This window comes from Thalassobacillus sp. B23F22_16 (genome assembly GCF_043496955.1).
GTDB classification, from domain to species: Bacteria; Bacillota; Bacilli; order Bacillales; family Halobacillaceae; genus Thalassobacillus; species Thalassobacillus devorans_A.
This window is the reverse complement of sequence record NZ_JBIEKD010000012.1, coordinates 1-56930: the sequence shown is the minus strand read 5'-3', so window position 1 is coordinate 56930 and position 56930 is coordinate 1. Positions and strand designations below refer to the sequence as shown.

The window sequence follows — 56930 nt, the reverse complement described above, 5'->3', positions numbered from 1 at the left end:
TGGATAACGGTACAACAATTGAGAACGATAACTACCAGGTAACTTGCAACAGCCAAGGAGAATTGATTCTAAAAGGTAAGCGGTCCGCCTTGACCCTGGAAAATTTCCTGCAATTTGAAAATGTCGCTGACGCTGGTGACTCTTATGACTTTTCTCCGCTTCCAAAAGATGAGCCCATCCTCTTAGACGAAGCAGAATTGATTCATATTGAAAAGTCATCATTAGTTCAGCAAATGATTGTCATGCACCAGGCCGCCGTACCTGCTGACCTTCAGGAACGAAAGGATACCCAGGAAAAACGTCCATTGACAGTGTATTCCACTATCGAACTTCGGAAAGGGGAAGACCTTATCCGCATCCATCACGAGATGGATAACCAGGCCAGGGATCATCGCCTTCGTGCTTTGATTCAAACACCGGTGAAGGATGCAGAAACATCATTCGGAGACCAGGGTTATAGTATCATCGAACGGCCGGTAACTAACCCTCGGATGGAAACGTGGAGGGAGCAAGGATATAAAGAGGCGCCAGTCCCGATTTATACCGTAGAGCAATTTGCTGGTGTAGAGAGTGCCGAAGGTCATTTGACTGCCTTTACAAAAGGAATCAAGGAATATGAAGTAATAGCTGAGTCCGGTCAGCTGGCATTGACCTTATTCCGTAGTGTCGGTTTATTAGGAAGAGATGATCTGCTCTGGAGACCGGGCCGGGCATCAGGCATCAATAACAAAGTAGTCACTACCCCGGACGCACAGATGACCGGAAGAATGACGTTTGATTATGCCCTCTATATGGAAAACGAAAATGTAGAGGAAGCAGCACTATTCCGGTTAGCCGATCACTATAATGACAGATATGTATCCTATCAGAAACAAAATCTTAATACGTTTGAAGAACGATTGGACAGGTTTGAAATACCTTATCCGATCAGCGAACTTCCAGACAGCCATGAGCTTGCTGCTATTGACAATCCAAATGTATTTATCAGTGCTGTCAAAAAGGCACATGACGATGATGCCATCATAGTCCGGTTATTCAATCCATCGGATAAAGAGGAAACGGTCACATTGGCCAGTGACTACCTGCTCGATCAGCAGTTGACGAACCTGGCCGAAGAAAAAGACGAAAAAATAACTGCTTCGACGGTTGCCATCGCACCAAAATCTTTTCAAACCGTCAAACTTTCCTGAAAAGGAGTATGCCAGCTATGCATAAAGAACAATTAATCCAACTGATTGAGGATCATTTAAAGAAGATTTATCAAAACGAATACCATCCGGAATACACCAATGAATTCCGTACCTTCATCGAAAATTGGGAAGGAAAGGAGTGGGGAACTCCCACTCCTTTAACCGAAGAGAACATTTATTTGATTGCGTATGGGGACAGCATCTACGATAATGATCGACCGACCCTTCCTGTGCTTCATCAGTTCCTGAAAGAAGAAGCGGGCGAAGCCATTACCGATGTACACCTGCTTCCTATGTTCCCTTACACTTCAGATGATGGATTTTCCGTTACAGACTATCGGAAGATTAATCCGGAACTTGGCAGCTGGGAAAACATAAGAAGTTTCTCACGTGACTACCGGATGATGTTTGATTTTGTAGCCAATCACATCTCCCAATCCAGTGAATGGTTTCAAAAATATTTGGCTGGTAATCCTGACTTTGAAGGATTTTTCATTCCAGAGGACGAAACTTTTGATACGAGTAATGTAGTCCGTCCACGTACGTCCCCATTGTTCCATGAATATGAAGGGGAAACAGGAGTGAAGACGGCCTGGACTACCTTCAGTAAAGACCAGGTGGATGTCAATTTCAAACATTTCCCTGCCCTGATGGAAATGACGGATGTCCTGTTAGATTTCTTGAATGAGGGTGCGACAAGTATTCGACTCGACGCGATCGGCTTTATTTGGAAGGAGTCGGGCACGACGTGTATTCATTTACCGCAGGCTCATGAAATCATCAAGCTTTGGAATACGATTGTCAGCTATTTTAAACCGAATGTACAGATCATCACGGAGACGAATGTCCCTCACCAGGAAAATATCAGTTATTTTGGTAATGGGACAGATGAAGCCAATATGGTGTATCAGTTCTCTTTGCCGCCATTAGTGCTGTATAGTTTTACGACTCACAATACCCGCCACCTGACCGAATGGGCGAAAACCATAACGAAAGTCTCTGATCAGGCTACGTACTTTAACTTCCTTGCCAGTCATGACGGTATTGGGATGAGGCCGACAGAGGGCATCCTTACCGAAGAGGAAAAACAGATGCTGGTGGACAAAGTACTGGAAAATGGAGGAGAGGTTTCTTATAAAAGCAACCCGGATGGCAGTCAATCTGTTTACGAGTTGAACATCAACTATACGGATGCACTTATCAATCAGGGGGAAGATGATGAACTGGAGAAGGTTATCCGTAAGACGCTGGCTGCACACGCCATTTTATTATCATTCATTGGTGTGCCGGCGATTTATTATCATTCTCTACTTGGCTCGTCTAACGATACGGCAGGGATGGAAGAATCAGGCATACCACGCCGAATCAACCGTGAAAAGTTAGCCTATCAGGATATTAAGCAGGAACTGCATGAAGACCCTAGAAGACGCGGGATTTTTAACGGTCTGAAGCAAATGATTGGTATCCGCAAGCAGCAAAGTGCCTTCTCGCCTTATGCTTCACAGGAAGTGGTCGACCTGTCTGATCAGGCTTTTGGATTGGTCCGTTATAATGAAGATACTGGAGAAAAAATATTCTTCGCAGTGAATACTGGGAAAGAACCGGAAATAGTCCATCTTCCATTCTCTGGACACGAATTACTCACGAATAAGGCTGTTACGGATAGAGTTACGTTGGGTGAATATGAGTTTGTATGGATACTTGCGGATTAAGAAAGTAGGGATGGTATGAAAGTAGTGATCGCTCCCGATTCTTTTAAGGGATCACTGTCAGCTTATGAGGTAGGTCAGGCCGCTGGATCAGGGGTAAAAAGGGTATTCCCGGATGCGGAAATGATTTCCGTTCCTATGGCTGACGGAGGAGAAGGTTCGATTGAGGCATTATCCTCCCTGGGTGTTCAGGAAATTCCTGTTACGGTTACCGGACCGTCTGGAGAAACCGTCCATACGAGTTATATCACATTGCAACAAGACGGTGAGGAGACCGCTTTTATTGAGTGCGCACGCAGTACAGGTCTGCCGTTAATTCATAAGGAAACGGCAGACCCCTATGAATTGAATTCGTATGGATTGGGTGAGCAAATAAAAGATGCGGTCGAACGGGGATATAAAACCATCATGATATCCTTGGGAGGCAGTGCCACGACGGACGGCGGAACGGGTATGCTCCAGGCCTTAGGTTTTCAGTTTTTGAATGCCACTGGTGACATTCTTGGAGTCAATCGCAATGTGCTGACGGAAGCCGTTCATATTACAGATGAAAATAAGCTTGCCGGACTGGCTGCCTGCCAATTCATAGCAGCTACTGATGTTACTAATCCCTTTTATGGTACTCAAGGGGCAGCCTATATTTATGGCCCTCAAAAGGGTGCTACAGCAGAGCAGGTGCCTGAACTTGATAATGGACTTCAGCAGCTGGCGAAATCAATACAAGAAAAGTATGGGCGTGATGTACAGCATATCCCTGGTGCGGGTGCTGCGGGAGGACTTGGAGGTGCGCTTGCCGGTGTATTAGGGGCAGAGTTGAAGTCAGGCTTTGATATTATTGCGGCACTCACCGGTCTGGAAGAAAAAATTAGCTCGAGTGACTTGGTTATCACGGGAGAAGGCAGTCTTGATGCGCAATCGTTATATGGAAAAGTTCCGGTAAATGTAGCCAGGATGGCGAAAAAACACGGAAAGTCAGTGGTTGCAATCGCAGGAACCGTGGGAGAAGATATATTTGAACTTCATGATATGATTGATGCTGTCTTCTCCATTCAGACTGGCCCGAGAAGTCTGGAAGATGCTATGAATCCTGAGATCGCCGCACAACAAATCACCCAGACAACCGAACAGATCATGCGCCTTTGGAAAGCAAGTCTCTTTTGTTAATAACTAGATAAGCGATAAGTGCTATTTGATTTCGAGATGTTTGTAAGAGTTAGGGGCAAAGGGGAAGGATTCGCTTTCCTGCGGGGACCTGGCAAGCTTCCTCGGGCTGCGCCCTGTGGGATCTCGCCTAGCCCCTTCTCCCGCGGGAGTCTCACCCTTCCCCGTCGCCCCTCCTCATATAAGATTTTCGAAATCGCCATTTTCCCAGCCGGTCATAACGCGCATGAAATTCTCGAAACTTGTCATACAGTATAGTGGATTAATTTTATAGGAAATGTAAAAACACTTGGCTATCAAACCAAGTGTTTTTTGCGTGTGAAGTTCACATCACGTTTCCTTCTGCGGGGATTGGATTCTGTTTCAATATCCTGGCTAAATGGATCAGGTTATAAGCTTCCATCGTAATATTACTGCGGGTAAAGTCATTTTCGATGCCGTTGGCTTCGATATAGGAGGGGCCTGGACCTGCTTCTCCAACCCAGTATGCATCGGCATTCGGTGGAATATTGAAACCAAAGTGAGCTAGAGAGAAGAGGATGGAACCGGCTGCTTTTTTGGCACCATCTTCGTTACCCGTCACCACTGTTCCGGCTACTTTATTATAGTAAATTGATTGCCCTTTTTCATTTGTGACGGAGGCCCCTCCATTAATTCGTTCAATTGCCAGTTTGGCAAGACTGCTTTTTTCTCCAGCCCACACCGGGGTAGCAAGAACAAGAATATCGGCTTCCTTGATTTTTTCAAAAATCTTCGGCCATTCATCGCCTTCCCCGAGGTCGTCACTGACTCCAAATTTGATGGCGTAGTCAGCGAGCCGTACGGTTTCGTGGGCGACTTCTTTTTTATCGAATATCTCTGTCAATTCATTGGAGAGTGCTTCCGTATTGGAAGGCTCTTCGTCACTAGTTTTAAAGGATGCATTCAAGATTAAAGCTTTCAGTTCAGTCATTGTATCCACTCCTTTATGTACTTGTCTTTTCCCGAATTATAATAGATAAATCCTTTGTTTTTTTCTCTGTCGTAATCTGTCATCAATCTGGTAATAAATACCTATAAGTTTGGGATTGCGTTATATTCCTCTGCCGTGGTAAATTTGCATTAAATAAAGATAAAGCACTTGGAATTGATTGAACCCTCAATCTTCTGAAAATTAAGAAAGTGCTTCAGTCTTTATGAGCCTGGTTAGGTAATTGCCCAGTGACTTGAAACGAAGTCCAAAAAGGGAATCTCCTAATACATTTTTAAAAGGAGGGTGAGCTGCTGTGACGATCCTGTTTACCAAAGGCCGGGAACTGTTTGAAGAAGATGCAAAGAACCAGGCGTTCAAGGAAAAACCAGAAAAAAACAGTCCAGCGAAAACTCGTAGTGGTAAGTTTTTGTCTTTTGCGAAAAAGCGTAAGTAAGCCGTAAATTGAAGGCTTGGTCTTTGGAAAAGTGAATAAAGGCAGGATCAACGAAACATGGGATAAGACGCAGCAGGTCATCAATTACAGTCAGAAAAAGTCTGATGATGGTGGCAAGACTGATAGAGAATACGCATGAACGTAGATCAATCCTATGTTTGCGGTTGACATTGCATTATAAAGACCTTTGCAGGAAGCCTTTCTGTAAAGGTCTTTTTCGTACCTCACACCTTAACCAAAAAAAGGAATATAATTTTAAGTTTTAACAGGTGCACACGGGGAATTGAATAGTACACTCAATAATAAAGGAGGGTTGAAAAGTGACGATCCTGTTTACCAAAGGCCGTGAGCTGCTAGAGCAAGATATGAAAAATCAAGCTTTCAAAGAGCAGCCTGTAGAACAAAAACAACAAGCTCAGAAAAAGAACGGAAAAGTAACCATGTTTTCTAAAAAGAAGTAAGTCTTTGGCGCTGAAAATTTAATAAAACAGGATCAACTATTTCATGGGGATGACTTAGAGGCAGTCATCAGCCAAGCATCATAGCTTGCTGTGATGCAATCAAATCGGAATTGAGGATGATAAACATTTCACTACGTTATGGAGTATATGCCCATTTAATTCCTATGTTTTTAGTTGTATCAAACAGTTGAGCAGAATCCTTCTCACTTAAAGTGGAAAAGAGGGATTCTGTTTTTTAATGTCCAAAAATTATGGTGGATAGTCCTTCTACATATGGTAAGCAATAAAATCAGTGTAATTCGGGCCAAACTACAGAAACTAACCAGACACACATCCATTTAGGAAGGGAGGTCAGGTAGTGCGATGCCATTTCTATAAAAACCGTGCTGCTTGTTTGCTTATCCTGTTGTTGTGCCTGGGTATATCGACAGCTGGGCCATTAGCAAGAGGGGCCGCTGCATACGGGTATGATTTTCTTGAGGCGGCAGTAGAGGAGCAGCATCTGGAAGTGCACTTTATTGATGTAGAGCAAGGAGATAGCATCTACATTAAATTTCCGAACGGAAAAACGATGCTGGTGGATGCAGGCGATCGAAACGCCGGAAAGAAGGTCGTTCAGTATCTCGAAAATCAAGGAGTCACTGTCATCGACCAGGTCGTTTCCACGCATCCTGATATTGATCATATCGGTGGTTTTTTAGAAGTGTTTACAAAAATGCACGTAACTCGTCTTTTAGACAGCGGGAAAACGCATACGACGGATACGTATGCGGAATATTTGAAGCTGATCGCTTTACGCCAGATTCCTTTTAAAGTAGCGGAAGAGGGGCAAAAACTACAATTGGATCCGGAGGTTGAGGTAAAAGTTCTCCATGTCGATCGGGAAGCCGAGAAAAACAATCCGGCATCTATCGTATTAAAGGTAAGTTATGGAGAGATCGATGTTCTTTTGACCAGCGACACAGATGTGAAAAATGAGAAAAAGCTGATTGAACGCTACGACCTTCGTTCAGAAATATTAAAGGTCGCCCACCATGGTTCTGCTACAAGCAACTCGCAGGCGTTTGTGGATGCGGTCAATCCGGAAGCTGCCGTTTTCTCGTACGATCAAGCCAATGATTACGGACACCCGGTAAATAAGGTTGTTGCCAGATTATATCACTTAGGTACTGCCTTGTATTCTACAGCGGAGTCAGGAGATATAGTCGTTTCCATCGATACAGACGGTTATGAAATAGAAGCAGATCCCTATGATCCTGGTTTTAAACCGGGACCTAAACAGGAATAAAGCCCGGATGAGGATCCGGGCTTTAATTATTCTAGTATTCGATTCATTTCATCGACATCCATATGCTCGTCAGGTTCGGGGCTTTTACCAAGTGTCATGACGCCGCTTCCCCCACAGACACTGCAAGTATACTTCCATTCCTCATCATCCATTAATAATCCTTCTCCATCACATGCTTTACATATTCTGCTTCGATCCATTAGAATGACCTCCTTGTTTGCTGTTTGAGTGCCCTTAAGGCCGGAGAACTACTTTGATACAATCATCTTTTTTACCATTAAAAATTTTATATCCATGGGAAGCATCATCCAGCGGAAGGCGATGGGTGATAATATCCGTCGGATCGATTTCACCTGCCACGATCTGGTCGTAAAGTCTTCCCATAAAGGATCTCGCATGGGCCTGGCCCGTTTTAAGAGTAATATTACGTGAGAAAAAAGCACCCAGTGGAAACATGTTGTAAAGTCCACCGTAGACCCCTGTTATTTGGACAGTGCCGCATTTCTTTACTGCTTTCGTGGCGATTTGAATAGGTCCGAGTGTGCCACCCTGCAGCTTTAACTTTTGTGCAGTAAATTCCAGAGGCGACTTTTTCCCATCCATCCCGACACAATCGATCACCACATCGGCTCCGCCTTTCGTAACTTCCTTCAAAACCTCTCCAATGTCTTTATGGGCGGTAAAATTAAAGGTTTCTGTTTTATTGACAAGTTTGGAATGGTTTAAGCGGTAAGGCAGGTAATCTACCGCTATTACCCGTTCCGCTCCTTTTTGCCAGGCGAATTTCTGAGCCATCAGTCCGACTGGCCCACAGCCTAGTACAATAACGGTATCTCCCTGCTTTACTCCGGCATTTTCTACACTCCAGTAGGCGGTAGGGAGAACATCTGATAAAAATAACAGAGAATCATCATCCAGTTCACAATCATCTGGCACGAGAAAAGGAGTGTAATTCCCGAACGGTACCCGTAAATATTCTGCCTGTCCGCCTGGGTAGTTGCCAAACTTCTCGGAATACCCCAAGTACCCACCTGAATCGTAATGAGGATTGGTGTTATCACATTGGCTTTCCTGGTGGTTGTTGCAATAAGGGCATGAACCACATGCAACTGTAAACGGAATGATGACACGGTCCCCTTTTTTCACTTTCGTCACTTCTTTGCCAACCTCTTCTACAATTCCCATCGGCTCGTGCCCGATGATATACCCGATTGGCAGCGGGAAGTTCCCCTGGTATAGATGTAAATCTGACCCGCATATGGCCGTAGAGGTAATTTTAATTATCACATCCTGGGGATCCTGAATCGTAGGAAAGTCTACTTTTTTCACATTAACGGAATGTTTGCCTTGATAGGTGACTGCTTTCATAATTCCTCCTTGAATTGCTTTTCTACATGTTAAGATAGCCTATTTTACTGTTTGTTATGTATGGGAGACAGTTGGAATGTTTTTGACCAGAGGGGTTAAAACTAAGGCGGATGAAAGGAGCTCTTGACATGGATAAAAATCAAGGGGATTCACATAAAAAGATACCATGGTGGCAGCTGACTCTGATTGGAGTAGGGTGCACGATTGGGACGGGATTTTTTCTTGGTTCCGCTTTAGCAATCAAGCAAGGAGGTCCTGCAGCTATTTTTACTTTTCTACTGGCTGCTGCAGGGACATATATTGTATATGATGCCCTGGCAAGGATGACGGCAGAGCATCCAGAAAAGGGTTCTTTTCGTACCTATGCCAAGAAAGCTTATGGCAGGTGGGCGGGCTTCAGTACTGGCTGGGTATACTGGACCTCTGAACTACTGATTATGGGGAGTCAGCTGACGGCGCTGGCTATCTTTTCTAAGTATTGGTTTCCAGGTATGCCGTTATGGCTATTATCAGCTATCTTCGGCGTTCTTGGCATTGGGGTTATCATTACCGGGGTTTCCGGGTTTGAACGGTTTGAGAATATTTTTGCAGTCGTCAAGACAGCGGCAATTGTCATGTTCATTATCATAGCGGTGTTAGCGGTGACTGGGACACTGGATGGAGGAAGGCCAGAGCGTACTTTTGAATGGAGTGGAGAAGGTTTGTTTCCAGCGGGTGTGACGGGTTTATGGGCAGCGTTGATTTATGCCTTTTATGCTTTCGGCGGAATCGAAGTCATGGGTATTATGGCAAACGAATTGAAAGAGCCCAAGGAAGCTCCGAAATCGGGAAAGGTGATGCTTGTACTGCTTGCCGTTATTTATGTGGCGTCTTTGGGGTTAGCGGTTTTCCTCGTTTCCTGGGACAAATTCAATCCCGATGAGAGCCCGTTCATTACCGCTTTAGCTAAGTATGATTTGGCTTTTGTTCCGCATGTGTTCAATGGTGCCTTAATTATAGGGGGATTTTCAACGATGGTTGCATCGTTATACGCCATTACCACTATTCTTTCCACACTTGCCGAGGATAAAGATGCCCCTGCTTTTTTTGCCAAAACCGGAAAACGAGGCGTTCCATACCATGCCTTGGTCTTAACTATTACTGGCCTCATCGCTTCCATTGTGGTCGCTTTGCTGCTGCCTGAAAAAGTATATGAATATTTGACAACAGCTGCCGGTTTGATGCTGCTTTATACTTGGATATTCATTTTGTTTTCTTATAATAAATTAATGGAATTGCCTGGTATAGCAAAAATTAAGCGATGGATGGGGTTTTTATTGATTGCGGCAGCCGTCAGCGGGACATTATTAGATGGATCAAGCCGGATCGGTTTTTTCATCAGTCTGTTATTTTTAGTCGTAATCGCGCTCGTTGCCTTTTTGATGAGAAAAAAATGGGAGGAAGAACCTTCCTGAGCTATTTTGGTACCGATACTACTTTAGCCACCTATTCGCAATAGCCTTTGAAGATAAAAAAGGCGAGGTGTTTCTCTTAAATGTGAAATAACATTTTAACGGCCTTCATAGCAAAATAAAAAGCAAATCCAACCAAGCTTAACCCTGAGAGGACAGAAATGCGTTTTAGTGTGCGGGGGGTGAGTGCTCGTCTGAATCCACTCGAAATGATTGCCATGGTAACATCCCATATCATCAATCCTAATAAAATGGCACCACCATATAAAACCAAGTGAATCTGGTCGTATCGGTTAATGGTGTTTGCTAATATGGATCCGTAAATTCCAAGCCAGAATAGAATCGATAAAGGATTCGTAATAGCGATCAAAAAACCGGTGGAGAATGTTTTAGCTAAGGAATCTTTCTGACGGTTATTATCCATTTCAATCGTTTGGGAGCTGGCGATGCTTTCAAATCCTGTATACAGGAGGACAAAGGCACCGAATGACCATAAGAATGTTTTCATGAAGGGAATTTCTAAAAAATGGACCACACCAAAAAAGACAGCGGTGATAAAGCAAATTTCAGCAACAATTGCTCCCAACCCGATCAGCCAGGAATGCACAAAACCATTTTTGATTCCTTGATTAATTTGAGCAGCATTGAGCGGGCCAAGCGGTGCTGCTAGTGATAAACCAAGAAAAATATAACTGAAAAAAACACCCAACATTTTCACTCCTCTTCCGTAGGTCATAGCTTGTACCATGTGTATGCATGTGCATCGAGGAGTAGGACAAAAATAAAAAGCACATCGTCCTTGTACGATGTGCTGATAGAGTTATCGGTTATTCGCCTGATTGGTTTCTTCGATTAAACGCAATAAATCAGAAGCCCGCTGCATTTCATGATTGCCAATCCCTCTGAATGCGGAAGGGTTCTGCGTTGCTTCATGCAGCATTTCCTCTGCCTGTTTCACCTGCTGCTGTGCTTCTGTAAAGCCGCTTTGATCTTCCTGAGCTCTTTCTACTGCTCGCTTTGCCTGGTTAAGCTGATTCATGACAGAATGAAAATCTCGTTGATCGTTCATGTCTTATCCTCCTTTTTGATATTAATTTGTCTGATCGTTATTGTTTTATCCCCGGTATATGTATCCTATAAAAGCCAAAAGCCCACACGGATTTACCGCATGGACTTTCCTTTCAACAGGGGGAGGGGATTAATAACCCCAGCCTCTGCCTCCTCCTACGTAGGATGCTCCAATAATGATCAATAGAATGAATAGTACGACTAATAACGCGAAACCGCCGCCGTAGCCTTTACTCATAAAAGCACCTCCTTTCTATTTGTATATGTTGAAATACGATGAATGTACTGGGTATATGCCTGTTTTTGGTGATTTTTTGTCAAAAGTAACTAGTTTGGTCAAACGTTTGAATAACTGCAGGGATCAATCGAAAGTTAAGAAATTTGTGGAATCTAGCCAATAGGGAATCATTTGAGTGAAAAATAAGGTATGATAGAGGCAGTATAAAAGAAGCAGACACCATCTAGAAAAACGAAGGGGGATGCAGTTTGGAAAAAAAGCCTAATATCAACGTCGGCGGTCTGGGTTTTTCCTGGGAGCTGGAAGAAGGACGCTTTCTATTTGAAAACGAGGATGCCGTTCTTTTTTGGATTTCCTCCGCGATGAAGTCTTTTTTTGATACGATTGAAGAAGTATCAGGGGAAGAAGCTGCAAATTTAGTTATGGAAAGTACAGGCTTCCGTCAGGGCTCTGTAGTTGGAGAGTACTTTCAGAAGAAAGAGATTGGAATTGACCAGGTGGCGGAAATACTGCCAAATACATATGCATCAGCTGGCTGGGGAAAAGCTCGTATAGAAAATGTTAATAAAGAAAAGCTTACATTGGAAGTCAAACTGGCCAATGATTGGGAGCATAAAATCAATAAAGCACAAGGGAAAGAAAAGCGAGGTTCTTTTCTTCCCGCTCATTATGCGGGGATATTCAGTGGACTTTTTGGAAGGACCATGTGGTATGAAGTACAGTATTCTCAATTAGAAGGGCACGATTGTACACTTATCGAGTACTTCCCGGCAGAAGTGGACATCGAGCATAATATCCATGATTTAGCCCGCCGGAAAGAAGCGGAGCAAATTGTGTACCTGGAAGGACTGGTCGAAGATAAGACACGGGATTTGAAAGAGCTGGTCAAAACCTTATCTTCTCCTATCATTCCAGTATTGGAAGGTATCGTAGTTGTTCCTTTGCTGGGCCGTTATGACGAGGAGCGGGCGGACGAGCTGATTACGAAGACACTCACAAACCTGCCGGAGCATAAAGCATCCTATTTGGTCCTGGACTTGACCGGACTGGATAACGACCTTACCAAATACACGGCAAGTTTGATTGAGAAGATGGGTACCGCAGCGAGTTTAATTGGTACGAAAGTAATTATTGTCGGCATCTCTGCAGAATTAGGGAGGATCATCTCTCAAACAGAAATTGATTTATCCAAATTCGAATGTTTTCAGAACTTACAGCACGGCATCCATTATGCTCTTGCCCAGAATGGACGGCGAATCGTTTAAGTGAGCTAAAATCACCTTTTGTTTGATTTCCGCTTTGGCCGGGTAAGCAAAGAACAAGCACGAAATCAATCAAAATGAGGTGAAAATAATGGGTAGACTTATCAGAAGATTTATCAAATATGCACCAATCATCTATCCAATGATTCGAAAGTTCATGAACAAACGTAGAAGCAAAAGAACGACGATGTAATAAAACAATCGCTCCTCGGATGAGGGGCGATTTTTATATTTGACTCTTTTAAATGCTGGTGATTTATTGTTTCAGCTTTTCAAGGTTAGTTTTATGAAACTTAGAACCTTCCACTTCGTTGACCACACTGAAAGGGTTACCGTCAGGGTCTAAGAATTCAAAAGCCGTCATCCCGCCAAAGTCTTCAATTTTGCTGACAACGACCCCTTTTTGATATAGCATTTGGTGAGCCTGGTGGATATCATCTGCAAGAAAGTTATAGTAGCTGTTCTTTTTTCCTTTTACTACTTCGAATTCCGTGGGCTGGGGGGTTTCCACTTCAACGAGTCCCATCTGGGCATCTCCTTTTTCAAAAATGAATCCGGCCCCGCGACCTCCAAAATCCCAGCTATCCACGAATATGGCTCCTAAGTTTTCTTGATACCATCTCATTGATTCCTTAAGGTTCGATACAGGAATGAAGATACTACTGATTTTAAACAAATGAACATCTCCTTTGGAAGGATTGGATTATAAATTAATTTCGCTGAAAAGACAGGATTTCCTGCTTTTTAAAGTGAGTTATAAAGTTGAATTTTCTTTAAGAACAAAATAAGACGCCTGAAAGCCAGGCGTCTGTGTGGTTTTATTTGTTTTGGTGGAATGGACATTTACCGGTGATAGGTTTTACATCATCCCCGATGAAGTATTGTTTCCATTCGTGGTGGGTGGGGTCGCCATAGTGGCTGATATCCGGATGTTTCGGTAATTGATCCCAATTTTCTACTCGTTCCCGCACTTTTTCACGGGACATGATTCCTCCTTTGCTGGTTCCTTCCAGGCCTTCGAAGATTTTTCGTGGCTGGAAGCCGAGTACGAGAGAGTTTCCTAAATTCCGTGTTTTTCTTTGTTTGTAGGCAGGTGAATTTCCAAATACGAAGAATGGTTCTCCTGCAAATGAGAAGGCCCATAAGTGATGATCCGGGTCAGTAGGATAATCGACCGGCCAAGGTTCTTTGTCGTTGTCATTTAAATAATTCAATATGTCCCAGAAATATTCACGATAATATTCAATCGACTTTCCTTCTTGCTCCGGTTCTACAAATAAGAAGAAACCATGTCGGATAAATGGAGGTTCTTCGAATAATTTCAGGAAATCCTCTACTGTATTGGGGAGATGGGACCAATCATCATGGTTCAGAAATGAGTAGCGAAGCTCTCCTTTTTTTTCTGCTCCCATTCCGAAGTAGCAAGGGAATGTCTTGTCAGTAACAATTTTATGGAATGTTTCATATTCTTTTGGAAGCCAATCCGGTACTATCGTACGATCATTCATCTCTTCTTTCTTTAACAGGTAGCTGTTGTTGTTCATACTAGTGACTCCTTTCCAGTACATTGACTAACATTTTCCCTATCTGACTAAAACGAAAACAATTAATGCCCTGGTACTTTTTGGACCAGATGAATTATGAGAATGATGGAATGGTAAAGAAAGAATGAGTTCAGTAAATCATTCGCATAATTCCGACTGTTCTAGTAAGCTTTTAATTAATATAGAATTGTTGGGGTGAGAGAATGAACAAAATATATCAACCTCTGATTAAAAATGATCGTCAGCAGCGATTATACACAAAGGCAGATACTTTAGCTGAAATAGTAAAGAAACGTAGCACAGTGTCTGATCAGGAGGCATCGTTTTCTAAACAAAACTTAGCTGACCTGAAGAAGGAAAACTATTTTTCTTTGTCGCTTCCAGATCGACTTGGTGGAGAAAACCTGTCGCTATACGAATTTGTACTCATGCAGGAGAGGCTGGCAGCAGGTGATGGATCGGTCGCTTTGTCGGTGGGATGGCATATCGGCATCCTGATGGAACTAAGAGATGAACAGTTGTGGGATTCAAAGATGTTTGAAGAGGTAGCGGCTGAAATCGCTGCAGAGCAGAAAGTGTTAAACCGGGCTGCCTCAGAGCCGGCAACAGGAAGCCCGACACGAGGCGGGATGCCGGAGACACGTGCAGTACGTAATGGGGACCGTTATATCATTAATGGGAGAAAGACGTTTACGACAATGGCGGATTCCTTAGACTATTATATTGTATCGGCCTATATGGAAGAACTGGACGAGGTCGGCTGGTTTTTGATTGATCGGGGAAGGAAAGGGGTAACCGTGGACCACACTTGGGATACGCTTGGTATGAGAGGTACCGGAAGTGACGACCTTGTACTTGATAACGTCTCAGTGAAGGAAAATCGACTCGTTGAACGTGCCAGCCAAAAGTCCACTGTTCCGAAAGGCTGGTTATTGCACATTCCTGCCTGTTATTTAGGGATTGCAATTGCTGCCCGCAATGATGCAATCAAGTTTGCCAAAGAATTTCAACCGAACAGTCTTGATCACCCGATTGCTGAGGTTCCCCATATCAAGCAAAAAATCGGAGAGATAGAATGGAAACTGATGCACGCACGCTATTTTATGTACGCCATCGCCGAGAAGTGGGACCAGGAACCGGAAAATAGGAAACAGCTCCAGGCAGAACTGGCGGCAGTGAAAGTGACAGCAACTAACACAGCAAACGAAGTTGTTGACCTTGCTATGAGAATTGCCGGCGGCCGGGGGCTTTCCAAACACTATTCATTTGAAAAGTATTACCGGGATGTCCGTGCCGGACTGCATAACCCTCCGATGGATGATGCTGTTTTCAACATGCTTGCTGATCAAGCTTTCCGTCAATAATATAAATAAGCTCTCTGTTAGGCCAGGCTGCACAGCAGTCTGGCTTTTATGATGGGTGAATACCTGCTCTTCAACAGAGGAGTCAGTGCATAAATAAGATTCTTACACAAAGACTATGAAAAAAGAAAAGGGATTTCTACTATGATGAAGGACGAACCGATTTCTTATTTGCAATTATTATTTTTAATTATGATGTCATCCGGATTCTATAATCATGTGATCATTGGGCCACCCATTTTAGATGCAGCTAAACGCGACGCCTGGATTTCGTCATTAATGACAACTTTTTCTTTTACAGTGATCCTCATTATCATCTATATCATTCATCGGATCACAAAAGATCAATCTGTACTCCAATACATACAGAATAGTTTGGGGAAAGTGGGGAAGATCCTGTTTGCTATTCCAATCTTGGTCTATGTAATTCTCAGTGGCTACATCACCTACTTTGATACGGTCACTTGGACAAACATATCCTATCTGCCTAAAACTCCAAAAATCTATCTAGGCATTCTTACAATTTTGGTTATTCTTGTGATTTTGAGGGGTGGCATGCAGACGTTGGCGATCACCGCCGGTGTATTGCTTCCATTAGTAGTGGTTCTTGGTTTCTTTGTAACGATTGCCAATATGGGCAACAAAGAATATAACTTGCTGTTTCCTGTGTTGGCAGAAGGCTGGGAGCCTGTATGGCGAGGGTTCCTGCTAGGCAGTGGCGGTGCACTGGATCTGGGGTTCATTTTATTGATCCAGCATCAAGTTAAGAAAAAAATGTCCTTTTGGAAATATATTATCATTGGTGCTGTACTTGTCAATTTATTGGTAACCCCCGTAATGGGTTCCATAGCGATGTTCGGACCAGAGCACGCGTCCGAGCTAAGATATCCAGCTTATGAACAATGGCGAATGGTCACCGTGGGAACTTATATCAGTCATGTGGATTATTTTACGATATATCAATGGCTGTCCGGAGCGATTATTCGTATTGCCTTGGTTGCTCATTTGATTCCTTATCTATTTCCCATTAAAACGGAAAAAGCAAAGTGGAGGATTCAAATGTGTTTTTTATCGGGTTTATTATTATCCCTATACTTGCCGCTGTCCGATATGCAGTTTTTAAACCTTCTCAAAGACTTTGTATTGCCGTGGATAGTATATGCCATGGGAACCTACTTGTTTGTTCTCTTAGTTGTTATTGCCACTATTCATAGGAGGAAGGCCACATGAAAAAAAAACAGAATAAGAAAAAAACAACGAGAGATACCGTCACTTTCGATGAACCTTCCCTTAGGGAATTATTTGTGGGTTGTGAAGATGTGATTATCCAGGAAGAAAACACAGGTGCAGGCAAGATTCTGCTGGTATCCTGCAAGGGTTTATTTGATCAGAAGGCCTTATTTGACTTTGTGCTGGATCCCTTGCAAAAAAATAATGATAAAAGGAAGGTTTTAAAAGATATTCTCCCTGCCACAGTGAAAGAGCTCGGTCCTTCTGTTACAAAGGAGCATATCGTCGAAGCTGTTTTTATTGGAAAGGTTGTTTTATTGGATAGGGAAAGCTCGACGCTTTGGGAAGTACAAGCGATTGATCATCCGAAAAGAAATGTGGAGGAGCCAAACACAGAAGTATCCATCCGTGGTTCTAAAGAAGGGTTTGTAGAAGAAATTACCACCAATACGGCTTTGGTACGTAAGCGAATGCGGAGTTCTTCATTGAAAGTGACCAACTATACCATAGGAGAGCGGACAAAAACTACTGTGCAACTCTTGTATATGGAAGATATAACAAATAAAAAAGTAATAGAAGAAGTTAAATCAAGACTGGAAAAGATAAATATTGACGGGGTAGAAAGCAGCTTGCAAGTGGAAGAGTTAATCGCCGATACGAAAAGATCGTTATTTCCTCTTTTTGTGTATACCGGAAGGCCTGACTATGTAGTTGAAGGGTTGTTGCATGGGCGTTTTGCTATCCTGATGGATGGTACACCGACAGCATTAATAGCTCCGGTCAACTTGTTCTTTATCTTAAAAACGGCTGAAGATCAGAATGTTTCTTCCTTATTTGTGTTTTTTGAACGAATGATGAGGGTTGTAGGCTTATATATTGCATTGTTTCTTCCTGCATTTTGGATTGCCTTGATTTCATTCCATCCTGATCAGCTTCCATTCACATTGCTTGCTACCGTCACTTTATCACGGGACGGGGTACCATTTTCAGCGGCGGTAGAGTGTTTTATGATGTTATTTTTATTTGAAATGTTCCGGGAAGCCGGTATTCGACTGCCGACAGCTATTGGACAAATTTTGTCCGTTGTGGGAGGTTTGATTATTGGACAGGCGGCTATTGCTGCGGGATTCACAGCTCCAGGGGTACTGGTTGTAAATGCTATTGCTTTAGTCGCGACATTCACGTTGATCAACCAATCGTTATCTGGACTGGTTGGGATAATGCGTCTCATCATTCTCTTTATCACTTCCCTGTTTGGTATGTTTGGTTTCTTTTTGTGCATGTTTGCATTAGTCGGATATTTAGCAGGATTACGGTCATTTGGTATTCCTTATTTAACTCCTATGTCGCCACCAAGGCCAAAAGAGGCAATCAAAACTTTTTGGCATTCTGCCGCTGAGGTGAAGCATCGCCCGAAAATGTTGAAGACCATTGATTCCTCAAGAAAAGGTAGGGAATGACATGTTTAGAAAAGCATTATTCCTCCTGTTTTCTCTACTATTATTGTCCGGATGCTGGGATAGCAAGGCAGTCGATCAAATCGTTTTTGTATCTGGGTTAGGTATTGATTACCAGGATGGTGAGTTCCTGGTTTATGCCAGAATCCTTCCGTTTCAAAATGTCGGAAAGCAAGAGGGCAGTGGAGCACAAGGTGCTCAGGATTTCCCCCTTTGGGGTGCTGTGGGGACCGGCTCCAGCTTCGATAGTGCCACAGATGATTTATACTATACAACACAGGAACCGATTTCCTGGGCGCATATAGGAGAAGTAGTATTTACAACACGGGCACTGGAAAAGAAAGCGATTATTGATGAAGTAGTCGATGTTTTGAACCGCTATTCGGAAACTCGAAGTGCCCCCTGGTTGTATGTAACAGATGAAGAGCTTCCTACTCTCGCCCAAGCACGGCCTATCTTAGGAACATCTCCATGGTATTCCAGGGTAAATGATCCTTTCCCTGTATTTGGTCAATTTTCTACCGTTAAACCAAAAGCTATTCGTGACTATTTGATAAACCGGTACGAACCTGGAAAAGTTTTTATCATTCCCATGATTCAGTTGAATACCAGTAAATGGACAAAGGATAACCAGCCACACCCTATTCATGAATTTGGCGGAGCTGCTTTTATCGATCATGGTGAATACAGAGGCAGTATGAATGCAGAAGAAGCAAAAGGTCTGCGGTGGATGGAGCCGGAATCAGAACGCATCCCGCTTTATTTATATAAAGATGAAAAAGATTATGCCTCGATAGTATTTACTGATCCTAAGGTGGAAGTGAAACCACGAGTTGAGAGGGGAGAAGTGAAGGCTTCAATCACAGTTGAGGTAGCAGGAGAAATCATTGAGAACCCTTTTGATGAAAAGGACGATACATTGAAGGAAATGGCTGAGAAGAAAATCGAAGAACAGATCAGATCGACATACCAAAAAGGAGTAGAATTTCAGGTAGACGTCTATCAAATCGGTTATCATTTATATCAGGAGGAACCGCAAGCCTTCAAGAAACTAATTGGTATGGAGGAAAGCGCTTGGTTAAAAGAAAACACGTTGAGTGACGTGCAGGTAAAAGTGGACATTGTTAGTTCGGGGAGGATAAGGACTAAAAAATAATAGGAGGAAGCTGGATATACAGCTCCCTCCTGTAGCCTTTCTATCCTTTGGCAAGGTGGTCTGCAAATGCTTTCGCATATGGAGGCAAGTCTGGTGGACGACGAGCGGATATGATATGACCATCCTCCACCACTGCTTCATCCGACCAATTGGCTCCGGCATTCATCATGTCGTCTTTGATGCCAGGGGTACTTGTTACGTTTCGGCCATCCAGAATGCCTGCAGAAATCAATACCCAGCCGGCGTGGCAAATTTGTCCGATTGTTTTTTTCTGCTCGTCCATATGGCGGACAAATTGCAGGACTTCCTCATATCTCCGCAGCTTGTCCGGCGACCAGCCGCCAGGTACAAGGATGCCGTCATAGTCCTCTGGTGAAATGTCGCTAAACGCATAGTCTGATTCAACGGGTACTCCATATTTTCCGGTATACTGTTTGTTTGCCTCTTTTCCGACAATGTGGACAGTCGCTCCTTCTTCTCTCAGGCGAAGGACCGGGTACCACAGTTCCAGATCCTCAAACTCATCACTGACGAGTGCGATCACTTTTTTATTCTCTAAGCGCATGTAGGTGCCTCCTCTTCTTTTGAAACCTATTGTCAGTGTAACAGACCGCCAGCTTATTTTTCGAAAGATAACAATGGAAAAAGCTGTTCTCCTCCTGGTAGTGGGAAAACAGCTTTTGTGCATTAGGTAGTTTCCAGTTTGTTTTTGAATTCTTCTAGTTTATGCTGTGTTTCCTGGGTCAGTTCTTTTATTTTATCGGTATCTGGCTCGTCAGACTGGGCTTCGTCAATTAAAGGATAAAGACTTTCCTCGATGTTCTTATAGTCTTCTTCATAATTTTCTTCCACTTGTTTCTCGATTCTATCCCAATCTTCTTCTAATGTTTTTCCTGTTTCATTGATTTTAGCTGTATCGTCAGGTGACTCTTCTACTGTGGTGTTTAATTCCTCTACTGTACCAATTACTAGATCCACGCCATCCTTTAAGTCTATAGCATCGCTGGTATCCCCTGAAGATTCTTTAGCTTCTTCTTCAGCTTGGTCTGATTCCTCTTGAGAAGAACCGGGATCATTCGTATCTTCTGGTTCAATCGTATCATCATTTCCTGATGTCCCACATCCTGCCAAAATGATACCGGCTGCTACCATAAAACTTAATAAGTAAAATTGTTTCATCTGGGAACCCTCCTTTGTTTGTTAGCAAGTATTCCCAACAAGGAGGAGTTACAAACAGTGTATTTCTGCTTAATATAAATAGGCCGGATGTCTTGCCATTATAATATCAACAGGGTTATTCCGGATAGAAGCAGCGATGTTATGGTCATAGCCAGCATTGGCTTAAGTGCTTTCGAACGGAGGGCAGCCAGGCTGACATTAAGGCCTAATCCAACCATTGCCATGGTCAGAATGAACGTGGTAGCTGTAGAGGTAAAGGTGAGTACGGCTTCGTTTATTGGTATATATACCCCAAGGACATAACTGCCTAACAGACTGGTAGCGATGAATCCGAGCAAGAACCATGGGAAAGCTACTTTTTCCGAAGAATCCTGGTTTCCTTTTTTTCGCATGATATAAATGAACAGGAAGCTGAGCGGTACTAGCAGGAGGACACGCCCTAATTTTCCAATGAGAGCCATCGCAAGGCCATCTTCTCCCGCAGGTGCAGCCGCAAGCGCTACATGGGCAACTTCATGCAGGCTGATTCCTGCCCATAACCCATAAGTGGCCGCATCAATGGGGAGAACTGGCCGGATCAGGGTGTAACCAATCGCGAAAATCGTTCCAACCAAAGAAATGATTCCAGCGCTGATAGCTGTGTCTTCCGCTTTAGCTTTCAGTATCGGTGAAACGGCAGCAATGGCGGAGGCACCACACACACCGGTTCCGACACCGAGCAGCAAGGAAAGTGAGTAATCGGCACGGAACAATTTGGCCAATAGCAATGTCACTCCGATGGAGAAAATGATAACCGCCACATCTCTGATCAAGAGAGGCAGGCCATCCTGGAAGATGACATTCATATTCAATTTTAATCCAAACAGAATGATAGCCAGCCTTAGCAGTTTTTTAGCAGAAAACTGGATGCCGTGACGTATCTTTTCCGGGTAGCCAAAAAACTGCCGGTAAAATACGGCGACAATAATGGCGGTTGCCAGTGGGCCGATCATAGACAGTCCAGGTATCATCGCAAGCAAGAAACCAATCCCAGCAATCAATGCTGTAAATAGAACCCCCATGCTCCAATAGAGATAATTACTTTTAGTAAACATGACCGCACGCTCCTGAATTATTGTTAAGTGTTTAAAATTACTATACTTTATGGTCAATTATTAGTAAAATATAATTTAATAATATCAATCATTAGTAATTTTAATAGTAGGTGAATGTGATGGATTTAGAAGCGTTAAAGACTTTTATTGCCGTTGTAGAGGGAAAAAGCTTCACAAAGGCCGCTAAGACAAGGATGATCTCCCAGCCAAGTGTCAGCCTGCATATCAAGAATCTCGAAGAGCTGTTCCAGACAAAATTAATTGATCGCTCCCCTAAGCACTTTCATGTGACGTCTACTGGAGAGCTTGTATACCAGCGGGCAAAGCAAATAGCGAGTATTGTAGAAAAAACGAAAGAAGAGGTGTTCGCCTACCATAACCAATTGACAGGCTCTCTCACCATTGGAGCCAGTTATACGGTTGGTGAATATATTCTTCCTGCCTTATTGAAAGAATTTGATCAAGTACATCCTAATATTGAGTTGAACGTATATATCGATAATACAGAGACAATCAATCGCTCGGTATTATTGCACGAATTTGATATTGGCCTTGTCGAGGGGCAAGTGAAGCACAAGGAATTACGCGCATTCCCTTTCTTAGAAGACGAAATGGTATTGATTGCTCCCCTTGATCATCCCATCCGCGAAAAAGATACCCTTCAATTCAGTGACTTACAAGGGCTTACCTGGGTTGGACGGGAAGAGGGGTCCGGGACTCGTGACATTATGGATGCCGTTATCCGTGCTTACAGCATCGATGTCAGGAAATTAATAACGATCGGCAGCAATCATGGCGTCGTGCAAGCAGTGCAGCATGGACTCGGACTATCGTTCATCTCACGTTCCATTATTGATAATAAATTCGGAGAAGATTTAATGATCCGCCTTCCGTTCATCCAAATGCCGAACCGTTATTTCTCCTGTGTCACACCGGGAGAAGAGCTATCTAAAAATGTCGAAGTATTTATGGAAGCATTAAAAGAAAAGTATTCCACCAGCATTTGAGTCATTTTCTTCATAAAGGTAGTGAATCTTTTTGCTCTTAAATACGTAAGAAATGGAAGCAGTTCAAATATAAAGAAAGGATCATAAGTCTCAAGGCTGATTCTATTATTTAGAAATATCAGTACAATATAGGATGGGTGTGGAATACCACCTAGGATTAATCTTGAAAAATAAGGAGAAGAAAATGATGATAAAACGAATAGCAATTTTATTGTTGGCATTGGTGGTTTGGACAGGTACTGGTCTGGCATCAGTTGCATTTGCTTCTACCAATGGAAATAATGATGAAGGAATCAACGAGAAACTTGGCGTTCCGATTGTAGTATATGGAGAAACCTTGACAGATGAACAGGAAGACGAAGTTAGAGAGCTATTACAAGTAGAAAACCGAGAGAATGTGGATGAGTTTTATGTAGACGGCCAGGACATAGCTAATTATATTAATGGCAATCCAAATTCCCGGATGTTTTCTTCTGTGAAGATTACCCCGCAGGAACAAGGAGAAGGACTTGAGGTCAATATTGTTACTCCTGACAATATTACTGAAGTAACAAAAGAGATGTATGCCAATGCCTTGTTGACGGCCGGCGTGGAGGATGCGATTGTTGATGTTGCTTCCCCGGTAAAAGTTAGCGGCCATTCGGCTCTCACTGGAATTTATAAAGCCTATGATTCTAAGGGTGTCAAGCTTGATGAAGACCGGATGGAGGTTGCAAGTGAAGAGTTGGATGTAGCGACAGAGCTGGCTGAAAAATCAGGTGTCGATAAAGAAAAGGTCAGTCAATTGTTAACCGAGATCAAACAGGAAATGGCAGATAGGAATCCTGCTACGAAAGAAGAAATCGAGCAGATTGTCAATGACAAGCTAAGCTCTTTGAATATCGAGTTAAGCGAAGAAGACCGTCAGCTGTTGATTAACTTGTTCGAGAAAATGCGGGCATTAAATATAAACTTTGATCAAGTCCAGAAACAGCTGGAGGATATCACTTCCAGTGTAAAAGATTTACTCGGAGATAAAGGTTTCTGGGATAAAGTATCCACATTCCTGCAAAGTATCATCCAGGCTTTAGCTAAATTCTTCAATAGTCTATTTGGATAAGGTTATAAGAAAAGCTTAGGGAAATCCCCCTAAGCTTTTCTTAATGCATTAAGTTTTCTAAATTAATAGCTCTGTAAAATTACACTGTGATTTTCGCATAAAGCTCCCTTTTGTTGAAGACTCAGTTTCAAGATATATTGTTTCCGTTACGGTAGTAACGGTGTGGAGGTCCGGGAAATCACTCGCTTTCCATGGGCATGTGGTGAGCTTCCTCAGGCTTCGCCTTGCGGGATCTCACCGCTCATTTTCATCCCATAGGACTTTGAATAAGCTTCTTGAATAGACTCCGCACGAAGGAAATGCGTAGCATTTTCGAGGAGTCTCGCAATTTCCCGGACCTCCTTGCGTTTTTATGTGTAACGGAAACAGGTCAGCACTGAAGACTATAAAATGAGTAAAAAGTGAGCTTTATGCCTCATCACACTTAAAGGGACCTTGGGGGTATGGAACACTGTTCCGGGTAATACATGGGTTCGTTAACCTTCTTGATAGCTGGGTGGCGGGGAAACGGTGAGACTCCCGTGGGAGAAGGATCCAGACGAGACCCCGCAGGGAGTGAAACGACCGAGGAGGCTCGGCGGCTCCCCCACAGGAAAGCGAACTGTTTCCCAGCCGCCCTTACTCCTGATTCGGCAACGGACCCAAATTATCTCGAAATCAAGTCTTCGACTTTTCGGCCCTTTTGTTGAGTAAACATAGTGTGCAACTGAATCAAATTAATAATAAGGGGAGATCATCAAATAGACGATGACTCCTGTGAGGCTGACGTACAACCAAAGGGGCATTGTCCATCTGGCGATTTTCCGGTGTTTGTCCACTTTCATGGCAAGCCCCCGGAACAAAGTAAGCAAGGCTAACGGTACAATTACGGCAGCCAGTACGATATGAGTGATCAGGATAAAGTAATAAATCATCTGCAGTACTCCTTCACCACCATAAGAAGTGGAAGAGGCCATGGAATGATAAGTCAAATAGGATACCAGGAATAAAGCGGTAGTAGTAAACGCGGCGAAAATGAACCGCTTATGCCAGGTAACATTTTTTCGTAAAATCATGAACAAGGCTGCTAACAAAAATACGAACGTAAACGAGTTCAGAATCGCATTAAGCAGTGGCAGCAATGTAATATCAAAGCTGGAGCCGCCGTCTATTTTCGGTACAAACAACAGAGCTACGACAATTAAGTTGATAGCGATTGACAAACCTATAACCCATGGCACGTAGTTGAATTCTTTATTAATATTCACTTTATATTCCCCATCTCTAAAATGTAATCCAACTCTTAGTATATCGAAGTGTATCTCAACAATCATCATTTAAAATCTTACTATTTTATGAATTTTCACGGTGTTAATAGTAGCGTTAGAAAGGGTAAGCATTATCATAGAATCGAAATGGAGGGGTATTCATGTTTGTTTTCAAAGAAGATGCATTAAAGGGAAGGCATATTTTAGTGACTGGAGCGACTGGCGGTATTGGTTATGAAGCAGCCAAGGCAGCGGTAAGGTCTGGCGCTGCTGTTACTATAACCGGTCGTAATGAAGAAAAACTGGAGGAGCTGAGCCAAGCCTGCCAGGAGATTTCAAGCGATGCGAAAGTGTTTGTCCAACAAGCTGACCTGACGAGTGAAGAAGATCGTGCGAAGTTAGTAGAAGCGGCTGTTGAGGAAAACGGAACAATTGATGGGCTCGTAAACTCTGCCGGAATCGGTGGGGGAGGGCCAGTGAAAGACCTTTCTGAGGAAGACTTAAGAAAGATCATGGAGCTTAATTACACGGCAACCGTACTATTGACACAACGCGTATTTGAAAATATGCGAGAAGCGGAAGCAGGAGCGGTCGTCAATTTATCTTCTTTATCAGGGCTGAGAGGTACCAAGGGTAATTCCGCTTATAGTGCTTCAAAGTTTGCGATAACAGGATTCACCCAGGCATTTGCTCATGAAGCAATCGAAGACAAGATTCGCGTCAATGCGGTTTGCCCAGGCTTTGTCGATACTTCCATGGGTCTCAATGCTATCAGGAAAAAAGGGGAGCGTGAAGGCCGGAGCTTTGAAGAGCAAATGAAAGTAGTAGAAGAAGGAATTCCCTCAGGAAGAATTACGAAAGCGGAAGAAGTCGCCAATATTATCGTCTTTTTACTAAGTGATGCGGCCGAAAATGTCGTCGGGGAATCAGTGAAAATTTCCGGTGGCAGTGTGATGAGATAACGGCTAAAGCGCAAGATTAAAGTTTATCGCGCCTGATTAGAGATGGTCGCGCATGTTCGACAAGTTTTCGCGCTCTTTTCTAATAATTCGCGCACAAAACAGGAATTTCGCGCCATAAAGGAATAGCCTGGCAGCTGCCAGGCTATTTTTATATAGCTTGATCAAACGTTTGTTCAGTCTTTCTTTCCATACCATTGAGCGGCATTGGAATATAATACTTTCTCGGCAATTTCATCTCCAATGGTTTCCTGGATTAGTTCGATATCCGTGTCTAGGAAGGGCCGTGGGGCGCGTGTGGATGGCAGGTCGGTGCCAAACATCAGCGCATCAGGGTTTACACGGACGATCGCGCTGATGGCTTCAGCCACATTCATATCTACTCTGCCAAACCCGGAAGCTTTAACTCTCACACCATGCTCCACTAGCTTCAGCAAGGTGTCAAATCCCGCTGTTGTAAGTCCTAAATGGTCAATGGAGACGGCAGGAAGTCGTTTGAGGGTATCTTCCATTTCCGGGAGTAATTTGGCTTCTATATAAAGTTCCACATGCCATCCTGCCAGGTCGTAAATTCTTTGGGCAAAAGACTCCAAATGAATTAATGTCTCACTCCCGCCTCGTTTAACATTAAACCGAACGGCTTTGACTCCGTTAGCATCTAAGGATTTTATTTCTTCATCCGTAACATTTTCAGGCAGCTGAGTTACGCCAACAAACCCTTTTCCAAGCCTGGAAAGGGCATCTTTTAAATAGCTATGGTCATAACCCTGAAAGGAACCTGAGACAATAGCGCCTCCTGCTATATTCCATTGTTTTGTCCGTTCCAGATAGTCTTCGCAAGTAAATGGGTCCGGGGTATATCCTTGGTTTTCTATTAAAGGAAAGCGAGGATCGATAATATGCATGTGTGAATCAAAAATTCGGATAAGAGCACCACCTTAGGCTAAGTTTAAGCCCTTTCATTTTAGCACAGTCAATTTTTCAGGGTCATACGCGTGGTAAAGAGCATCGTAGTCATGGCTACTACAAGAATGGTAATGGCAGAAAGCAGCAGCGTCTGCGAAGAGAAAAGCAATCCCCCTGATAAAATAACCCCAAGATCAATCGCAAAAATAGCAACCCCCACATTGATTTTTAGAAAATCAGCAAGCATCTGGGCCAGCAGGTCAGTGCCTCCCGTGCTTGTCTGATAACGAAGCATCAGGCCAATGCCGCCACCGACAAAAGCTCCGCCGATCATAGAGCTGATGGCAGGGTCCAAGGATAAATGAAAATGCCGAAGCCAATAAAACAAATCAATAAAAAAAGAAGATATCAGTAAACCATGGAGACTGTTATAAAAATATGTACGGTAGTTGAACCAGGCAATCAAGAAGATTGGAATGCTGAGGAACAGGATGGTCAAACCGGTTTCGAGTCCCCATAAATAATGAAAAATCAGTCCGATTCCAATAACACCGCCATCCAGCACATGATCCGGGACAAGAAAAAAGTTGATGCCGAATGCCAGGCAGGCACTACCAATAATTATTACGATCCCTTTCTTGATCAGTTCTTTCATGATGGTGCCTCCTTCATTGTGGACTGGTTTATTTTATTTATATGCGTCCGTCTGCTACTTACGATAAAAGAATGACAGGCAGTGGTTCTGCACAAGTTAACTAGTAATGAAATGATCAGATATGGGGGAATGATAGATGGACTTTAACTTAATATGGAAGGCAATTATTGTTGTTGTCGGTGGTACCCTGCTTTTGAGAGTAGCCGGACGAAAATCTATTTCACAGATGACACTTGCCCAAGTTGTCATCATGATTGGTATTGGTTCATTGCTCGTACAGCCGATAGTTGGAAAGAACATTTGGACGACGTTGGTTGTTGGTCTCACGCTGGTATTGACGTTATTAGTGATGGAGTATGTACAAGTGAAAGCGAACCCATTAGAAAAGTTCATCACGGGAAGCTCGAAAGTGGTGATCGAGAACGGGGAGCTGCAAGTCGACCGGCTGAAAAAGCTCCGCTTGACTGTTGATCAATTGGAAATGAAACTGCGTCAGAACAGTGTCACCAATATCAATGATGTCGCATATGCAACCATTGAGCCAAACGGTCAGCTGGGCTTTGAATTGAAACAGCAGAAGCAGCCAGCGACAAAAGAGGACATGAACAATCTTAGGCTTGAATTGATGGCACTGAAACAGCAGCTGTCCCAGCTGGGAACTCAGAGCCCCCACATCGCAAACACCTCGGCGCCTGCCATGCAAGAAGATATTTTTTCCGAGGTATCCCAGCAAGGGCATACCGATGAACCGCCACAACAGCTTCAATAAACATAAGAAAAGCGCAAGCGCCCTGAAAGACACGACACGCATAAGCAAAACGGCTGGAGGAAGGTGTCCTTTCCTTTCGCAAGACGGGTTGCTTATGTCGCGAGTGTCTGGGCGCTGAAGCTAGCCAACTAAAATTTATACTTCTTATCTCAAAATAAAATCTCCCCTGCCTGAATAGATATGAATAGGACTATCTCTCAGGAGGGGTTTTTTTGAGGACATACTTAGAAGCTGCTCGATTTGAACATTCATTCTGGCTGCAGATATTAGGAGATCATGCCCGATTCATTCGTGATTCGCTTTATCCTTCAGAAAAGGAAGATATAGAAAGAGCAAAAGCGTTTATTCAAATATTCGATGGTATGACAGTCAAATCAAGGAATTTGTCAAAGAGTCAAGCACAGGAATTTACCCGGCAGGCGGGGGAGCATGTTCGGAGTTTCAGGCAGTATAAGCTGTCGATCATCCGAAGATTACTTGAAGGAGAAATAGGAATTCATTTACCGCCTACGTTTATTAATCACATGGTAAATGAACTAGAGGAATACTTACTTGTTATTGGATATTTGGGAAAAGGTGAGGTACCGCCTATTTTTCATGAACTTCATCACCACATGTTATGGCTTTTGGACGCATCTGGTCATGCTGGGGCGATTAATGACAGTATGGATGCCACGGAACAGCACATTAAAAAACAAAGTGATACCTTTCGTCAAACGTTCAATGATTTATATCTGAAGTCGGTGGAAATGACTGGCTATCTTAGAGCTAACTTGGAATCATTCCCGGCATTATCGAGGTTTAACAACGAAACAAAAATCGAAATGAAATTGTTTCAGACCTTTTTAAAAGAACTCGAAGAAATGGAATTATCGGAGCAGTCATTGGGTACATTCACAGCTCTGATGGCTGATCACATGTTCCGGGAAGAGTGCTATTATCTCTTTAAGGTAGCGGAATCGACAGCTGCAGAGTATCCTTCCTGTGACCCGGCAAAACCTCGTGTCGTTAACTGAGTAAATATCAGGATAAACGGATAAGCTAAGGCATGTGTTGATAACCATGAAGAAAAGTAGGAATGTATATGCCACAATTCACATATGACTCCTGTACGATTTATTACGAAGATATAGGGAAAGGTATTCCGCTCGTATTGATCCATCCACCAGGCATGGGACGAATGGTTTTCACCTATCAGCATACGTTGAGCAGCCAATACAGGCTTTTAATTCCTGATTTAAGCGGGCATGGGAATTCTTCCATTGCTAAAGAACCAGTTACCATGGAACGTTATGCAGCGGAAATCAAAGCACTTCTCGATCATACCGGAACTCGTCAAGCTGTCATTTGCGGGTATTCTGCGGGCGGTGGTGTGGCTCAGGAATTTGCCTTAACCTACCCGGAGCGAACACGGGCACTGGTGTTATCCGGGGGATATCCAAAAGTAGCTGCGAGAATATTAAAGATGGAATACCGGATTGGCATGAAATGGCTCACCACAAGTCCTGATTCCTTGATACGGGTTTTGGCCAGGTCTCACTTTTTAGATACAAACGTCCAGCAGATGATAAGTGGACAGATGACAAAAGCTGATTTGAAGAGCTGGTATGATTTTTATGAGGAATCTTTTCATTACGACTGCTCGGAGCGCTTAGGCATCATAGACTGCCCTGTATTGCTGATGTATGGATCCCGTGTCAAATGGATCCGCCAGCATAGTCACTACTATCACCAATGCAAGGATGTTCTTCTGGTCCATATCGAAAAAGCTACCCATCAATTGCCGACCAAACATTGGCACACATTCAATCATCATTTGCACTCCTTCATACAGGACACCTTAGCTAAAAATTCTTATCATCAAGCTGGGAATATCAATTGATTATTACTAAAAGAGGAATGGAGACTGTCGAAATTATTTCGCCAGTCTTTTTTGTGTTTTAACAAAGTTAATTTTATTTCTCATAAATGGAGGACTTTGGTAGTGATTTCTGTCGATTTTTCCTGCAAACTTCTTATCCAATATCAGTAAATTCTGTGCTAAAATGAAAGAAGTGATAATATTCGGAAAATTCGGAGGGGTACGAGATGCGCAACGTGGAGGAAGTGAAAGAAGGAGTATTTCGAATTAGAGTCCCGCAGCCTGTTCCAGGCGACGTGTTTGTATATGTGATAAAGAAAGAAAAAGTCACGTTAATTGATGCAGGACACCCATCATCAGATTCTCAAGCCAGTCTTATAACGGCGTTAAAGGAAATTGGAATAAAACTGACAGATATCGATCAAATTATTCTAACTCATCGGGATATGGATCACATAGGGGCTTTACTGAGCCATACCAATGACCTTAATTGCCAGGTATTTGCCGGATATCCTGCTAAAAAAGAGCCCACATTGTACGAACAGCTGGAAGGAATTCGTCCTCAGCTTCCAGATCAATTTACCGAAGAGCTGCTAACGAAAGCGTCGATGGATGAGATTGACTTTGCCCATGCGGAACATCTTTCCATTACCGAACATGTGAAGCACGGGGATGTGATAGAGGTTGGGGGAGAGTATTTAGAAGTGCTTGAAACACCTGGTCACAGCTTTGATCATATTTCTTTGTATGATCCTGGTTCTCAGGTTTTATACGGTGGGGATGTGCTGATTGAAAATGGCCCCCCAACAAAAATCATTGATTTGCAGCAGTATTTGTTTACGCTCGATGCATTGAGACAAAAAGATATTAAAGAGGTTTTCCCCAGCCATGGTCCGATTATGGATCATCACCTTGAAGCTATTGAACAAGCGATTGCTACCATCGTTGATATTGATCAAAAAATCATTACTTGCTTAAAAGATGGTTCGAAATCCTGCTATGACCTTGCACTGCAATTTAATTATGGGAATGTGGATGAAAATTTATTATTTTATATTCAGCTAATTTCTAACCACCTTAACCGGTTGCGGGATAAAGATATTATTGTCGAAACAGACAGGGGGGTATCCTTGCAATAACTTCCAAATATCAGGTTGTATTTTGGGGTTATTTGCATGATCTTATGGCAAACTAAGCATAAAAAGGAGCTTACATTATGCATGACGTTGCCATCAAAGAATTAAATGCCTTTCTAAAAGGACAGTATATGGGGATTCACGCGTACGAGCATCTTATTCAGCGGGTGGAAGAACCCGATATTAAGCAAGAATTACAGAACATTCAGCAGGAGCATAAGATGCATGCGATGGAGGTGGCAGAACGAATCCAGCAACTTGGGGGGACACCAGTTGATGATGAAGGTTTTGTTGGTTCCATTCAAAATTTCATTGGAAGATTCACCACTCCTGATACGACGGATGAAATTCTAGACAGTGCTTTCAAGGGTGAAGATGTATATGGTTTGCATATGTCAGAAGAAATTGTAAAAGGGGATTTGGATCCGGAAAGTAAGCATTTGATTGAAAGGATCCTGAATGAAGATCGAAATCATCTGCAGACCTTAAACGAAATAAAGAACTACATGTAAGAGGGGGTAACTCCCCTCTTTATTGTGTCATTTTTCATGATTTTCAACTTCATGGTTTCCGGTCATCATTTCTCCCTCTGTCGGATGCTCTTCCCGTTCCTTCTTTGGGGGAAGAAATGCTTTAGAAAAGGATACGCCTTTAGTGAAAACCTCAGCCTGCTCATTGGAGGTGTGCACTTTAGCTCTCTTTTGTTGTCGGTCTGCCACAAGGACCACCTCCTTTTTTAAATGTGGTATCATTAATTATTATTCCATCGGAATGAACAAACTAAACATCTGGCATAGTTGCCGAAAGCGGGGTTATGATGGCGGAACAGTTGACAGTATTCGACGGAGAAGGCAATGAGATCGGGGTCGAAGAGAGGGAGAAGGTACACGCGGAAGGGCTTTGGCATCATACATTCCAGTGCTGGTTTGTAGAAGTGGACGCAGGTGAGCCTTATATCTATTTTCAACATCGCTCGAAAGATAAGAAAGATTTTCCTGATAAACTGGATATAACCGCAGCAGGTCATATTGAAGCGGAGGAACCTATCGTGGAAGCAGGCCTCAGGGAAATTGACGAAGAATTGGGCATAGAGCTGACAGCGAGTGACTTACAATACAAGGCTGCTTTAGGGAAGAAATACATACAGGAACAATGACCGATCGGGAGTTTTGCCATGTATACTTCTATCCAGTGGAAAGGCTCCCGGACTTTCAGATGACAGAAGAAATATCTGATATCATGCGGCTTAGCATGAATAGCTTTGAAGAGATTTTACAAGGGGAAAGTAAGAATGGCCGCTATTTACTAAGCGGTCTGGAAAAAACAATCAGTTTGGATGATTTCTGTCCCCACTCGGCGAATTATTTTTCCTTTATTATAAAAACCACTCGGAATTTATTTGCTTTTTGACAGGTTTTCGAGTTGAGGATATAATCGAACTATTCAAAAAAGTGCGTGCTTATGGAGGGGGAGACCCTCAACGAAAGAATCGATAAGCCTCTTCTTAGGAAGGGGTTTTTTACACTTTAAAAAGTTTAACCTTGTTAAAGGATCAAAGTATAAGGAACGCTTAGGCTTTCGCCATAAGGCCATGGGGCTAAGTTTTTCTAACACTTTAAGAAGACGCTAATGGTCTGGCGCTAAGCCAGGCTTTTCTAATATCGAAGGGAGCAGAGAGTCTATGAGTAAATCATTTGAAACAAAGGTTGTACATAGCAGCCTTAAGCAGGATGCAGACAAAATAAATAGTAAGGCAACACCTATCTATCAAACTTCGGCCTATACTTTTGAAAACCTGGAAGATTTGGAGGGTTATTTTGAAGGGAAGGCTCCATATCTTTATACAAGAAACGGGAACCCGAACACAGACGAGCTGGGCCATGCCGTCGCCCAGTTAGAAGGTGCGCCAACAGGCATGGCTTCATCCTCTGGAATGTCTGCCATACTATGCGGCATTCTGGCGGCAGTCGGGCATGGAGAGCATATTGTCGCTGCCGAAGACACTTATGGAGGCACCTACCAGTTACTTACTCAAGAATTGAAAACATTCGGCATTGAAGTAACGCTCGCCTCATTTGATAACCTGGAAGAAGTGGAAGGAGCTATTCAGGATAATACGAAGCTCCTATACAGTGAATCGGTTACGAATCCATTTTTGCGCGTCGAAAATATCAAGGCCCTGGTAGATATGGCAGAACGGTATCAGTTGAAAACGATGATCGATAACACTTTCGCAACACCATACTTGCTCCACCCATACGAAGAAGGAGTCGATTTAGTCGTTCATAGCGCGACTAAATATATTGGGGGACACAGTGATGTATCAGCTGGTGTGCTAGTCGGAACAGAAGAACTGATTGAAAAAGCGAGAGGTAAGATGGTAGCACTCGGTGCCAACCTGAGTCCATTCGAAGCATGGCTTGGTCAGCGCGGCTTGAAAACATTGGCTCTTCGCATGAAGCAGCAATCGGAGAACGCGGATTATGTAGCGGAAAGCCTGCGCAATCATACAGATATCAAACACGTATATTATCCTGCTTACGTTTCTGAAAAAGGAAATGGAGCTATTATTACGATTGAATTGAATGAGCGATGCGATATGGATCGTTTTTATAAATTCTTAGGCTGGATTAAAATTGTACCTTCCTTAGCAGGTGTGGAAACAACGGTATCCTATCCAAAAGGAACATCCCATCGGGCATTGACGGAGGAGCAACGGGAGAAAATCGGTATTAATGAGCGCGTCGTCCGGATTTCGATTGGAATCGAAGGAGCTAAGGATATTCTGACACAGCTGGGTGAAGCAATTGAGGAATCGATGAATGAGGCATAAGTCCTGATTAAAGTTGGTGAAAATTTCTCATCAGGACTCGTGATATAATTTGAAGTGGAGCACGTCCTTTTAGGGAGGATCGGCTGCCCCCATCTTGTCAGGAAGGGGGGTGATGCCTACGAGCATATACGAAGTGTTGACCGTCATCTGGTCTTTCGGCACGTTTTTGATCGCTTTGCTCGCATTGATCATGCAAATGATCAATAAAAAATAGACCTCCCTATTCACTCGGCCAAAGTAGAAGGGGAGAGGCCTATTCCTGTAGTGGATAGCTGATCCCCCGGAGGGGGCGTGTATCCATGGCCGCAGCAAATGCTGCGGCTATTTTTTATTGTATGATTATCTATATACATCATACCACAACTAGGAGTTTTTTAAATCAATAATGTCCGAGTAGTCCTTTTTTCATTGCATACCTTTCGCAGACAAGGTAAACGGAAACACCAATTATTCCGTATACCACGGCATTCGCGATCAGCCAAGAATAATCCGATATCGAAAAATCAGCCAGTGAATAATTCTGGATCATGATCTGCCTCGTCATATCGACTCCTTTTACAAATGGCGCTGCAATAAGGTATGGAGCGACAGATAATGGTACAAAGGTCAATCCCATGATGATGAATTGAAGAATTTGTAAAAATGCACTAATCTGCTTGAAAATGATCGACATTCCAGCGATCATGAACCCCACTCCAATCATACTGGCAATCGTCAACAGCAGGATAGGGATAGTGGCTGCTGGATTCAAGTTCAGCCACTCCCCAGTGGTGAGCATGGATAAAAACAACAAAAAAATGACAATCAGGAAATGGATGAATATCATCCCCGATAACCGGGAGAGTAAAATTCGCCATGCCCCCATAGGCGACATATATAACTGTTCCAGCGTCCCTCGCATCGCTTCGTCCGAGACAGTCCAGCCAATCGATTGCAGTGTCATCATCGCGAAGTACCAGAAAATATAATTAACGATGATGAATTGGGTGTTCGCACCTGCTTCTGCCGGGTCACCGATGACCTGGATGCCGAAGAACATCGCAAGGAAGATAATGTAGAAGGTCAGCAGCAGGCTCAGCGTATTAGCGAAATATCGCTTCATCTCAATATATTCTTTTTTGGTATTAACGCGAATGACATTCCAAAGTGTTGTCATGAGGCAGCCTCCTCTTTGACCAGCTGCATAAATACTTTTTCAAAATTTACTTCTGTCCGGCTGATGGTTTCGATCGGTGTATGGTTTCGTTTCAGGAGGTCCATCAAAGCGTAGATTTCATGTTCTTCTTCCAGGCTGACCTGTAAGTCCAGCCCCTTCCAGGAGTGCATTGGGAACTCAAACTTAAGCATCTCCTGCTGCTCTTCTGTTAGCGGTTCTTTCAAGTTGATTTGGTAAGCGCTCGTTTTGAATAATTGTAGGAGATGATCTACATGTTCATCTGCAATTACCCTTCCGTTGTTAATGATAACCGTACGCTCACATAAATCCTGCACCACAGGCATATCGTGGGTGCTGATAATAATGGTCTTGCCTTCTTTTTTAGCGATGTACCGCAGGATTTCCCGTACTTCGTAGCCGGTTTCGACATCCAGTCCTAAAGTCGGCTCATCCAGCAGAATGACATCGGTATCTGCCAGCATAGCTACTGCGATTGCCAGCTTCTGCTGCATACCGCGGGACAGCTTGTTGACTAATTCTTGCCTCTTCTCTTTCAAACGGAATTGCTCTAGCAATTTATCGATGTGCGGCTTCATCGCTTTTTTTGACATGCCGCGGTTGCCTGCAAAGTATTCAAGATTTTCCTCGACAGTCATTCGCCAGTAAAGGTTCCGATTACCTTCCAGAACGGCGCTGATATGACGGAGAGCTTTATTGCGCTTTTTTACACTGTCAAATCCATTAATGGTGACGGTGCCTTCATCCGGGACAAGCAGGCCGCAGATCGTCTTGATCGTCGTGGTCTTCCCAGCCCCGTTAGGGCCGAGCAGACCCAGGATTTCTCCTTTTTTCACCTCAAAAGAAACTTCATCTACCGCAACAAAGATTTCTTTCGTTTTCCGCATTTTATAGATTTTTCGTATGCCATCTACCTTGATGATACTATCCATATATCCAGCTCCTTCCAAATCCTCTAATTTACATTATATAGAATTTTAAGGAAATCACATCAATCATTTAAGGTAAATGGCATCGGTCTCAAGGCGGAGGGGGCAATGATTGTATTTTTGATCCTGCCACTTGGTCATGAAAAAACCGCTTCCTCAAAAGGAAGCGGGTTGTAAGATATCTTCTGCCTGTTCCATTTCTTGCTTGGAAGGGGAACGATAGCCTTCGAGGGGATACTCTAACCCGAGGTGTTCCCATTTGTAGACGCCCATGGTGTGATAAGGAAGCACCTCTAATTTTTCCACGTTACCTAAGCCATCGATAAATTCTTTTAGGTGTTGTAGTTCTTCCGCTTCATTCGTAAGCCCGGGAATAAGCACGCGTCTGATCCAGACTGGAATGTCTCTTTCAGCTAATAAGCGGGCGAAGTCTTGGATTTGCTTATTAGTCATGCCGGTCAGTGACTTGTGTTTATCAGCGTCCATCTGCTTCAGGTCGAGCAAAACTAAATCCGTGAACTTCAAGAGTACCTCCATCTTAGCTAAAAACGCAGGGGAGCTACTGAAGCAGCCGCCCGAGGTATCGATGGCTGTATGGATGCCGAGCTCCTTGCACCTTTGGAAGAGTTCCGTCAAAAAATCAATTTGCAGCAACGGCTCACCGCCACTTACGGTTATACCACCTTTTGCTTTGATATAAGGGAGGTATTCCTTGATATCTTCAATAATTTCTTCGACTGATTTCTCCGTCCCTCCGGTTCGGTTCCAGGTGTCAGGATTATGGCAAAACTGGCATCTGAGCAGGCATCCCTGGGTAAAGATAACGTATCGGAGTCCGGGCCCGTCAACTGTTCCGCAAGTTTCGATTGAGTGTATACGACCGTTCATAAAAATACCTCCCTGATTATGCTAAACGATAAAGAACTATATTTTTTCATGGAATGTACGATTGATAACGTCTAACTGTTGTTCCCGGGTCAGTTTGATGAAGTTGACGGCATAGCCGGAAACACGGATCGTCAGCTGTGGATATTTTTCTGGATGTTCCATCGCGTCCATCAACGTTTCCCGCTCGAAAACATTGATGTTCAAATGGTGTCCTTCCTTTATGGCATAGCCATCCAGGATGGAAACCAGGTTGTCGACACGGTCATTCAAGGTGCGTCCGAGTGCTTTTGGTACAAAACTGAACGTGTTAGAAATACCATCCAGCGCATATTCATAAGGTATTTTTGCGACACTGTTCAAGGATGCGAGCGCTCCTGATTCATCTCGTCCATGAAGTGGGTTTGCTCCCGGTGCAAAAGGTGTACCTGCTTTACGGCCGTCCGGTGTGCTGCCTGTTTTCTTTCCGTAAACCACATTGGATGTAATGGTTAAAATGGAGATAGTCGGTGTTGCACCGCGATAGGCTTTGTGCTGTTTGAACTTGTTCATAAAGGTTTTGACGATATCTACGGCAATATCATCGACGCGTTTGTCGTTATTGCCATACTTCGGATAATTACCGACGACTTCATAGTCGACGGCCAGGCCATTTTGATCGCGGATGACATGGACTTTTGCGTGCTTGATTGCACTTAAGCTATCAGCCACGACACTCAATCCGGCTATTCCCCCAGCCATAGTCCGCAGTATTTTTGGATCATGGAGGGCCATTTCGATTCGTTCATAGGCATATTTATCATGCATGTAGTGGATGGCGTTCAGCGTATTCATATATAAGTTAGCAAGCCAATCCAGGACTTGATCGTATTTTTCGCGTACTTCCTCGTACTCCAGAATATCAGCTGTGACAGGACGGAAAGGAGGGGTCATCTGAACATGCATGACTTCATCTACTCCGCCGTTTATAGCGTAAAGCAGCGCTTTGGCCAAATTGACACGGGCACCGAAGAATTGCATCTGCTTCCCGACTTCCATCGCGCTGACACAGCAGGCAATTCCATAATCATCACCATAGTGCTTCCGCATAATGTCATCATTTTCATATTGAATGGAGCTGGATTTAATCGAAACCTTCGCGCAGTATTGCTTAAAGATTTCCGGGAGCTTTTCAGACCAGAGAACTGTCAAGTTAGGTTCAGGTGCAGGTCCCAGGTTGGTCAACGTATGCAAAAATCGGAAGGAACTCTTGGTAACCATTGGGTCTCCATGGACAGTCAGACCGCCGATAGATTCTGTTACCCAGGTAGGATCTCCGCTGAAGAGTTCGTTGTATTCTGGTGTACGTGCGAATTTAACTAGCCGCAGCTTCATGACAAAATGATCGATTAATTCTTGCGCCTCTTGTTCGGTCAACGCACCTTCCTTTATATCCCGTTCGATATAAATATCCAGGAAAGTAGATACCCGTCCAAGACTCATCGCAGCGCCGTTCTGTTCTTTGATTGCCGCTAAATAAGCGAAATACAGCCATTGAAATGCTTCGCGTGCATTGACGGCAGGGCGGGAAATGTCAAAACCGTAGCTTGCTGCCATTTCTTTTAATTCATGAAGGGCGCGGATTTGTTCGGCATGCTCTTCCCGATCGCGCAACACTTCTTCAGACATAACTCCATCTGCCCCAAGCTGATGATAGTCCTGCTGTTTCTTTTCAATAAGGAAATCCACTCCATAAAGGGGGACCCTCCGGTAGTCACCGATAATACGGCCGCGGCCATAAGCATCAGGAAGTCCTGTGATAATTCCTACTTTTCTCGCCAATTTCATTTCAGGTGTATAAACATCAAAGACGCCCTGGTTATGTGTTTTCCGGTAATCGGTAAAAATTCTTTCGGTATCTTCATCGAGTGTATAACCGTAAGACTCGCAGGATTGCTTTGCCATTCGGATACCGCCGTATGGCTGCATCGATCTTTTGAAAGGGGAGTCTGTCTGAACTCCAACTACCTTCTCAAGGTTCTTATTCAGATATCCTGGACGGTGCGAGGTAATGGAAGATGGGATTTTTGTATCCATATCCCACACGCCGCCACGTTCGCGTTCTTCCTCAGTCAGTTCTATTACTTGCTTCCATAACCTTGTGGTATCATCGGTAGGTCCGGCGAGGAATGCCTCATCTCCTGTGTAAAGGGAATAGTTATGAATAATAAAATCCCGGACATCAATTTCGTCTCGCCATTTTCCATCTATAAAAGTTCTCCATGCTTGTGGAAGAGCTGTTAAAGTTGTCATCCTAATCGCTTCCTTTCCTTTTAGCTACCGCTTTATGTAATTATTGTAAATGAAAAATATGTTTGTGAATCATTTCACATTTGGATATTGTGTGAACTTTTTCCAGTGGCTAGAGCTGGCAAATAAAATTGATAAATAGCCAACATATCCTGAAATCCGCCAATAAATCCCGCTTTTGGCTAATAAACTCATAATTCCATGGGAATATGCACACCCTCCTTATAACAGGGAAGCTCTAAGTGTTAAAACCCCAGTTGAGAGGGTATGGAAAAATAGAAGTAGAATTGTAGACAGAGAAGGAGAGATAGGATGTACTCGGTGACTTTTCAAAAAATATTACTTTATGTGGGAATTGGCGTATTTGTCGGATTGATGATTGGGCTATTGATTGGAGATGTACAGCTCGGTGTTTATTCGACTTTCCTAAGTATCATTACTATTTTACTAACGGCGATTTTCGCTGAGCTATATCATGTCCGTGAAGCGATTAATAAACAGCGGGCAGAACAAAAAGATCCAATCATTAAGTAATGAAAAAGAGTAAAGCGACCAGGAAGAAGTCGTTTTACTCTTTTTTTATCCAAGCGTACAGGTGAACAGCTGTTGGAATTTCATATAGTTATAAATCGTTCGTGCATGCCTTCCTTCTAAAGTATAAGGGTTGATTCTGGTTCGGAGGCACTCCATGAAAGCGCGGTCGCAGTAGCACGAAGGACCATACTGCTGGTAACAAATATCATGATACATACAGCACATATCCACCCCATTCACTGGTGCGCCAGGGCCGCTGCAACCCGGTCCGCACCATTTATAGCCAGGAAAGATACAGAAACCTCTTTCCATCAGATGAGCTTCCGGGTGTTCATACATTTCTTTTCCTCCTATCGTCATTTTAATTAGGATATGTGCAAGTGCGGAAGAAGGGGAGAGCATCCGCCTAGAAAAAGTGGCGCAGGGCGAATGTTTCATTTTCATAAGTAATAAGAATGATTTTACATTAGCTGGAAGGAATTGTGGTCTCCGTCTAGAACTTCTTTAAAAAAGGAGGAGATTCGACATGGGCGGTAAAATAAAGACATTGACAGAGCCGAAAATAGTCAAATTGGAAAGTTTTAAGGTAATGGGAGCAGCTTGTGAAACGACGATGGTCGAGAAGGACGTGAAGATTCCGAGACTTATGGAAGAATTCCATACGAAACAAATGATCACCATTGAAAATCGTCTGAATGCGCCGGTATCTTATGGGGTATTTATCGATCCTGAAGACTGGAATACGGACACCGAGCCATTCACATGGATCGCTGCAGTTGAAGTGGACGGGCATGATAACCTACCTTCAGGCATGGTGTCCCGAACGTTTGATGAACAAGACTACGCTGCCTTGGATTATGATCCTGACGAACACAATTATGACCCTTACCCCTTTTTGCACAAATGGATTAATGAAAATGGATATGAACAAATAAGCGGATATGGCTTTGAACGCTATGAGCCTTATACAGGTGCCAACACGAAATTCACGCTTTATCTGCCGGTAAAGAGAATGTCTGCTAAAGATTGAGTCTCTAAGCCATGTCTTGTAGAATAGCTAGATGATAAGACACAACAAAGAAAAGGTGTTTCACATGCAATCCTATATTGTCGTCGGGGCAGGGATCCTTGGTGCGTCTACTGCCTATCATCTAGCTAAAACAGGAGCGGAGGTTACTTTAATTGATCGCAACGAACCTGGACAGGCGACAGATGCAGCTGCCGGTATCGTATGCCCATGGCTTACACAACGACGTAATAAGAAATGGTACCGTCTTGCAAAAGGAGGGGCCCGTTACTACCCTGAGCTAATCGATCGATTGAAAGAGGACGGGGAAACGGAAACCGGTTATGAAAAAGTCGGGGCGATCAGCCTCCATACGGATGAGGAAAAATTGGATAAAATGGAAAAACGGGCTTATCAGCGGAGGGAGGACGCTCCGGAAATCGGGACGATCACTCGCTTATCGCAGGAAGAGACAAAGGCACTGTTTCCACCGCTGTCTAATGAATATGGGGCGGTCCATGTCAGTGGTGGAGCCAGAGTCAACGGCAAGGCGCTTCGTCACGCGCTGATCAGCGCCGCAATGAAAAATGGTGCTGATTTTCGTCATGCCAATGCTTCATTGGTTCAAGAAGGTAATCATGTAATTGGAGTAGATACGGGCGACGAACGGCTCATGGCTGATAAAACGATCGTCACTGCTGGAGCCTGGGGTGCGGAATTATTCCAACCGCTGGGAGTGAATTTTAAGATCACGGGCCAGCGTGCGCAAATTGTACACTTAGAAATCCCGGGAGCTGACACAAGCGCATGGCCCGTAGTTATGCCACCGACGGCTCAATACATGCTTGCCTTTGAAAAAGGTCGTATCGTCGTGGGTGCCACACATGAGGATGACACAGGCTTTGATTGTCGTGTGACTGCCGGCGGGCTGCATGAGATTTTTGATAAAGCCCTGAGGATAGCACCTGGCTTAACAGATAGTTCCATGCTGGAAGCAAGGGTGGGATTCCGGCCATTCACGCCTGGATTTCTACCTGTATTCGGTGCTGTGCCGGGATTGGAAGGCGTCCTCATGGCAAATGGTTTAGGTGCATCAGGGCTAACCGTAGGCCCATATCTGGGAGCCGAACTTGCCAGGCTGGCATCAGAAGAAGAGACGGAACTGTCTCCTGATGACTACGACGTTGCAGAAGCTCTTGATCAATAAGGTTAAGATTTTTATAGAGAGGTACACTTCTAAGTAGAAGGGTGCCTCCTTTTTTAATAGGCGCTAATAAATCACTGTGATACTTTTTCAGATTAAGCTCCCTTTTACAGAAGACTTAGTTTCAAGATATATTTGTTTCCGTTACGGTTGAGAGCTGGTGAGCTTCCTCAAGCTTTGCCTTGCGGGATTTCAAAGCTCAATCCCATTGGACTTTGAAAAGCTTCTTGAATAGACACCACTATTTGTAAAAACGTGCTTGTAAGCAATGATTGTAAAATACAGTCTCATTTAAAACAGGGGGTTCTTTTCTCCAATCCTTCGGATGGGGTGGTTGGGAAACTGCGAGACTCCCGTGGGAGAAGGATCTAGGTGAGATCCCACAGGGCGATAGCCCGAGGAAGCTCGCCAGTTCCCCACAGGAAAGCGAGTAGTTTCCCAACCACCTCTGACACTTTTATGGTAAAGAACCCTAGATATAGAATATCTCCAGCAAGTCTTCGACTTTTTGGGCTTGTTGTTGAAGAAGGATCTTTTGGTAATTTTCTTACTTGGGAAAGTTTAGCTGGTTTTACAATGGTATAGCGGTGGTAATGGTATAGGGTTAACGACAATAACGAGGGGTTAGTTTATGGATATATTAATGTTTGTATTATTTCTACTTTCCGCTATAGCTGCTTATTTCCTGGCAGTTCAGCTGGCAAGCTATGGTGATGGAGTGAAAGAGAAGACGAAAGCATCCTCTGCTTTTGTCGGTATATTGATTGGGGTAGCTATCTCGCTTCCAGAGCTAACGGCGAGTGCTACCGCCATCATTATTGATAGTCCGGATCTGGCTATCGGTAATTTACTTGGTAGTAATTTATTCAATTTATTTGCATTGGCTTTATTGGATATTCATTATCGACGACAACAGATCATGTGGCATACAAACAAGGAAAGTAAATTATACAGTTATCTATTGATTGTCATGACAATGGTGGTCATGATTGCGTTATCCCTGACCTTGCCTGAGGGTATCTATCATGTTGGTTATACTTCTGTAGTTCTCGTCTTGTTATATTTCGGAGGAATCAAATGGATTAACAGTCGTTCTGAGGAAAAGGTGAAGCGCAGGTCGAGGGAAAATCGCCGTTTTGATGATCATACTAAAAATCAGGTGGTTTCCCGGTTTCTACTGTACGGAATCTTGATAATGATTGCCGGTTCGGTATTGACTATAACGGCTGACCAAATTGCCCAAATCACAGGACTTGGAACTACCTTTATCGGATCGATTCTTGTGGGTGCAAGTACTTCCCTTCCTGACGCGGTTAGTGTGGCAACGGTTCTGAAATTAAGAAATTACAACATGGCGGTAAGTTCCATGCTTGGAAGCAGTGCTTTCAACGTGATGCTGCTTTCCTTCACAGATGCTATATACTTCGGGAATAACTTATTCCAGCATGCTGCGCCCACTCATCTTGTCACCAGTGGCAGTACCATCGTGATCGTTCTGTTAATTTTATATAATATTACCAGAAAGCAGCGTCGTACTACCTTCGGTTACATCTATCCATCCTTACTGATCTCAGGAGTATATTTAGCTGCTATCGTACTGATGTTTTTAACGAAATAAAAGGAATGCGTAAGGGATATGGTCTCTCTTGCGCATTTTTTGTGATACCTTAAGAAAAATAGGAGATAGCGTACGGTTTTGGATGGTGTCAGGAAGGGTAAAAACCGCTTAAAGAGGCGATTAACTTGAAGTTATGAAGGTGATAGAGATGGAATTACCAGAAGAATTAGTGAAACTTGCTGAAGAACGAATTGCCCCCTATGATACCGAAGGACTGGTCATCGGTGCCGGGAATGAAAGTGGAGATATTATGATTGTCGGGGAAGCACCTGGTGAAAAAGAAGCCGTGGAAGGGAAACCGTTCATCGGACGCGCCGGCAAAGAGTTGGACAAACAATTGGAGTATTTGGGATTGACCCGGGAGGATGTCTATATTACCAGTGCAGTTCGCAGCAGGCCATATAAATGGGTCAAGACGAACAAGAAAGGGACAGGAGGGAAGCGTAAGGCCAACCGGAAGCCGAATCAAAAAGAAATTCTGGCTCATGCTCCCATCCTCGATTACCAAATCGCTAAGATGAACCCCCGTTTAATCATTGCGCTTGGCAGTGTCGCTTATGAACGGTTGACCGGACGAAAAGATAAAATGACCAAAATTGTCGGAAGTACAATAGAAACGCCGGTGAAGAAGTTAATAGAAACCGATGGGAAAGACTACAACTATACGGAAAAATCCTACACGATTATTCCGTTGTACCACCCCGCTGCGGTTTTTTATAACCCGGTGATCAAAGATGAAATCTACCAGGCACTCGACCGGGTAAAAGATCACTTAATGAAATAATCTTGAAAACCCTCAATGCTGTGCGGTTCAGCCGAGGTTGGACCTTTCACGATAACATGTGCTCCGGCAAGCACCACGAAGCACATCATAAACAATACGAGTATACCGATCATGTTTTCCACCTCCTTTGTTGGTTATACTTTAAGTTATGAAACGCGTTTCAGAGCAAGGGTTATTTTTAAAAAAGGGTTAGTGAAAATGAAGTTTTCCACATGAGGCGCTGGGGAGACTTTGGAAAAAGGAGGGGAAGGGATGAGCAATATCCGTGATATCGCAAAGCTGGCCAATGTATCGGTCACTACCGTTTCCCGTGTGCTTAACAACCACCCCTATGTGAAAGAAGACAAAAGAAAAGCGGTATGGGAAGCTGTGGAGCAGCTCGATTACCAGCAGAACATTAATGCGGTCCATCTTTCCAAAGGGAAGACATCTGTGATTGGTGTGGTCCTCCCTTATATCAATCATCCTTATTTCAGCAGACTGCTGGAAGGGATTGCAGATGCGGCGGAAAGTGACGGTTACAAGCTGATGGTCATCCAGACAAATTATGAAGCCGAAAAAGAAATCGAAGCGCTGGACATGCTGCGTCTCAAGCAGGTCGATGGTGTAATTTTCACTTCGCGTAATTCACCGTGGCACGTCCTGAAAGAATATCGTACCTATGGACCGGTAGTAGCTTGTGAAAATAAACTGGACGAAGAGATATCGACTATCTTTATTGACCATTACCAGGCTTTTCAACTGGGGATGAACGTGTTAATGGAAAAGGGACACAGGAAAATCGGTTATTGTATAAGCAGGAGAAAAGGCAGCAATAGTCAAAAAAGACATGCAGCCTATTGCGATCAGCTGGAGAAGCTCGGAGAACCGGTGAGAGATGAATGGATTTTTGAGAAGTGTTTACATATGAAAGATGGTGCCCGTGTGCTTCAGGAATGGACGAAACTCGAGGACGCACCAACAGCTCTTGTTGTCACCAATGATCTGGTAGCTTCAGGTCTTCTGTTAGAAGCTGAAAAAATGGGGATAACCGTTCCTGAAAAGCTTGCTATTGTTGGATTTGACGACCAGCCCTTAGCAGAGGCATTACAAATCACTACCATCCGGCTACCGCTTCATGAAATCGGAGCTGAGGCATTCAGGCAAGCAAAAAGTGACCAGGTTGTTCACAAGGCATTGCCTTTCCGGCTTATTGAACGAAAAACCGTATAAGAAACCAGTAAAGCAGCTGCTCAAATCGAATGAGCGGCTGCTTTTATATTAATTTCCTAAATCTCTCGTTACATAGTTCTCCACAGACGGTTCAGGTCTTCATAGTTTTGTATTCTTTATAATTTTCTGAAAACGTATTGACTTTTTACTATTGTCACGGTATCGTTATGTTAAACAATATGACACATATTTATCGTTACGATTTTTTAACGTTATATAAATGAGATTCTTGCACTTCGTACATAATCCAATAACCTTTTCTTATTCAAACTACTTGTACTTGCTTGAAGGAAGGTTTAACGACATGGAAACATTCAGCAATCAACAATTACAGATTTAATTGAAACGTTTGTGAATCGTAATGATTAAAAAGGAGGTAAGGATATGTCGACGACTTTATCCTATGATCGTCTATCTGAAGAAGAAAAACACGCTCATTTTATGGAGCGGATTGAGCAAGGGGATAAGATTGAAGCGGATGACTGGATGCCCGACGAGTACCGGATGACATTGATTAAATTGATATCTATGCATGGAATCAGTGAAATCATGGGGGCACTTCCTGAGAAAGAATGGGTGCCAAAAGCTCCATCATTGCGAAGGAAATTGGGAATCATGGCTAAAGTGCAGGATGAAATGGGCCATGGGCAGCTGTTGTTGAGGGTAGCGGAAGACTTGATGAAACCACTGGGAAAAACAAGGGAAGAAATTATGCAAGATTTATTCCGTGGGGATTTAAAGTTTCATAATGTGTTTCATATGCCGGCACCTACCTGGGGAGACGCAGGGTTGATCGGCTGGCTGGTTGATGGCGCAGCGATCATTACTCAAACCAATATGCTGAAAGCTTCTTATGGACCATATGCCAGGGCATTGAAACGTATTTGTGCAGAAGAAGTTTTTCATGCCCAGCATGGTGAGGCAATCATCATGGCACTGGCAGAAGGAACAGAAGAACAGCGAGCGTTGATTCAGGATGCCATTGACCGCTGGTGGGAATCATTACTGATGTTCTTTGGCCCGGCAAGCGCCAGTACGACTGGTGCTTCGAAGCAGGATACGACAATCAAGTATCGTATCCGGACAAAGACAAATGAGGAGCTGCGTCAGGCTTTCCTGGATAAATATATCCCTAGAGTGCTTTCCCTTGGTTTGACAATTCCGGATGAAACGCTCCATTACGATAAGGAGAAGGGACAGTGGGTGTACCGTCAGCCGGATTGGAATAAATTTAAAGAGATTGTACGAAATAACGGTCCTAAATCAAAAGATCGTCTGGATTTGAGAATTACTGCTTATGAAAATAATGCGTGGGTACGTGAAGCATTAAGTCCAGACGGCGCAGTCGTGTAAAAAAGACGGGGGGATGGAAATGACGACGAATAATGGACGTGATTTTTATCAGGAATTTGAAGTTTTCAGCAGTAAGTCGAATGGAGACCAGGTCCAGCATCAGTTCAGCCTATTGGCGCCAAATGAAGAGATCGCGCTTGTTATGGCGCAGGAGAATTTCATGCGGAGACAGCCTGTCGCGGATATCTGGGTTGTGAAAAGGTCCAATGTCAGGAAAATGACACAGGAAGAAAAAGAGTCATTGCAACGATTGGACAACAAGGAATACCGAACAACCAAAGGATATGGATACCTGAAGAAAAAATGGCGTCATTACGAACAGAACATTTTAGATGAGAAGGAAATTCTGTCATGGGGAGGGGAGGAGAAACAATGAAGTCTGTCCAGGAAGCGAAAGCTGATCCAAATTATAAAGCAACTCTGACGGAATTGTTGTACCAGCTGGCCGATGACGATTTCATCATCGCTTTTCGCGGGTCGGAATGGTTGGGGCTAGCTCCCCATATCGAAGAAGATGTCGCTTTTTCATCGATCAACCAGGATACGATGGGGCATGCGGCCATCTATTATCAGTTGTTAGAAGACTTAGGGGAAGGGAATGCTGATGCCTTAGCCCATGGCCGGGAAGCATCGCAGCGGAAGAATGCCGTCCTGCTGGAGGAAGTGAATGGGCCAGGTCATTATTTGAAGAAGCCGCTATATGATTGGGCATTCGCGGTAGTACGTCATTATTTTTACGCTCAGGCAAAGAAAATCCGCATTGAGTCGTTGAAAAATTCCTCTTACCAGCCATTGGGAGATGCTGCTGTGAAAATCAATATGGAATTATATTATCATTTGCTTCATTGGAAAACATGGTTCACTCAGCTTGCCACTGCTAAAGGAGAAGCTCCGGAGCGAATGAAGAATGCCATTGGAAAAGTATCCGCAGATATGGGCGGCGTCCTGGCGTTAGGTGCTAAGGGAGAGGAAATGGCCGCGCTTGGTCTAATTGAGTCAGAAGAAGTTCTGACCCAACGATGGAATAGAGAGATGGAGAAGGTATTTGCCCCGCTGCCAATGTCTTTGCCAGCTGTGGAGATGAAACGGGGCGATGGAAGAAGTGGTGTTCATACATCAGACTTAGACAGCGCGCTTACTACATTAAGTGAAGTGTATAAACAAGATCCAGTCGCCAGCTGGTAACTGACATCCAGAAAGGAGGGGAAGCGTATGCCTGTCATGCCAACGGCAGAAAAGGCCGTCCGCGAAAAGCTTGCCTTGGTGAAAGACCCGGAAATTGATTCCGTCAGTGTGCTTGATTTAGGGATGGTAGAGCAAATTGATGTTGATGGTTCATCGGTTCAAGTGAAAATGCTGCCAACCTTTATGGGTTGTCCAGCTCTTGAGATCATCAAAGCTAACGTGGAAAACAAATTGCTCGAATTGGATTGGGTGGAGAACGCCACTGCGGTGTTTGTATATGATCCGCCGTGGACGTCAGAGAGAGTGACTGCTGAGGGTCGTGAGCGGCTGAAAGAGTTCGGCATCGCCCCTCCACCAGAAAAAATCGGACCAGATGGGGCCTGGCATGTGGACTGTCCCTATTGTCAATCGACCTACACGACTATGGACAATATATTCGGACCGACAGCATGCCGCAGTATTTTGTATTGCAAACAATGCAAAAATCCTTTTGAAGCCATGAAACCTGTATCGACGATGATGTGATTTTAAATAGGAAAGGATGATCAACAATGGTAAAAATGATCGCGCTTTACAAACACCCGGAGGATAAAGAAAAATTCGATGAGCATTATTTCAACACGCATGCTCCGATTACCGCGAAAATTCCTGGATTAAGAGAAATGAAGGTTACAAGAGTTACTGGATCTCCTATGGGAGGAGAAGGCAAGTACTACTTGATGTGCGAAATGTATTACGACAGTTATGACGCGTTGCAGGAAGCGATGAAAACTGATGAAGGAAAGGCTTCCGGGAAAGATTTGATGGGTTTTGCCGGTGATTATGTCACGTTAATGGTAGGGGAAGAAGTAAATGAGTGACTTTACATTCATCCGAACAAGCGTAAAGGAGCAGGTGGCATCGATTGAATTGAACCGACCTGAGGTCCTCAATGCGCTGAACCGGGGGATGGTAAGAGAGGTCATTTCAGCTCTGGAAATGTTCGACCGGGATGAAGACGTAAAAGTGATTTTGCTAAGCGGAACAGGGCGTGCGTTCGCTGCCGGTGCTGACATTGATGAAATGGCTGACGATGGACCAATCGATTTTGAAATGAACAACCCGTTTGCCGATTGGGACCGGATAGCGAGAGTGAAGAAGCCGATCATCTGTGCCGTTCATGGATTTGCTCTGGGGGGAGGCTTTGAACTGGCACTGGCATGTGACATGATTTTTGCTTCGGATACGGCAAGCTTCGGTTTTCCGGAAGTGAATATCGGGGTGATGCCGGGAGCAGGCGGAACACAGCGATTGACGAAATTATTAGGGAAAACCCACGCGCTGCGCTGGTTATGGACAGGGGATAAAATGACGGCACGGCAAGCGTATGAGTATGGTCTCGCAGCCCGACTGGTCGCACCAGAATTGCTGATGGAAGAAACGGAAGCATTCGCACAGCGTCTTGTGAACCAGCCGCCTTTGTCGCTGCGTCTAATCAAAGAAGCTGTCGACACAGCTGTCGATCAGCCGCTGGACGAAGGGATGCAGCTGGAGAGAAAGAATTTTTATCTGTTATTCGCTTCCGAGGATCAAAAGGAAGGGATGAAAGCATTTATCGAAAAACGGCGGCCGAACTTCAAAGGGAAGTAAGGAGGGATGGATATGTTCGAAACAATCAACTACCAGATACATAACAACATAGCCTGGATAACAATGAACCGGCCGGATAAGCTCAATGCTTTCATTGGCCAGATGAACAAGGAAGTGCAGCAGGCTGTCAAGCAGGCTGACAAGGATGACACTGTCCGCTGCCTGGTCATTACGGGGGAGGGCCGTGCATTCTGTTCCGGTCAGGACTTATCAGAGGTCAATGAAGAAACCAATTTAGGGGATATCATCCGCGCCTACTACGGACCGATGATTAAAGAAATTGCCCGTTGTGACAAGCCGATCGTGGCAGCGCTGAACGGGGTAGCGGCAGGTGCTGGCATGAGTCTCGCCCTTGCCTGTGATTTCCGGATCGCTTCTGAAAAAGCGAGCATGGTAGAGGCGTTTATCCATGTCGGATTGATACCTGATGCCGGGAATTTGTATTATCTGCCGCGTTTGGTTGGACACGCCAAGGCCCTGGAATTAGCAATTCTTGGTGAGAAGGTAACGGCAGAAGAAGCGAAAGAATTCGGGCTGGTTACAAAAGTCGTGCCGGAAGGGTCGTTGGGAAAAGAAGTAGAACAGTTTGCCGGCCGGCTGGCAGCAATGCCGACAAAAGCGATTCAGCTGATCAAGCGTAACTTGAAAGAGAGCTGGACGATGGAGCTTGATGATTATTTGGAAAAAGAGGCCCAGGGACAGCGAATTGCCGGGCTGACCGCCGATTATAAGGAAGGCGTCGAAGCATTTTTGCAAAAGCGGAAACCGGAATTCAGCGGAAAGTAGGGAACATGGATTAAGGTGGAAAATTAAGCGTTCAAACTGGAAAACTAATTTTAAAGGAGTGGAGAAAATATGGCACAAGTAAAAGAGCAAAAGTTGGAGCAGCTGGACATGAAGCGTGACCGTTACCATATGATTATTAACGGAGAACGAGTAGAAAGTTCTACAGGAGAAACGTTGACGATTCACAACCCGGCGACAGGAGAACCGATTGCCCAGGTAGACAAAGCATCCGTGGAAGATGTTGATCGCGCCGTGGCAGCGGCACGTAATGCTTTTGATAACGGAAAATGGAAGCGCTATCCTGTAAATAAACGCTCACGTACGTTGAATAAAATTGCAGGAATTATGCGATCCCGATTTAATGAATTAGTAGAACTGGAGATTCTTGATTCGGGTAAGACGCTATCAGCGGCACAGGGACAGGTTATGCAGGCGATTGAAGATTTCGAGTTTTACGCTGGGGCAATCGTCGGACATCGCGGTACAGTCAACAATATGCCAGGTGCCTTCCATAACTATACAGAAAAAGAACCAGTCGGTGTCTGTGCCCAGATCATCCCTTGGAACTATCCAATGATGATGGCGGCGTGGAAAGTGGCTCCGGCGATTGCGGCAGGCTGTTCTGTCGTCGTGAAACCGGCTTCGCTTACACCGTTGACTGCCATCGTAATGGGAGAAATCTGTATCGAAGCAGGGGTTCCGGAAGGTGTTGTCAACATTGTTCCTGGCTCTGGTTCTGAAGCAGGGAACCATCTAGTCGAACATCCGGATGTCGACAAGGTAGCCTTTACCGGTTCTACACCAATCGGAAAAGATATTATGGCCAAGGCCTCTCAAACTTTGAAACGTGTCACGCTAGAGCTAGGCGGTAAATCTCCGAGCATCGTATTTGATGACACCGATATCGATGCCGCAGTAGATGGTTCCTTGTTCGGTATCTTCTACAACACCGGACAGTCCTGCGAAGCGCGCTCCCGTTTGTATGTCCATGAAGATATCTACGATGAATTCATGGAAAAATTCGTCGAGAAGACAAAGAAGCTAAAGCTTGGTAATCCGTTTGAAAAAGAAAACCACATCGGTGCCATCATCAGTCAGCAGCAGCTGGAAGTCATCGATGGCTATGTGAAATCTGCCGTGGAAGATGGTGCGACAGTATTGGCAGGCGGTAAGCCGGCGGTAGTAGAAGGGTATGAAAACGGCCATTGGTATGAGCCGACGATCATCACAGATGTGAATCATGATATGAAAGCAGTTCAGGAAGAAATCTTCGGACCAGTTGTTGTCGTCATGAAGTTCAGTGATGAAAAAGAAGTGATCAAGTTAGCTAACGACAGTGATTATGGGCTTGGGTCGGCAGTCTGGACGAAAGACCATGGCCGCGCAACGAGAGTAGCCAATCAGATTGAGGCAGGTATCGTAATGGTCAACTGCCCATTCTCGGCATTCCCTGGTACACCATTCGGTGGTTATAAGCAGTCTGGATTCGGCCGCGAGCTATGCGTCGAAACACTAGATTTATATACCGAGACAAAGAGTATCATCTCGTATTACGGCAGCAAGCCGATCAATCCGCTCGGCGTATGATAAAGCAGTAAATTACAAAGGCTGTCTCCTTGAGGCAGCCTTCTCCTTTCGATCGCGTTAGGTAAGAATACGGGGGAGTCAGGGAGGAATGCTGCGTTAGGGCGGAATAGGAGTGAGTTAAGGCAGAATAGCTGCCCGTTAAGTGAGAATAATAGATTACTGGGGGTTAGGTCGTGATCAAAAAAATAGTAGTCGTCGGGTCAGGCGTGATGGGAAGAGGAATCGCATATGTCAGTGCCGTGGGCGGTTATGAGACGGTGCTTGTAGATATCAGCGAAGAACAGCTTGCCAGTGCAGAAGTCGAACTGGAGAAAGTATTCCATAAAGGCATTGAAAAAGGAAAAATTACACCGGAACAGCGTAATCAGGCTCATGGATTATTAAGCTATGCTACTGATTTAGCGCAGATAGCTGCGGAGGCCGATTTGGTGATCGAAGCGGTGCCGGAGAAACAGGAAATCAAGCGTAAGGTTTTTGAAACAGTAGATCAGCACGCCAAAGACACTTGTTACTTTGCTACCAATACGTCAACGATGAGTCCAACGGAAATCGGCTCTTATACAAAGCGGCCGGAGAAACTGATTGCGATGCACTTTTTCAATCCAGTCTATAAAATGCCACTCGTCGAAATTGTACGCGGACTGGAGACAAGTGATGAAACCGCAGAAGTGATTAGGACTGTTGCTGAACAGATGGGGAAAGAAACGGTAGTAGTGAATGAATTTCCGGGGTTTGTGACAAGCAGGATCAGTACTTTGGTCGGTAATGAAGCCTTTTATATGCTTCAGGAAGGCGTCGGTACACCAGAGGAAATAGATAAAGCGATCAAGCTGGGGCTCAATTACCCGATGGGTCCTTTTGAACTGGGAGATCTAGTCGGACTTGATGCCAGGTTGAACAACTTGAAATACCTTCATGAAAAACTGGGCGAAAAATACCGGCCAGCGCCGTTGCTCGAGCAATACGTAAAAGCAGGCAGACTAGGACGGAAAACAGGCCGTGGTGTCTATGACTATCGCGAAAAGGAAGTGCTGAAATGAGAGAAGTAGTCATCGTTGACGCTGTACGGACTCCTATCGGCCGATATCGTGGGGCTTTGAAGCATGTCCGCCCGGATGATTTGGGTGCGGTTGTCATTCGATCCCTTTTGGAACGGAATTCTGGCGTGCCGGTGGAAGAACTGGAAGAGGTTGTGCTTGGAAATGCGAATCAGGCTGGTGAAGATAATCGTAATGTTGCACGGATGTCGGCGCTGCTTGCCGGCTTGCCGGTCGAAGTTGCAGGAGTAACGGTCAATCGTTTATGTGGATCAGGCCTTGACGCGGTTAATTATGCAGCTCGTGCAATTATGACGGGCGAAGGTGATATGTTTATAGCTGGTGGTACCGAAAGTATGACACGGGCCCCTTTGGTTATGGGGAAACCGGAAAGTGATTTTCCGAGAGGCAATCAGGAAATGTTTGATACTACGATCGGCTGGCGCTTTGTCAATGATAAGATGGCTAGAGAATACGGAACAGACAGCATGCCACAAACAGCAGAAAATGTCGCTGAGCGCTATCAGATTCCTCGGGAGGAGCAGGATGAATTCGCTTATGGCAGCCAGCAGAAAGCGAAACAGGCAATGGAATCCGGGCGCTTCCAGGAAGAAATTGTTCCGGTCACTTATCATGACCGAAAAGGCAATGAAATTACTGTCGATACGGATGAACATCCCCGCCCGCAGACCAGCTTGGAAAAGCTCGGCAAACTCAAACCATTATTTGACGGTGGCACGATTACAGCTGGGAATGCATCCGGCGTCAATGACGGAGCCTCAGCTTTATTATTAATGTCAAAAGAAAAAGCAGAGGAGTTAGGACTGAAGCCGCTTGCTAAATATGTGGTATCTGCAACGGCAGGTCTGGAACCTAAAGTGATGGGGCTTGGACCTATCCATGCGACCAGAAAAGCGTTGAAGCGTTCGAGTCTATCAATCTCTGATTTAGGTCTGATTGAATTGAATGAAGCTTTTGCTTCCCAGTCTTTGGAATGCATCCGCCAGCTCGAGCTGGACGAAAAGAAAGTGAATGTCAATGGCGGGGCGATTGCATTCGGCCATCCCCTGGGTGCCAGTGGTGCCAGGATATTGACCACTCTCGTCCATGAAATGAAGAAGCGGGATATCCAATATGGGCTGGCGACAATGTGTGTAGGAGTCGGCCAGGGAATCGCTACTATAGTGGAAAATGTCCGTACATAGCTAGTGTTCCCCTTATTGCAAAATAGGATGGAAGAGAAGAAGACTTGGTGACGAGCCAAGTCTTTTATATGTGACAAAAAAAGTAAATATAACAGCTGTTTAAGCAGGGGTCATTGATATATAACAGGTAAAACATTACAATAGTAAATGTAAACGCTTTAATAAAAAGAAGGGGAGAGCTGATGCCATGCATGTACCATTAATATTGACTGATTTCTTAGATCGGGCAGTTAAACTTTACGGAGAAAAACCGGCAGTCATCGATGATGAACGTGTACTGACATACCGGCAGATGAATGAGCGTGTCAATCAACTTTCCCGGGGGCTGCAGGCGCTTGGGGTAGAAAAAGGGGATAAAGTAGCTTATCTGGCACCAAATACAACTGAAATGCTGGAAGGCTTCTATGGCGTATTCCAGGTCGGGGCAATCATGACTCCATTGAATACCAGGTTGAAGCCGGCTGATTATCAATTTATTCTCGAACATAGTGAAAGCAAAGTATTATTCGTAGATGAGGACCTTTATCCGTTAGTGAAAGAAGTCCTGCCCAAACTTCCGGACCTGGAGCAGGTCATTGTTCATGGGGAGGCAAAAGATGGCTGTCTGGCTTATGAAGCATGGCTGGAGACTTTTTCGAATGATAGCTTTGACCGGGTAGAACTGGAAGAGTCTGATATCGCATCTTTATTATATACGAGTGGCACAACCGGTAATCCAAAGGGAGTGTTGTTAAGTCATCGCGCAAATTATCTGCATGCGCTTTCTACGATGCATCATTTGCGTGTCTCTGATCAGGATACACTGCTGCATGTACTGCCGATGTTCCATGTCAACGGCTGGGGCTCTCCTTTTTATTATACAGCTAATGGGGCAACTCAGGTGATGCTCCGTAAGACGGATCCGAAGCTGATTTTGGAAAAAGTAGAGAAACATAACGTTTCCATACTGCATATGGCACCAACCGTGCTGAATATGGTTATCGAAGCTTATGAAGCAGAGCGTCCGGCTATTGAGCAGAAGGTCCGGGTCGTCATTGCAGGGTCGGCTCCGCCTCCGGCTTTTGTCAGAAAAGTGGAAGAAGATTTGAAATGGAAATTCGTCCAGGTGTATGGCATGACAGAAATCTCACCATTGATTACAACCTCTGAACTACGCTCCATGGATCTTGACCTTACAGCAGAAGACAGGTATCGCCTGAAAGCAAAGGCAGGCTATGAAATGATTGGCAGCAGGGTAAAAGTCGTGGATGAACTTGGTGATGAAGTCCCGCATGATGGCACGGCGATCGGAGAAATCATTACTCGCACCAACGGGATGATGGAAGGGTACTACAAAAACCCGGAAGCAACCAACGAGACGATCCGTAACGGCTGGCTGCATACCGGGGACATGGCTGTCGTGGATGAAGGCGGCAATATTGAAATCGTTGACCGGAAGAAGGATGTCATCATTAGCGGCGGCGAAAATATTTCCTCTATTGAGGTCGAAGGTGCCCTCTATGAACATCCATCTGTACTGGAAGCGGCCGTCGTGGCTGTTCCCAATGAAAAATGGGGAGAGGTGCCCCACGCGGTTGTTGTCCTGAGGGACGGAGAAACGTTGACGGAAGAAGAAATCATTGCATTCTGCCGTGAAAAGCTGGCCCATTTCAAGGCGCCGAAAAGTATTACGTTCATGGATGAACTGCCTAAAACCGCGTCCGGAAAGATTCAAAAAGTAGTGATCCGGAAATCATTCTGGGAAGATAAAGGCCGAATGGTCAATTAAATTGATACTTGCACAGTCCCCTGATAACATCCTTATCAGGGGTTTTACTTTGCTCTGTTAAATCTCCGTGTTAATTTTATAGGAATCTCCCATTAAGAGCGGTTTCGTTACTTTTGCTTGGAGAAAATGCGGACTTGGAAATAACTCTCTTTCCGCGGGGAAGACGGCAAGCCTCCTGATATGAACGAAACTGTCAAGTCTCCCACTCTCCAAGGTTTTTTAAATTATTTTTGGGCAATTTTAAGAAGAGAAGCTGTTTTGGCTTCTTTCTTTGGTTACTCTTATTAGCCATTCTGGCTAAATTATCTCTTACCTTTAGCTTACCAATTACCTCTCACCTCTCAGAAGGGCTGTCAAGTGTATTCCTTGACTGGTCTTCTGAGAGGTGAGACCCTACTTTAAAGCTAAAGATAACGTCGGTTCATCCCTCCTTTTATCCCTTTTAAACAGTTGAATAGAGGGTAAGAACACGGCACGAAGGCAAAAATCTCTACTGCGGTTTGCATTCTGATATCCGTGGGTCTTCACAATTTATCTTTCCGTATAAAGGACTAATCCACTAACTCGAGACGTGCGTTATCCTTATAGAAATAGCACAGAGGAGGCACGTGGGTTTTCCTTTCCGGTATTACTCTTTGCCTTCGAGCCCT

At 44.2% G+C, this 56930-nt stretch carries 61 protein-coding genes (1 of these 61 running past the window's edge); 41 read left to right on the top strand and 20 right to left on the bottom strand.

Features of this window, described 5'->3' with window-relative positions:
• The 3 genes in view from ACGTNI_RS11055 to ACGTNI_RS11045 are tightly spaced (at most 17 nt apart) and all read left to right on the top strand, a layout consistent with a single transcriptional unit that may run on beyond the window.
• Positions 1-1190 carry the 3' end of a glycoside hydrolase family 38 N-terminal domain-containing protein gene (locus ACGTNI_RS11055; RefSeq protein ID WP_394462366.1) on the top strand. The gene continues 1462 nt to the left of window position 1, outside the view, so only the last 1190 of its 2652 coding nucleotides appear in the window; its start codon lies beyond the left edge, outside the window; it ends in the stop codon at positions 1188-1190.
• Positions 1191-1207: 17 nt separating this feature from the next.
• Positions 1208-2902, top strand: a complete 1695-nt coding sequence (locus tag ACGTNI_RS11050) for an alpha-amylase family glycosyl hydrolase (protein WP_394462364.1) — start codon at positions 1208-1210, stop codon at positions 2900-2902.
• Positions 2903-2917: 15 nt separating this feature from the next.
• Complete coding sequence (locus ACGTNI_RS11045; protein ID WP_394462362.1) at positions 2918-4063, top strand: glycerate kinase family protein; 1146 nt, start codon at positions 2918-2920, stop codon at positions 4061-4063.
• 322 nt (positions 4064-4385) lie between these two features.
• Here the strand turns inward: ACGTNI_RS11045 and ACGTNI_RS11040 are convergent, their stop codons facing one another.
• Positions 4386-5012, bottom strand: coding sequence for a flavodoxin family protein (locus ACGTNI_RS11040; RefSeq protein WP_085504956.1), 627 nt, complete (start codon positions 5010-5012; stop codon positions 4386-4388).
• Positions 5013-5325: 313 nt separating this feature from the next.
• Between ACGTNI_RS11040 and ACGTNI_RS11035 the strand changes: the two genes are divergently transcribed.
• The 3 genes from ACGTNI_RS11035 (at position 5326) to ACGTNI_RS11025 (ending at position 7215) form a co-directional block, all read left to right on the top strand.
• Positions 5326-5466 carry a hypothetical protein gene (locus tag ACGTNI_RS11035; RefSeq protein ID WP_157620104.1) on the top strand — a complete coding sequence of 47 codons (141 nt, stop codon included), beginning with the start codon at positions 5326-5328 and terminating at the stop codon, positions 5464-5466.
• Between the two features lie 320 nt (positions 5467-5786).
• Positions 5787-5927 carry a hypothetical protein gene (locus ACGTNI_RS11030; RefSeq protein ID WP_394462360.1) on the top strand — a complete coding sequence of 47 codons (141 nt, stop codon included), beginning with the start codon at positions 5787-5789 and terminating at the stop codon, positions 5925-5927.
• A 358-nt stretch (positions 5928-6285) separates the two neighbouring features.
• The gene (locus ACGTNI_RS11025; protein WP_394462358.1) at positions 6286-7215 is read left to right on the top strand and encodes a ComEC/Rec2 family competence protein; all 930 of its coding nucleotides are present in this window, start codon (positions 6286-6288) and stop codon (positions 7213-7215) included.
• A 26-nt stretch (positions 7216-7241) separates the two neighbouring features.
• Here ACGTNI_RS11025 and ACGTNI_RS11020 read toward each other — a convergent pair whose 3' ends face one another.
• Together ACGTNI_RS11020 and ACGTNI_RS11015 are read right to left on the bottom strand one after the other, a co-directional pair.
• The gene (locus tag ACGTNI_RS11020; RefSeq protein WP_394462356.1) at positions 7242-7415 is read right to left on the bottom strand and encodes a hypothetical protein; all 174 of its coding nucleotides are present in this window, start codon (positions 7413-7415) and stop codon (positions 7242-7244) included.
• Between the two features lie 34 nt (positions 7416-7449).
• Positions 7450-8583, bottom strand: coding sequence for a zinc-dependent alcohol dehydrogenase (locus tag ACGTNI_RS11015; protein WP_394462354.1), 1134 nt, complete (start codon positions 8581-8583; stop codon positions 7450-7452).
• Positions 8584-8711: 128 nt separating this feature from the next.
• Here ACGTNI_RS11015 and ACGTNI_RS11010 point away from each other — a divergent pair, with 128 nt between their 5' ends.
• Entirely contained in the window at positions 8712-10037 is a 1326-nt protein-coding gene (locus ACGTNI_RS11010; protein ID WP_394462352.1) for an amino acid permease, read from the top strand.
• A gap of 76 nt (positions 10038-10113) precedes the next feature.
• Here the strand turns inward: ACGTNI_RS11010 and ACGTNI_RS11005 are convergent, their stop codons facing one another.
• From ACGTNI_RS11005 to ACGTNI_RS10995, 3 genes are all read right to left on the bottom strand, one after another.
• Positions 10114-10743: a LysE family transporter gene (locus ACGTNI_RS11005; protein WP_394462457.1), complete on the bottom strand. Its 630-nt coding sequence runs from the start codon at positions 10741-10743 to the stop codon at positions 10114-10116.
• Positions 10744-10854: 111 nt separating this feature from the next.
• Complete coding sequence (locus ACGTNI_RS11000; RefSeq protein WP_085504960.1) at positions 10855-11103, bottom strand: hypothetical protein; 249 nt, start codon at positions 11101-11103, stop codon at positions 10855-10857.
• A gap of 129 nt (positions 11104-11232) precedes the next feature.
• Positions 11233-11340, bottom strand: a complete 108-nt coding sequence (locus ACGTNI_RS10995) for a YjcZ family sporulation protein (protein ID WP_085504961.1) — start codon at positions 11338-11340, stop codon at positions 11233-11235.
• A 248-nt stretch (positions 11341-11588) separates the two neighbouring features.
• Here ACGTNI_RS10995 and ACGTNI_RS10990 point away from each other — a divergent pair, with 248 nt between their 5' ends.
• Together ACGTNI_RS10990 and yxzF are read left to right on the top strand one after the other, a co-directional pair.
• Positions 11589-12605, top strand: a complete 1017-nt coding sequence (locus tag ACGTNI_RS10990; RefSeq protein ID WP_394462350.1) for an STAS domain-containing protein — start codon at positions 11589-11591, stop codon at positions 12603-12605.
• An 88-nt stretch (positions 12606-12693) separates the two neighbouring features.
• On the top strand, positions 12694-12795 hold the full coding sequence (yxzF, locus tag ACGTNI_RS19920) for a small protein YxzF (protein ID WP_507232739.1): 102 nt from the start codon (positions 12694-12696) through the stop codon (positions 12793-12795).
• 63 nt (positions 12796-12858) lie between these two features.
• On the opposite strand, the gene ACGTNI_RS10985 is transcribed toward yxzF, so the two are convergent.
• Together ACGTNI_RS10985 and ACGTNI_RS10980 are read right to left on the bottom strand one after the other, a co-directional pair.
• Positions 12859-13278 (bottom strand): VOC family protein, encoded by a 420-nt coding sequence (locus tag ACGTNI_RS10985; protein WP_085504963.1) that lies wholly within the window; start codon positions 13276-13278, stop codon positions 12859-12861.
• 142 nt (positions 13279-13420) lie between these two features.
• The gene (locus ACGTNI_RS10980; protein ID WP_394462348.1) at positions 13421-14146 is read right to left on the bottom strand and encodes a YqcI/YcgG family protein; all 726 of its coding nucleotides are present in this window, start codon (positions 14144-14146) and stop codon (positions 13421-13423) included.
• Positions 14147-14349: 203 nt separating this feature from the next.
• Here ACGTNI_RS10980 and ACGTNI_RS10975 point away from each other — a divergent pair, with 203 nt between their 5' ends.
• The 4 genes from ACGTNI_RS10975 to ACGTNI_RS10960 all read left to right on the top strand — a co-directional run bounded on the left by ACGTNI_RS10975 (position 14350) and on the right by ACGTNI_RS10960 (position 19350).
• Entirely contained in the window at positions 14350-15510 is a 1161-nt protein-coding gene (locus ACGTNI_RS10975) for an acyl-CoA dehydrogenase family protein (RefSeq protein ID WP_394462346.1), read from the top strand.
• Between the two features lie 141 nt (positions 15511-15651).
• Positions 15652-16737: an endospore germination permease gene (locus tag ACGTNI_RS10970; RefSeq protein ID WP_394462344.1), complete on the top strand. Its 1086-nt coding sequence runs from the start codon at positions 15652-15654 to the stop codon at positions 16735-16737.
• A complete protein-coding gene (locus ACGTNI_RS10965) occupies positions 16734-18197 on the top strand; it encodes a spore germination protein (protein ID WP_394462342.1) in 1464 nt (487 codons plus the stop codon). Before ACGTNI_RS10970 ends, ACGTNI_RS10965 begins: the two co-directional genes overlap by 4 nt.
• A gap of 1 nt (position 18198) precedes the next feature.
• Positions 18199-19350 (top strand): Ger(x)C family spore germination protein, encoded by a 1152-nt coding sequence (locus ACGTNI_RS10960; RefSeq protein WP_394462340.1) that lies wholly within the window; start codon positions 18199-18201, stop codon positions 19348-19350.
• A 40-nt stretch (positions 19351-19390) separates the two neighbouring features.
• Here ACGTNI_RS10960 and ACGTNI_RS10955 read toward each other — a convergent pair whose 3' ends face one another.
• The 3 genes from ACGTNI_RS10955 to ACGTNI_RS10945 all read right to left on the bottom strand — a co-directional run bounded on the left by ACGTNI_RS10955 (position 19391) and on the right by ACGTNI_RS10945 (position 21623).
• Positions 19391-19915: a type 1 glutamine amidotransferase domain-containing protein gene (locus ACGTNI_RS10955; RefSeq protein ID WP_394462338.1), complete on the bottom strand. Its 525-nt coding sequence runs from the start codon at positions 19913-19915 to the stop codon at positions 19391-19393.
• A 122-nt stretch (positions 19916-20037) separates the two neighbouring features.
• Positions 20038-20529: a hypothetical protein gene (locus ACGTNI_RS10950; RefSeq protein ID WP_394462336.1), complete on the bottom strand. Its 492-nt coding sequence runs from the start codon at positions 20527-20529 to the stop codon at positions 20038-20040.
• A 98-nt stretch (positions 20530-20627) separates the two neighbouring features.
• Complete coding sequence (locus tag ACGTNI_RS10945) at positions 20628-21623, bottom strand: YeiH family protein (RefSeq protein ID WP_394462334.1); 996 nt, start codon at positions 21621-21623, stop codon at positions 20628-20630.
• A gap of 119 nt (positions 21624-21742) precedes the next feature.
• On the opposite strand from ACGTNI_RS10945, the gene ACGTNI_RS10940 reads away from it, so the two are divergent.
• Both ACGTNI_RS10940 and ACGTNI_RS10935 read left to right on the top strand, forming a co-directional pair.
• Positions 21743-22630: a LysR substrate-binding domain-containing protein gene (locus tag ACGTNI_RS10940; RefSeq protein WP_394462332.1), complete on the top strand. Its 888-nt coding sequence runs from the start codon at positions 21743-21745 to the stop codon at positions 22628-22630.
• 187 nt (positions 22631-22817) lie between these two features.
• Positions 22818-23729 carry a DUF1002 domain-containing protein gene (locus ACGTNI_RS10935; protein WP_394462330.1) on the top strand — a complete coding sequence of 304 codons (912 nt, stop codon included), beginning with the start codon at positions 22818-22820 and terminating at the stop codon, positions 23727-23729.
• A gap of 716 nt (positions 23730-24445) precedes the next feature.
• On the opposite strand, the gene ACGTNI_RS10930 is transcribed toward ACGTNI_RS10935, so the two are convergent.
• Positions 24446-24976, bottom strand: a complete 531-nt coding sequence (locus ACGTNI_RS10930) for a DUF420 domain-containing protein (RefSeq protein WP_394462328.1) — start codon at positions 24974-24976, stop codon at positions 24446-24448.
• Positions 24977-25137: 161 nt separating this feature from the next.
• Between ACGTNI_RS10930 and ACGTNI_RS10925 the strand changes: the two genes are divergently transcribed.
• Positions 25138-25938, top strand: coding sequence for an SDR family NAD(P)-dependent oxidoreductase (locus tag ACGTNI_RS10925; RefSeq protein ID WP_394462326.1), 801 nt, complete (start codon positions 25138-25140; stop codon positions 25936-25938).
• Between the two features lie 173 nt (positions 25939-26111).
• On the opposite strand, the gene ACGTNI_RS10920 is transcribed toward ACGTNI_RS10925, so the two are convergent.
• Complete coding sequence (locus ACGTNI_RS10920; RefSeq protein ID WP_394462325.1) at positions 26112-26840, bottom strand: amidohydrolase family protein; 729 nt, start codon at positions 26838-26840, stop codon at positions 26112-26114.
• A gap of 68 nt (positions 26841-26908) precedes the next feature.
• Complete coding sequence (locus tag ACGTNI_RS10915; RefSeq protein WP_394462323.1) at positions 26909-27496, bottom strand: YitT family protein; 588 nt, start codon at positions 27494-27496, stop codon at positions 26909-26911.
• Positions 27497-27632: 136 nt separating this feature from the next.
• Here ACGTNI_RS10915 and ACGTNI_RS10910 point away from each other — a divergent pair, with 136 nt between their 5' ends.
• From ACGTNI_RS10910 to ACGTNI_RS10890, 5 genes are all read left to right on the top strand, one after another.
• Complete coding sequence (locus ACGTNI_RS10910) at positions 27633-28265, top strand: DUF421 domain-containing protein (protein WP_394462321.1); 633 nt, start codon at positions 27633-27635, stop codon at positions 28263-28265.
• Positions 28266-28477: 212 nt separating this feature from the next.
• Positions 28478-29281 carry a DUF2935 domain-containing protein gene (locus ACGTNI_RS10905; RefSeq protein ID WP_394462319.1) on the top strand — a complete coding sequence of 268 codons (804 nt, stop codon included), beginning with the start codon at positions 28478-28480 and terminating at the stop codon, positions 29279-29281.
• A gap of 68 nt (positions 29282-29349) precedes the next feature.
• On the top strand, positions 29350-30147 hold the full coding sequence (locus ACGTNI_RS10900) for an alpha/beta fold hydrolase (RefSeq protein WP_394462317.1): 798 nt from the start codon (positions 29350-29352) through the stop codon (positions 30145-30147).
• 206 nt (positions 30148-30353) lie between these two features.
• Positions 30354-31265, top strand: a complete 912-nt coding sequence (locus tag ACGTNI_RS10895; protein WP_394462315.1) for an MBL fold metallo-hydrolase — start codon at positions 30354-30356, stop codon at positions 31263-31265.
• Between the two features lie 77 nt (positions 31266-31342).
• Positions 31343-31774, top strand: a complete 432-nt coding sequence (locus ACGTNI_RS10890; RefSeq protein WP_394462313.1) for a ferritin-like domain-containing protein — start codon at positions 31343-31345, stop codon at positions 31772-31774.
• 27 nt (positions 31775-31801) lie between these two features.
• Here ACGTNI_RS10890 and ACGTNI_RS10885 read toward each other — a convergent pair whose 3' ends face one another.
• Positions 31802-31981, bottom strand: a complete 180-nt coding sequence (locus ACGTNI_RS10885; protein ID WP_394462311.1) for a hypothetical protein — start codon at positions 31979-31981, stop codon at positions 31802-31804.
• Positions 31982-32079: 98 nt separating this feature from the next.
• Between ACGTNI_RS10885 and ACGTNI_RS10880 the strand changes: the two genes are divergently transcribed.
• The 3 genes from ACGTNI_RS10880 (at position 32080) to ACGTNI_RS10870 (ending at position 34309) form a co-directional block, all read left to right on the top strand.
• Positions 32080-32418: an NUDIX hydrolase gene (locus ACGTNI_RS10880; protein ID WP_394462309.1), complete on the top strand. Its 339-nt coding sequence runs from the start codon at positions 32080-32082 to the stop codon at positions 32416-32418.
• Positions 32419-32943: 525 nt separating this feature from the next.
• Positions 32944-34095 carry a trans-sulfuration enzyme family protein gene (locus ACGTNI_RS10875; RefSeq protein WP_394462307.1) on the top strand — a complete coding sequence of 384 codons (1152 nt, stop codon included), beginning with the start codon at positions 32944-32946 and terminating at the stop codon, positions 34093-34095.
• Between the two features lie 112 nt (positions 34096-34207).
• The gene (locus ACGTNI_RS10870) at positions 34208-34309 is read left to right on the top strand and encodes a putative holin-like toxin (RefSeq protein WP_084315779.1); all 102 of its coding nucleotides are present in this window, start codon (positions 34208-34210) and stop codon (positions 34307-34309) included.
• Between the two features lie 165 nt (positions 34310-34474).
• Here ACGTNI_RS10870 and ACGTNI_RS10865 read toward each other — a convergent pair whose 3' ends face one another.
• The 4 genes from ACGTNI_RS10865 to pflB form a co-directional block, all read right to left on the bottom strand.
• Positions 34475-35251, bottom strand: coding sequence for an ABC transporter permease (locus ACGTNI_RS10865; RefSeq protein WP_394462305.1), 777 nt, complete (start codon positions 35249-35251; stop codon positions 34475-34477).
• Positions 35248-36201 carry an ABC transporter ATP-binding protein gene (locus tag ACGTNI_RS10860; RefSeq protein ID WP_394462303.1) on the bottom strand — a complete coding sequence of 318 codons (954 nt, stop codon included), beginning with the start codon at positions 36199-36201 and terminating at the stop codon, positions 35248-35250. Before ACGTNI_RS10860 ends, ACGTNI_RS10865 begins: the two co-directional genes overlap by 4 nt.
• A gap of 153 nt (positions 36202-36354) precedes the next feature.
• Complete coding sequence (gene pflA / locus ACGTNI_RS10855; protein ID WP_394462301.1) at positions 36355-37086, bottom strand: pyruvate formate-lyase-activating protein; 732 nt, start codon at positions 37084-37086, stop codon at positions 36355-36357.
• A 36-nt stretch (positions 37087-37122) separates the two neighbouring features.
• Positions 37123-39375, bottom strand: coding sequence for a formate C-acetyltransferase (gene pflB, locus ACGTNI_RS10850; RefSeq protein WP_394462299.1), 2253 nt, complete (start codon positions 39373-39375; stop codon positions 37123-37125).
• Positions 39376-39684: 309 nt separating this feature from the next.
• Between pflB and ACGTNI_RS10845 the strand changes: the two genes are divergently transcribed.
• Complete coding sequence (locus tag ACGTNI_RS10845) at positions 39685-39906, top strand: hypothetical protein (RefSeq protein WP_394462297.1); 222 nt, start codon at positions 39685-39687, stop codon at positions 39904-39906.
• Between the two features lie 45 nt (positions 39907-39951).
• On the opposite strand, the gene ACGTNI_RS10840 is transcribed toward ACGTNI_RS10845, so the two are convergent.
• Positions 39952-40245 carry a phospholipase A2 family protein gene (locus ACGTNI_RS10840; protein WP_394462295.1) on the bottom strand — a complete coding sequence of 98 codons (294 nt, stop codon included), beginning with the start codon at positions 40243-40245 and terminating at the stop codon, positions 39952-39954.
• Between the two features lie 187 nt (positions 40246-40432).
• Between ACGTNI_RS10840 and ACGTNI_RS10835 the strand changes: the two genes are divergently transcribed.
• The 16 genes from ACGTNI_RS10835 to ACGTNI_RS10760 all read left to right on the top strand — a co-directional run bounded on the left by ACGTNI_RS10835 (position 40433) and on the right by ACGTNI_RS10760 (position 56280).
• Positions 40433-40936 carry a GyrI-like domain-containing protein gene (locus ACGTNI_RS10835; RefSeq protein ID WP_394462293.1) on the top strand — a complete coding sequence of 168 codons (504 nt, stop codon included), beginning with the start codon at positions 40433-40435 and terminating at the stop codon, positions 40934-40936.
• 64 nt (positions 40937-41000) lie between these two features.
• Positions 41001-42119, top strand: a complete 1119-nt coding sequence (locus tag ACGTNI_RS10830; RefSeq protein WP_394462291.1) for an NAD(P)/FAD-dependent oxidoreductase — start codon at positions 41001-41003, stop codon at positions 42117-42119.
• A 628-nt stretch (positions 42120-42747) separates the two neighbouring features.
• Positions 42748-43734, top strand: coding sequence for a sodium:calcium antiporter (locus ACGTNI_RS10825; RefSeq protein ID WP_394462289.1), 987 nt, complete (start codon positions 42748-42750; stop codon positions 43732-43734).
• A gap of 148 nt (positions 43735-43882) precedes the next feature.
• Entirely contained in the window at positions 43883-44518 is a 636-nt protein-coding gene (locus tag ACGTNI_RS10820) for a uracil-DNA glycosylase (RefSeq protein WP_394462287.1), read from the top strand.
• Positions 44519-44770: 252 nt separating this feature from the next.
• On the top strand, positions 44771-45730 hold the full coding sequence (locus tag ACGTNI_RS10815; protein WP_394462285.1) for a LacI family DNA-binding transcriptional regulator: 960 nt from the start codon (positions 44771-44773) through the stop codon (positions 45728-45730).
• A gap of 384 nt (positions 45731-46114) precedes the next feature.
• Positions 46115-47083, top strand: a complete 969-nt coding sequence (paaA, locus tag ACGTNI_RS10810; RefSeq protein WP_394462283.1) for a 1,2-phenylacetyl-CoA epoxidase subunit PaaA — start codon at positions 46115-46117, stop codon at positions 47081-47083.
• A gap of 19 nt (positions 47084-47102) precedes the next feature.
• Entirely contained in the window at positions 47103-47459 is a 357-nt protein-coding gene (paaB, locus tag ACGTNI_RS10805; RefSeq protein WP_394462281.1) for a 1,2-phenylacetyl-CoA epoxidase subunit PaaB, read from the top strand.
• Positions 47456-48268 carry a 1,2-phenylacetyl-CoA epoxidase subunit PaaC gene (paaC, locus tag ACGTNI_RS10800; protein ID WP_394462279.1) on the top strand — a complete coding sequence of 271 codons (813 nt, stop codon included), beginning with the start codon at positions 47456-47458 and terminating at the stop codon, positions 48266-48268. The genes paaB and paaC overlap by 4 nt, the downstream gene beginning before the upstream one ends.
• A 27-nt stretch (positions 48269-48295) precedes the next feature.
• Positions 48296-48793: a 1,2-phenylacetyl-CoA epoxidase subunit PaaD gene (gene paaD, locus ACGTNI_RS10795; protein ID WP_394462277.1), complete on the top strand. Its 498-nt coding sequence runs from the start codon at positions 48296-48298 to the stop codon at positions 48791-48793.
• Between the two features lie 26 nt (positions 48794-48819).
• Positions 48820-49128 (top strand): EthD family reductase, encoded by a 309-nt coding sequence (locus ACGTNI_RS10790; protein ID WP_062438802.1) that lies wholly within the window; start codon positions 48820-48822, stop codon positions 49126-49128.
• A complete protein-coding gene (locus tag ACGTNI_RS10785) occupies positions 49121-49897 on the top strand; it encodes an enoyl-CoA hydratase/isomerase family protein (RefSeq protein ID WP_394462274.1) in 777 nt (258 codons plus the stop codon). The genes ACGTNI_RS10790 and ACGTNI_RS10785 overlap by 8 nt, the downstream gene beginning before the upstream one ends.
• A 12-nt stretch (positions 49898-49909) precedes the next feature.
• The gene (locus ACGTNI_RS10780) at positions 49910-50683 is read left to right on the top strand and encodes an enoyl-CoA hydratase-related protein (RefSeq protein WP_394462272.1); all 774 of its coding nucleotides are present in this window, start codon (positions 49910-49912) and stop codon (positions 50681-50683) included.
• Between the two features lie 69 nt (positions 50684-50752).
• Positions 50753-52270 (top strand): aldehyde dehydrogenase family protein, encoded by a 1518-nt coding sequence (locus tag ACGTNI_RS10775; protein ID WP_394462270.1) that lies wholly within the window; start codon positions 50753-50755, stop codon positions 52268-52270.
• Positions 52271-52443: 173 nt separating this feature from the next.
• Positions 52444-53310: a 3-hydroxyacyl-CoA dehydrogenase gene (locus ACGTNI_RS10770; protein ID WP_394462268.1), complete on the top strand. Its 867-nt coding sequence runs from the start codon at positions 52444-52446 to the stop codon at positions 53308-53310.
• Positions 53307-54512, top strand: coding sequence for a 3-oxoadipyl-CoA thiolase (locus ACGTNI_RS10765; protein ID WP_394462266.1), 1206 nt, complete (start codon positions 53307-53309; stop codon positions 54510-54512). The genes ACGTNI_RS10770 and ACGTNI_RS10765 overlap by 4 nt, the downstream gene beginning before the upstream one ends.
• Positions 54513-54699: 187 nt before the next feature.
• A complete protein-coding gene (locus tag ACGTNI_RS10760) occupies positions 54700-56280 on the top strand; it encodes a long-chain-fatty-acid--CoA ligase (RefSeq protein ID WP_394462264.1) in 1581 nt (526 codons plus the stop codon).
• The last annotated feature ends 650 nt before the right edge of the window (positions 56281-56930 follow it).

Bases quoted from the DNA above. Each gene is read 5' to 3' on its own strand.
- ACGTNI_RS11050 (WP_394462364.1), top strand. From the start codon at position 1,208: ATGCATAAAGAACAATTAATCCAACTGATTGAGGATCATTTAAAGAAG.
- ACGTNI_RS11045 (WP_394462362.1), top strand. From the start codon at position 2,918: ATGAAAGTAGTGATCGCTCCCGATTCTTTTAAGGGATCACTGTCAGCT.
- ACGTNI_RS11040 (WP_085504956.1), bottom strand. From the start codon at position 5,012: ATGACTGAACTGAAAGCTTTAATCTTGAATGCATCCTTTAAAACTAGT.
- ACGTNI_RS11020 (WP_394462356.1), bottom strand. From the start codon at position 7,415: ATGGATCGAAGCAGAATATGTAAAGCATGTGATGGAGAAGGATTATTA.
- ACGTNI_RS11015 (WP_394462354.1), bottom strand. From the start codon at position 8,583: ATGAAAGCAGTCACCTATCAAGGCAAACATTCCGTTAATGTGAAAAAA.
- ACGTNI_RS11010 (WP_394462352.1), top strand. From the start codon at position 8,712: ATGGATAAAAATCAAGGGGATTCACATAAAAAGATACCATGGTGGCAG.
- ACGTNI_RS11000 (WP_085504960.1), bottom strand. From the start codon at position 11,103: ATGAACGATCAACGAGATTTTCATTCTGTCATGAATCAGCTTAACCAG.
- ACGTNI_RS10995 (WP_085504961.1), bottom strand. From the start codon at position 11,340: ATGAGTAAAGGCTACGGCGGCGGTTTCGCGTTATTAGTCGTACTATTC.
- yxzF (WP_507232739.1), top strand. From the start codon at position 12,694: ATGGGTAGACTTATCAGAAGATTTATCAAATATGCACCAATCATCTAT.
- ACGTNI_RS10980 (WP_394462348.1), bottom strand. From the start codon at position 14,146: ATGAACAACAACAGCTACCTGTTAAAGAAAGAAGAGATGAATGATCGT.
- ACGTNI_RS10975 (WP_394462346.1), top strand. From the start codon at position 14,350: ATGAACAAAATATATCAACCTCTGATTAAAAATGATCGTCAGCAGCGA.
- ACGTNI_RS10970 (WP_394462344.1), top strand. From the start codon at position 15,652: ATGATGAAGGACGAACCGATTTCTTATTTGCAATTATTATTTTTAATT.
- ACGTNI_RS10965 (WP_394462342.1), top strand. From the start codon at position 16,734: ATGAAAAAAAAACAGAATAAGAAAAAAACAACGAGAGATACCGTCACT.
- ACGTNI_RS10960 (WP_394462340.1), top strand. From the start codon at position 18,199: ATGTTTAGAAAAGCATTATTCCTCCTGTTTTCTCTACTATTATTGTCC.
- ACGTNI_RS10955 (WP_394462338.1), bottom strand. From the start codon at position 19,915: ATGCGCTTAGAGAATAAAAAAGTGATCGCACTCGTCAGTGATGAGTTT.
- ACGTNI_RS10950 (WP_394462336.1), bottom strand. From the start codon at position 20,529: ATGAAACAATTTTACTTATTAAGTTTTATGGTAGCAGCCGGTATCATT.
- ACGTNI_RS10945 (WP_394462334.1), bottom strand. From the start codon at position 21,623: ATGTTTACTAAAAGTAATTATCTCTATTGGAGCATGGGGGTTCTATTT.
- ACGTNI_RS10940 (WP_394462332.1), top strand. From the start codon at position 21,743: ATGGATTTAGAAGCGTTAAAGACTTTTATTGCCGTTGTAGAGGGAAAA.
- ACGTNI_RS10935 (WP_394462330.1), top strand. From the start codon at position 22,818: ATGATAAAACGAATAGCAATTTTATTGTTGGCATTGGTGGTTTGGACA.
- ACGTNI_RS10925 (WP_394462326.1), top strand. From the start codon at position 25,138: ATGTTTGTTTTCAAAGAAGATGCATTAAAGGGAAGGCATATTTTAGTG.
- ACGTNI_RS10920 (WP_394462325.1), bottom strand. From the start codon at position 26,840: ATGCATATTATCGATCCTCGCTTTCCTTTAATAGAAAACCAAGGATAT.
- ACGTNI_RS10915 (WP_394462323.1), bottom strand. From the start codon at position 27,496: ATGAAAGAACTGATCAAGAAAGGGATCGTAATAATTATTGGTAGTGCC.
- ACGTNI_RS10910 (WP_394462321.1), top strand. From the start codon at position 27,633: ATGGACTTTAACTTAATATGGAAGGCAATTATTGTTGTTGTCGGTGGT.
- ACGTNI_RS10900 (WP_394462317.1), top strand. From the start codon at position 29,350: ATGCCACAATTCACATATGACTCCTGTACGATTTATTACGAAGATATA.
- ACGTNI_RS10895 (WP_394462315.1), top strand. From the start codon at position 30,354: ATGCGCAACGTGGAGGAAGTGAAAGAAGGAGTATTTCGAATTAGAGTC.
- ACGTNI_RS10890 (WP_394462313.1), top strand. From the start codon at position 31,343: ATGCATGACGTTGCCATCAAAGAATTAAATGCCTTTCTAAAAGGACAG.
- ACGTNI_RS10880 (WP_394462309.1), top strand. From the start codon at position 32,080: ATGGCGGAACAGTTGACAGTATTCGACGGAGAAGGCAATGAGATCGGG.
- ACGTNI_RS10875 (WP_394462307.1), top strand. From the start codon at position 32,944: ATGAGTAAATCATTTGAAACAAAGGTTGTACATAGCAGCCTTAAGCAG.
- ACGTNI_RS10870 (WP_084315779.1), top strand. From the start codon at position 34,208: ATGCCTACGAGCATATACGAAGTGTTGACCGTCATCTGGTCTTTCGGC.
- ACGTNI_RS10865 (WP_394462305.1), bottom strand. From the start codon at position 35,251: ATGACAACACTTTGGAATGTCATTCGCGTTAATACCAAAAAAGAATAT.
- ACGTNI_RS10860 (WP_394462303.1), bottom strand. From the start codon at position 36,201: ATGGATAGTATCATCAAGGTAGATGGCATACGAAAAATCTATAAAATG.
- pflA (WP_394462301.1), bottom strand. From the start codon at position 37,086: ATGAACGGTCGTATACACTCAATCGAAACTTGCGGAACAGTTGACGGG.
- pflB (WP_394462299.1), bottom strand. From the start codon at position 39,375: ATGACAACTTTAACAGCTCTTCCACAAGCATGGAGAACTTTTATAGAT.
- ACGTNI_RS10845 (WP_394462297.1), top strand. From the start codon at position 39,685: ATGTACTCGGTGACTTTTCAAAAAATATTACTTTATGTGGGAATTGGC.
- ACGTNI_RS10840 (WP_394462295.1), bottom strand. From the start codon at position 40,245: ATGTATGAACACCCGGAAGCTCATCTGATGGAAAGAGGTTTCTGTATC.
- ACGTNI_RS10835 (WP_394462293.1), top strand. From the start codon at position 40,433: ATGGGCGGTAAAATAAAGACATTGACAGAGCCGAAAATAGTCAAATTG.
- ACGTNI_RS10830 (WP_394462291.1), top strand. From the start codon at position 41,001: ATGCAATCCTATATTGTCGTCGGGGCAGGGATCCTTGGTGCGTCTACT.
- ACGTNI_RS10825 (WP_394462289.1), top strand. From the start codon at position 42,748: ATGGATATATTAATGTTTGTATTATTTCTACTTTCCGCTATAGCTGCT.
- ACGTNI_RS10820 (WP_394462287.1), top strand. From the start codon at position 43,883: ATGGAATTACCAGAAGAATTAGTGAAACTTGCTGAAGAACGAATTGCC.
- ACGTNI_RS10815 (WP_394462285.1), top strand. From the start codon at position 44,771: ATGAGCAATATCCGTGATATCGCAAAGCTGGCCAATGTATCGGTCACT.
- paaA (WP_394462283.1), top strand. From the start codon at position 46,115: ATGTCGACGACTTTATCCTATGATCGTCTATCTGAAGAAGAAAAACAC.
- paaB (WP_394462281.1), top strand. From the start codon at position 47,103: ATGACGACGAATAATGGACGTGATTTTTATCAGGAATTTGAAGTTTTC.
- paaC (WP_394462279.1), top strand. From the start codon at position 47,456: ATGAAGTCTGTCCAGGAAGCGAAAGCTGATCCAAATTATAAAGCAACT.
- paaD (WP_394462277.1), top strand. From the start codon at position 48,296: ATGCCTGTCATGCCAACGGCAGAAAAGGCCGTCCGCGAAAAGCTTGCC.
- ACGTNI_RS10790 (WP_062438802.1), top strand. From the start codon at position 48,820: ATGGTAAAAATGATCGCGCTTTACAAACACCCGGAGGATAAAGAAAAA.
- ACGTNI_RS10785 (WP_394462274.1), top strand. From the start codon at position 49,121: ATGAGTGACTTTACATTCATCCGAACAAGCGTAAAGGAGCAGGTGGCA.
- ACGTNI_RS10780 (WP_394462272.1), top strand. From the start codon at position 49,910: ATGTTCGAAACAATCAACTACCAGATACATAACAACATAGCCTGGATA.
- ACGTNI_RS10775 (WP_394462270.1), top strand. From the start codon at position 50,753: ATGGCACAAGTAAAAGAGCAAAAGTTGGAGCAGCTGGACATGAAGCGT.
- ACGTNI_RS10765 (WP_394462266.1), top strand. From the start codon at position 53,307: ATGAGAGAAGTAGTCATCGTTGACGCTGTACGGACTCCTATCGGCCGA.
- ACGTNI_RS10760 (WP_394462264.1), top strand. From the start codon at position 54,700: ATGCATGTACCATTAATATTGACTGATTTCTTAGATCGGGCAGTTAAA.